This is a genomic window from Streptomyces sp. NPDC088261 (genome assembly GCF_044740805.1).
Classification (GTDB): domain Bacteria; phylum Actinomycetota; class Actinomycetes; order Streptomycetales; family Streptomycetaceae; genus Streptomyces.
In genome coordinates this window covers 1-57,671 of sequence record NZ_JBIURL010000025.1, presented here as the reverse complement: position 1 = coordinate 57,671, position 57,671 = coordinate 1, and the positions used below count along the sequence as shown (strand labels likewise).

30 protein-coding genes and 2 pseudogenes (1 of these 32 running past the window's edge) are annotated in these 57,671 nt (G+C 74.1%); 26 read left to right on the top strand and 6 right to left on the bottom strand.

The annotated features are described in order from the left end of the window. Window positions 1–170, bottom strand: partial view of a DNA alkylation repair protein gene (locus ACIODU_RS31555; protein WP_401772153.1) — the beginning only. It extends 943 nt beyond the left edge of the window; the window shows 170 of its 1,113 coding nt (coding positions 1–170); the start codon lies at window positions 168–170; its stop codon lies beyond the left edge, outside the window. A gap of 75 nt (window positions 171–245) precedes the next feature. Beyond that, window positions 246–812 carry a putative glycolipid-binding domain-containing protein gene (locus ACIODU_RS31550; RefSeq protein WP_401772150.1) on the bottom strand — a complete coding sequence of 189 codons (567 nt, stop codon included), beginning with the start codon at window positions 810–812 and terminating at the stop codon, window positions 246–248. A 275-nt stretch (window positions 813–1,087) separates the two neighbouring features. Here ACIODU_RS31550 and ACIODU_RS31545 point away from each other — a divergent pair, with 275 nt between their 5' ends. From ACIODU_RS31545 to ACIODU_RS31530, 4 genes are all read left to right on the top strand, one after another. Then, window positions 1,088–2,566 (top strand): acyl-CoA synthetase, encoded by a 1,479-nt coding sequence (locus ACIODU_RS31545; RefSeq protein ID WP_401772147.1) that lies wholly within the window; start codon window positions 1,088–1,090, stop codon window positions 2,564–2,566. Then, on the top strand, window positions 2,559–3,893 hold the full coding sequence (locus ACIODU_RS31540) for a carboxyl transferase domain-containing protein (RefSeq protein WP_401772144.1): 1,335 nt from the start codon (window positions 2,559–2,561) through the stop codon (window positions 3,891–3,893). The genes ACIODU_RS31545 and ACIODU_RS31540 overlap by 8 nt, the downstream gene beginning before the upstream one ends. A gap of 106 nt (window positions 3,894–3,999) precedes the next feature. Continuing rightward, a complete protein-coding gene (locus ACIODU_RS31535; protein ID WP_401772141.1) occupies window positions 4,000–5,403 on the top strand; it encodes a DUF2510 domain-containing protein in 1,404 nt (467 codons plus the stop codon). Window positions 5,404–6,075: 672 nt separating this feature from the next. After that, on the top strand, window positions 6,076–7,554 hold the full coding sequence (locus ACIODU_RS31530) for a UDP-N-acetylmuramoyl-L-alanyl-D-glutamate--2,6-diaminopimelate ligase (protein ID WP_401772138.1): 1,479 nt from the start codon (window positions 6,076–6,078) through the stop codon (window positions 7,552–7,554). 35 nt (window positions 7,555–7,589) lie between these two features. Here the strand turns inward: ACIODU_RS31530 and ACIODU_RS31525 are convergent, their stop codons facing one another. Further along, window positions 7,590–8,981: an FG-GAP and VCBS repeat-containing protein gene (locus tag ACIODU_RS31525; protein ID WP_401772136.1), complete on the bottom strand. Its 1,392-nt coding sequence runs from the start codon at window positions 8,979–8,981 to the stop codon at window positions 7,590–7,592. A gap of 247 nt (window positions 8,982–9,228) precedes the next feature. Between ACIODU_RS31525 and ACIODU_RS31520 the strand changes: the two genes are divergently transcribed. Beyond that, window positions 9,229–9,645 carry a hypothetical protein gene (locus ACIODU_RS31520; RefSeq protein ID WP_401772133.1) on the top strand — a complete coding sequence of 139 codons (417 nt, stop codon included), beginning with the start codon at window positions 9,229–9,231 and terminating at the stop codon, window positions 9,643–9,645. Between the two features lie 62 nt (window positions 9,646–9,707). Here ACIODU_RS31520 and ACIODU_RS31515 read toward each other — a convergent pair whose 3' ends face one another. Beyond that, entirely contained in the window at window positions 9,708–10,208 is a 501-nt protein-coding gene (locus ACIODU_RS31515) for a cupin domain-containing protein (protein WP_401772131.1), read from the bottom strand. Window positions 10,209–10,379: 171 nt separating this feature from the next. Between ACIODU_RS31515 and ACIODU_RS31510 the strand changes: the two are divergent. The 19 genes and pseudogenes from ACIODU_RS31510 to ACIODU_RS31420 form a co-directional block, all read left to right on the top strand. Continuing rightward, window positions 10,380–10,784 (top strand): annotated as a pseudogene (locus tag ACIODU_RS31510) (RrF2 family transcriptional regulator); the annotation flags it as partial. A gap of 164 nt (window positions 10,785–10,948) precedes the next feature. Further along, window positions 10,949–11,935 carry a DsbA family protein gene (locus tag ACIODU_RS31505; protein WP_401772128.1) on the top strand — a complete coding sequence of 329 codons (987 nt, stop codon included), beginning with the start codon at window positions 10,949–10,951 and terminating at the stop codon, window positions 11,933–11,935. A 696-nt stretch (window positions 11,936–12,631) separates the two neighbouring features. Beyond that, window positions 12,632–14,218: an ABC transporter substrate-binding protein gene (locus ACIODU_RS31500; protein WP_401772125.1), complete on the top strand. Its 1,587-nt coding sequence runs from the start codon at window positions 12,632–12,634 to the stop codon at window positions 14,216–14,218. Next, window positions 14,215–15,288: an ABC transporter permease gene (locus ACIODU_RS31495; RefSeq protein WP_401772123.1), complete on the top strand. Its 1,074-nt coding sequence runs from the start codon at window positions 14,215–14,217 to the stop codon at window positions 15,286–15,288. Before ACIODU_RS31500 ends, ACIODU_RS31495 begins: the two co-directional genes overlap by 4 nt. Next, window positions 15,285–16,139, top strand: a pseudogene (locus tag ACIODU_RS31490) (ABC transporter permease); the annotation flags it as partial. The gene ACIODU_RS31495 and the pseudogene ACIODU_RS31490, both read left to right, overlap by 4 nt. Window positions 16,140–16,761: 622 nt before the next feature. Continuing rightward, complete coding sequence (locus ACIODU_RS31485) at window positions 16,762–17,781, top strand: ABC transporter ATP-binding protein (RefSeq protein ID WP_401772120.1); 1,020 nt, start codon at window positions 16,762–16,764, stop codon at window positions 17,779–17,781. Continuing rightward, window positions 17,778–19,028 carry an ABC transporter ATP-binding protein gene (locus ACIODU_RS31480; protein WP_401772117.1) on the top strand — a complete coding sequence of 417 codons (1,251 nt, stop codon included), beginning with the start codon at window positions 17,778–17,780 and terminating at the stop codon, window positions 19,026–19,028. The genes ACIODU_RS31485 and ACIODU_RS31480 overlap by 4 nt, the downstream gene beginning before the upstream one ends. Before the next feature lie 22 nt (window positions 19,029–19,050). Further along, window positions 19,051–20,190 (top strand): LLM class flavin-dependent oxidoreductase, encoded by a 1,140-nt coding sequence (locus ACIODU_RS31475; RefSeq protein WP_401772114.1) that lies wholly within the window; start codon window positions 19,051–19,053, stop codon window positions 20,188–20,190. Next, entirely contained in the window at window positions 20,187–20,717 is a 531-nt protein-coding gene (locus ACIODU_RS31470) for a hypothetical protein (protein ID WP_401772111.1), read from the top strand. The genes ACIODU_RS31475 and ACIODU_RS31470 overlap by 4 nt, the downstream gene beginning before the upstream one ends. Continuing rightward, complete coding sequence (locus tag ACIODU_RS31465; RefSeq protein ID WP_401772108.1) at window positions 20,714–22,039, top strand: acyl-CoA dehydrogenase family protein; 1,326 nt, start codon at window positions 20,714–20,716, stop codon at window positions 22,037–22,039. The genes ACIODU_RS31470 and ACIODU_RS31465 overlap by 4 nt, the downstream gene beginning before the upstream one ends. Window positions 22,040–22,042: 3 nt before the next feature. After that, window positions 22,043–23,239, top strand: a complete 1,197-nt coding sequence (locus ACIODU_RS31460) for an LLM class flavin-dependent oxidoreductase (protein WP_401772105.1) — start codon at window positions 22,043–22,045, stop codon at window positions 23,237–23,239. Next, window positions 23,236–24,093 carry an alpha/beta hydrolase gene (locus ACIODU_RS31455; RefSeq protein WP_401772101.1) on the top strand — a complete coding sequence of 286 codons (858 nt, stop codon included), beginning with the start codon at window positions 23,236–23,238 and terminating at the stop codon, window positions 24,091–24,093. Before ACIODU_RS31460 ends, ACIODU_RS31455 begins: the two co-directional genes overlap by 4 nt. A 28-nt stretch (window positions 24,094–24,121) precedes the next feature. Then, complete coding sequence (locus ACIODU_RS31450) at window positions 24,122–24,658, top strand: flavin reductase family protein (protein WP_401772098.1); 537 nt, start codon at window positions 24,122–24,124, stop codon at window positions 24,656–24,658. Between the two features lie 551 nt (window positions 24,659–25,209). Beyond that, entirely contained in the window at window positions 25,210–25,428 is a 219-nt protein-coding gene (locus ACIODU_RS31445) for an MbtH family protein (protein WP_356421274.1), read from the top strand. 471 nt (window positions 25,429–25,899) lie between these two features. Further along, window positions 25,900–40,509, top strand: coding sequence for an amino acid adenylation domain-containing protein (locus tag ACIODU_RS31440; RefSeq protein WP_401772095.1), 14,610 nt, complete (start codon window positions 25,900–25,902; stop codon window positions 40,507–40,509). Continuing rightward, window positions 40,506–48,074, top strand: a complete 7,569-nt coding sequence (locus ACIODU_RS31435) for an amino acid adenylation domain-containing protein (RefSeq protein WP_401772092.1) — start codon at window positions 40,506–40,508, stop codon at window positions 48,072–48,074. The genes ACIODU_RS31440 and ACIODU_RS31435 overlap by 4 nt, the downstream gene beginning before the upstream one ends. Window positions 48,075–48,391: 317 nt before the next feature. Next, entirely contained in the window at window positions 48,392–50,164 is a 1,773-nt protein-coding gene (locus ACIODU_RS31430) for a SpoIIE family protein phosphatase (RefSeq protein ID WP_401772089.1), read from the top strand. A gap of 669 nt (window positions 50,165–50,833) precedes the next feature. Further along, the gene (locus ACIODU_RS31425; RefSeq protein WP_401772086.1) at window positions 50,834–51,754 is read left to right on the top strand and encodes a DUF1996 domain-containing protein; all 921 of its coding nucleotides are present in this window, start codon (window positions 50,834–50,836) and stop codon (window positions 51,752–51,754) included. After that, window positions 51,754–52,476 carry a DUF305 domain-containing protein gene (locus tag ACIODU_RS31420; RefSeq protein ID WP_401772194.1) on the top strand — a complete coding sequence of 241 codons (723 nt, stop codon included), beginning with the start codon at window positions 51,754–51,756 and terminating at the stop codon, window positions 52,474–52,476. Before ACIODU_RS31425 ends, ACIODU_RS31420 begins: the two co-directional genes overlap by 1 nt. Before the next feature lie 118 nt (window positions 52,477–52,594). On the opposite strand, the gene ACIODU_RS31415 is transcribed toward ACIODU_RS31420, so the two are convergent. Beyond that, window positions 52,595–53,593 (bottom strand): alpha/beta hydrolase, encoded by a 999-nt coding sequence (locus ACIODU_RS31415; RefSeq protein ID WP_356421288.1) that lies wholly within the window; start codon window positions 53,591–53,593, stop codon window positions 52,595–52,597. Between the two features lie 251 nt (window positions 53,594–53,844). Between ACIODU_RS31415 and ACIODU_RS31410 the strand changes: the two genes are divergently transcribed. Continuing rightward, window positions 53,845–54,828, top strand: coding sequence for an SDR family NAD(P)-dependent oxidoreductase (locus tag ACIODU_RS31410; RefSeq protein ID WP_401772083.1), 984 nt, complete (start codon window positions 53,845–53,847; stop codon window positions 54,826–54,828). A 53-nt stretch (window positions 54,829–54,881) separates the two neighbouring features. Here the strand turns inward: ACIODU_RS31410 and ACIODU_RS31405 are convergent, their stop codons facing one another. Next, on the bottom strand, window positions 54,882–55,910 hold the full coding sequence (locus ACIODU_RS31405) for a LacI family DNA-binding transcriptional regulator (protein WP_161312878.1): 1,029 nt from the start codon (window positions 55,908–55,910) through the stop codon (window positions 54,882–54,884). 269 nt (window positions 55,911–56,179) lie between these two features. Between ACIODU_RS31405 and ACIODU_RS31400 the strand changes: the two genes are divergently transcribed. After that, complete coding sequence (locus tag ACIODU_RS31400) at window positions 56,180–57,484, top strand: ABC transporter substrate-binding protein (RefSeq protein ID WP_401772080.1); 1,305 nt, start codon at window positions 56,180–56,182, stop codon at window positions 57,482–57,484. The last annotated feature ends 187 nt before the right edge of the window (window positions 57,485–57,671 follow it).

The window sequence follows — 57,671 nt, the reverse complement described above, 5'->3', positions numbered from 1 at the left end:
GTCAGCAGGGCCTCCCGCAGCAGGTCGTTGCGGGCCCGCAGCCCCACCCCGGCAAGCGACGCGGCGGCCCGGCGCAGGCCCGGCAACTCCCGCTCGGGCGCGACCGCCTCCAGGCAGCGGACCAGGCCGGCGGCCGCGGCGGGGCTGATGAGTTCGTCTGCTGTGGGCACTGACTTCTCCCTGAGGGGCGGGTGGCTCGGCTACGTGGCGGCTGGTCGGTTGTGGTTCCGCGGGGGCCCGAGGGGTCAGACCTCCATGCGCCGGGCGAGGTCCGGGTAGCCGAGGACGAGCCCCGCCGTGTCGAACTCCAGGTCCCTGCGGAAGTCGCCCGACGTGAAGCGGACCAGTCCGCCGCGCCCGGTGCGCCGCAGGTGGGTGTACGTCTGCCGGGACGTGTGCACGGCCAGGTCCGGTACGGACACCCACGCCATCAGGAACGCCGCCTCGCCGGGACCGGCGTGCAGTCCGTGCCGCAGCACCGGCATGGAGTTCGTGAGGGGACACAGGCCGAGGTCGCAGTCGAGCGCCCCCGCCAGCTCGGGCCGCGGCCGCCCGTCCACGGTCCACGCGCCGTCCTCGCTGCGGCGCAGGTCGAGCGCGCGCGTACCGGCCGCGCTTTCCACGCCGACGCGCAGGGTGCGGGTGACGAAGCCGGGACCGGTGTCCAGTTCGTACGAGAGCCAGTACGGCTCCGGTGTCGTGCCGACGGCTCTGCCACGGGCGTCCAGCCGGTCCCCGCCGAGCGTCACCCAGCCGGTTTCGTACCCCTTGCTCTCCCTGACGTCCCAGGTGAGGACGTGTGATGCAGCCATGTCCGCACTCTAGGGGGTGTCTTGCCGATCAGGCCGGATCAGGGAGCGGGATGGGGTGCCGTGCATCGCAAGGCGGAGGAGGGAGTCGATGCGGAGCATCGGCGAGTGACGACAACGCGGCGAGGTGCGGCACCCCACCCCGCGAGCCCGGCCTGATCGGCAAGACACCCCCTAGGGCAGGGGTCTGACACTCCCCGGTGCCCGGCGTGCGGGCACACTGGTGGCCGTGGCTTTCCCGGCCTTCCCGGCAGCGCCGACGTCAAGGAGAACGACGCGTGACCCCACTCTTCCCGGCCCTTGCCGCGCGTGCGGACCGGCCCGCGCTCCAGTTCGGCGAGGACACCCTGACGTACGCCGAACTCGCCGACGACGCGGGCGCGCTGGTCCCGCGGATCGCCGGGGCGCGGCGCATCGCGGTCTGGGCCACGCCCACGCTCGGCACGGCGGTGGGTGTGGTGGCCGGCCTGCTCGCCGGGGTGCCCGTCGTCCCCGTCAACCCGAAGAGCGGGGAACGCGAACTCGCGCACATCGTCGCCGACAGCGCCCCGGACCTCGTCCTGGCGGAGCCGGGCGTCGGACTGCCCCCGGGACTCGCCGCAACGGAGCGGGTGGACGTCGTGACGCGCGCGACCCGTTCGGGTCCACTTCCGGACGGCGGGTCCGCGGACGGCGGTCCCGCGCCGCTGCCTCCCGAGCCGTCCCCCGAAGCGCCCGCGCTGATCGTCTACACCTCAGGCACCACCGGGCCGCCCAAGGGGGCCGTCCTGCCGCGCCGGGCCCTGACCGCCACCCTGGACGCGCTGGAGGACGCGTGGCAGTGGACCGCCGACGACGTCCTCGTCCACGCGCTGCCGCTCTTCCACGTCCACGGACTGATCCTCGGCGTCCTCGGCCCGCTGCGCAGGGGCGGGTCCGTGCGCCACCTCGGCAGGTTCGACACCGCCGGGGTCACGCGGGAGCTGTCCTCCGGCGCCACCATGCTCTTCGGCGTACCGACCATGTACCACCGCGTCGCCGAGGCCCTGGCCGACGACCCGGCGCTGGTCAAGGCCCTGGCCGGGGCGCGGCTCCTGGTGTCCGGCTCCGCCGCGCTCCCCGTGCACGACCACCGGCGGATCACCGCGGCCACCGGGCGCGGGGTGGTGGAGCGGTACGGCATGACGGAGACCTTGATGAACACGAGCGTGCGCGCGGACGGCGCGCCGCGCGCCGGGACCGTCGGCCTCCCGCTGCGGGGAGTCGAACTCCGCCTGGTCGAGGAGTCGGGCGAGCCCATCGAGGCGTACGACGGGGAGACGGTCGGCGAGATCCAGGTACGCGGCCCGAACCTCTTCACCGCCTACCTGAACCGGCCGGACGCGACGGAGGCCGCCTTCACCGACGGCTGGTTCCGCACGGGCGACATGGCGGTCCGCGACCCCGACGGCTACGTCCGTATCGTCGGCCGCAAGGCCACCGACCTGATCAAGAGCGGCGGTTACAAGATCGGCGCGGGAGAGATCGAGAACGTCCTGCTGGAGCATCCCGGGGTACGGGAGGCCGCCGTCACCGGCGAACCCGACGCGGACCTCGGCGAGCGGATCGTGGCGTGGATCGTGCCCCGGGACCCCGACGCGCCGCCGTCCGCCGGGGAGTTGGCGGATCACGTCGCGGGCCAGCTCGCCGCGCACAAACGGCCGCGCGCGGTGCGCTATCTGGACGCCCTGCCCCGTAACGACATGGGCAAGATTATGAAGAGGTCGCTCCGTGGCTGACCGGCCGAGCGCTCGCGAGGCCATCGCCCGGGTGACGCGCGGCGGCGACTTCGCCGAACTGCCCGCGCCCCAGGACATCTCCGCGCCGGACGGCCCGCTGGCCTGGGAGGGGTACGGCGAACAGCGGCGGCGCGCGCGGCAGTTGACCGGCGAGGCCGAGTCCGTCGTCTGCGGCACCGCGTGGGTCGGCGTCACCCGGGCCGTGCTGATCTCCTTCGAATTCGGTTTCCTCGGCGGCTCGTTGGGCGAGGCGACGGGCGACCGGATCGAGGCCGCCCACACCCGGGCGCGGGAGGAGGGGCTGCCCGTCGTCTCGCTCATCGCCACCGGCGGCAGCCGGATGCAGGAAGGCATGCGCGCCCTGCGCCAACTCCAGCGGGTGGCACGGCAGTCGGCGCTGACCCGGGAGGCCGGGCTGCCCCAGGTGGCCGTCGTGCGCGACCCGACCACCGGCGGCGGCTGGGCCACCCTGGGCGCGGGCGCCGATGTCGTGCTGGCCCTGCCGGACGCCCAGATCGGCTTCGCCGGCTCACGGGTACGGCCCGTGGACGCCGACCCCCACGCGTACACCGCCCAAGCGCAGTTGACGGCGGGTCAGGTCGACGCCGTGGTGGAGCCGGCGGCGCTGGCCGCCACGGTCGGCAGCTGGCTCGCGCTGCTCACCGGAGGGGTCCGCGCGGACGCGGCGCCGCCGCCCGGCGGTCTCGTGGACACCCCCCTGCCCGCCACCGGGCGGGAAGCCGTCCTGCGTGCCCGGGCCGCCGGGCGGCCGCGTGCCGGGGCGTACCTGGACGCGTACTTCACCCGGCGGGAGGAGATCACCGGCGACCGCTGCGGGGGTACGGACCCCGGGATGCTCTGCGGGTTCGGCCACCGGGCGGGCCGTACCTACGCGTACGCCGCGCAGTGCGGCACGGCCACGCTCCCGGCCGGGTACCGCACGGCGGCGCGGCTGATCCGGCTCGCCGACCGGCTGGGCATCCCCGTCCTGACCCTGGTGGACACGCCGGGCGCGGCCAATGACGCCGAGGCGGAACGCGCGGGAGTGGGAGCGGCCGTCGCCGACGTCTTCGCGGCGGTGGCGACGGCGCGGGTGCCGGTCACCACCCTGCTGATCGGCGAGGGCGGCTCGGGTGGCGCGCTGGCGCTGTCGGCGCCGGACAACACGTGGGCGACGAAGGACAGTTACTTCTCCGTCATCGCGCCCGAACTCGCCACGGCGATCCTCAAGCGGGCTCCCGGCGAGGCGGGCGCGACGGCCGACCAGCTCGGACTGCGGCCGCAGGACCTGCTGGAACTGGGGGTGATCCGGGGGATCGTGCCGTGAACGGCGTCCGGCCCGGCCCAGGCCCCCTCCGGCTCCGGGCCCCCGGCCCCGCCAATTCTCATGGGCCTCTCACCGGCTTTTCAGTTGAAATGCTTAGGCTGAGCCTGTGACGTACTCGACTCCCCCCGGCTGGCATCCCGATCCAGGACACACAGGCGACGGCCCCCGCCTCGAACGATGGTGGGACGGATCGGCCTGGACCGAAGAGCTCCGTTCCGCCACGCCGGACCGGGAGCAGAATCGGGACCAGGACCAGGACCAGGACCGGAATCCGGCCCCCGTCCCGACCCACGAACCCGTCCCGGCCCACGAACCGGATCAGGCCCACGAACCCGATCAGGCCCAGGCCCACGTCCGGGACGCGGCCCTGGCCCAGGACGCCGGTCTGGCTCAGGACCCGGCGCAGGCGCAGGACCCGGACCGGCCCGATCCGACGCTCGTCCAGGGCGCGGCCGACCGGCCCCAGGGCCCGGACCTGTTCAAGAGCGCGCCCCCCGCACCCGTACCGGATCCGGCCGACGGCCACCCCGCCACGGTCACGGCGCCGATCCCGGTCACCGGTCCCGCCTCCGGTCCCGGTCCCGTGCCTCCCGCGCCTCCCGCCGGGGCGGGTTGGGGCCAGCCGCCGTACCCGCCGTACCCCCTGGGCGTGGCACCCGGGACGGTCCCCGGCGCGCCGAACCGCAAACGGCGGATCGCGTTCGGGGCGATCGCCGCCGTCGTGGTGCTCGCCGTCGCGGGCGGCTCCTTCCTGCTCGGGCGCGGCACCGACGACAACAGCGACAACACCTCCGCTGCGGGCGACGGAGGTTCCTCCGCGGCGCCGTCGCTGCCCGGCGTGCCCGGTCCCGGGCAGCGCGACCGGAGCCCCGCGCCCGACGCACCGCCCGGCGAGGGCGAGGGCGGCAGCGGGGGAGGGGGAGAGGGAGGCGGCCGGGACGGCGGTCCCCAACTGCCCCAGCCGCAGACCGAGGACGGCTTCGCCACGGACGGGGCCAGCGGCATCAGCATTCCGGTCCCGGCGGGCTGGAAGGGCGAGTCGGGCCCGATCGGCGCCGGTGTGACGACGGGGGACTACCCGTGCCCCGGGGAGACGTCCCAGACCTGCGTCCTCGGCGGGGTGTTCTCCGCCCCGGCGGCCGCGCTGGAGATCAACGCGAAGACGGCCAAGGACGCGGCCGAGAAGGACATCGAGGCCAACGCCAAGGACTCCTACGGCGGCGCCACGTACGGCGAGATCTCCTCGCACCAGCAGCTCAAGGCCGAAGCGGTGACCGTCGCCGGCCAGAAGGGCTATCTGGTGCGGTGGAAGGTCGTCACGAGCAAGGGCGACGACGGTTACGTCCAGTCGCTGGCCTTCCCGTCGCCCGCCAACCAGGAGCTGATCGTCGTCGTACGGTCCGGGTTCGACGTCAACGTCAAGGCGCCGAAGCTCACCGTCATGGACGACATCACGAAGGGGATCAAGAAGGCGGCGGGCGGCGGCACCGGCGCCGGACAGGGCGTCTGACCCCCGCCCCGCCGCGCGATCGCCGGGCGGACCGGAACAGGTCCGCCCGGCGTCGCCGTGTCCGGGGGCGGCGGCCGCCCCGCGGGCGCGTCCGCGCACGACGGAGCCGGGAGCGCCCCTCTGGCCGTACACTCGCCCCATGGGTTGCACACGTGTGATGAGGGAGTGCCTGCGACAGGCCGCCTGCGCGCTGTGCCCGGCCGCCGCCGACGCGGTGTCCCCAGACCCCGGCCCGGTGTCCGCGCCGGAAGCCGGTTGTCGCGCCCTGCACGGCCACGGCTAACACCCCGCCCGCGCCGCCGTCCCGCCTGAGCCGCCGTCCCGCCCGCACCCCCGTCCGGCCGTAGCGGGCCGTCCGCGCACTCTTCTCGCCCCCGCCGCACGGGACTTCACCGCACCCGCACCCGCTTCACCGACACACCCGCACCCGCGCCCGGCTCCACCGCCCCGCCGCCGTACCCGCACCCACCGTCGCCGTACCAGCACGCCCCCCACCGCAGCACCACCTCCCACCGCAGTGTGCCGCCCGCCGGGCCGGCCCTGGGGTGTCCGGTCCGATCCGGACACCGTCACCGCCCGCACCACCCCCGTCACGCGACGCCACCGCGACCCGTCGGCGCCTTCCCGGCGCCCGCGGCGACCCGGCCGCACCGCGCCTCCGAGAGGACCCCTGTGAAGTTGAGCGCACTGCTCGCCGGGCACGACCACGAGATTCTTCAGGGCGATCCGGAGACGGTGATCACCGCGGGAACCGCCTTCGACGCCCACCGGGTGTCACCCGGATCGCTGTTCATCGCGGTGCCCGGACACCGCGAGGGCGGCCCCGAGTCCGTCGGTCCCGCGCTCGCCAGGGGCGCGGTCGCCGTCCTTGTCGACTCCGGGGCCCCGGACCTGCCCGCCTCCGTCTGGGCGGACACCGACGTCTGCGTGGTGCGCGTCCAGGACACCCGCACGACGGCCGCGGTGGTGGCCTCCCGCTACTACGGCGAGCCCGGGCGCGCCATGGACATGGTCGCCATCACCGGCACCAACGGCAAGACCTCGGTGTCGTACATGGTCGAGTCGGTGCTCCGGCTCGCCGAGGGCGCCACCGTCGGGGTCATCGGGACGGCGGGCAGCCGGATCGGTGACGAGCTGATCCCCATGCCGCGGTCGGTGCTGACCACCCCCGAGTCGCCGGACTTCCAGTACCTGCTGGGGCGCATGCGGGACCGCGAGGTCGGTACGGTCGTCCTGGAGGCCACGTCCATGGGGCTGTTGACGCATCGCGTCGACCACTCCTTCATCGACGTCGGCATCTTCACCAATCTGACGCAGGATCATTTGGACGACCACGGCACCATGGAGAACTACCGGGACGCCAAACTCCGGCTGTTCCAGGGGCTCTGCCGCCGCGCCGTCGTGAACGCCGACGACGCCGTGGGCGCCGGGATCGTCGCGCTGATGCCCGGGGCCGTGACGACGTACGCCCTCGACACCGACGCGGACTACCGCGCCACCGACCTCACCGTGGACGCCTTCGGCACCCGTTTCACACTGCACCACGAAGGGCGCAAGTACCCGGCGGCCATCCCCGTACCCGGCCGCTACTCCGTCGCCAACGCCCTCGCCACCGTGGCCGCGTGCCACCTCCTCGGCCACGACCTGCGCGGGCTGGTCGCCGCCCTCGACCGGATGCCGCCGATCCCGGGCCGCTTCGAGCGCTTCGAGACCCCGGGCGGCACCTCGGTCGTCGTCGACTACGCGCACTCGCCCGACTCGCTGGAGAAGGTGCTCACCACCATCCGGGGGTACGCCAAGGGCCGGATCGTCACCGTCTTCGGCTGCGGTGGCGACCGCGACGTCACCAAGCGGGCCGAGATGGGCGAGATCGCCGGCACCTACTCCGACCTGTGCGTCCTCACGTCGGACAATCCCCGTGACGAGGACCCCGAGGCGATCCTGGACCAGATCGCGCCGGGCCTCACCGCCACGGGGACGCCCTTCGAGCGGCTCGCCGACCGCCGCGCCGCCATCGCCCACGCGCTGGCGGCCGCGGGCCCGGGCGACGTCGTGCTGATCGCCGGCAAGGGCAGCGAGCCGTACCAGATCGTCGGCGAACACCTCGTACCGTTCAGCGACATGGCGACGGTCCGCGAGCTCGCCCGATAGGCGCTGTCACGGGGGAGTGGCCGCGCCCTCCCGCGTCACTGGGGGAAGCTCGGCCACACTCCCAGCACCGTCACGGCGGTGGTGGTGATGCCGGAGGCGCCGCCCCGGAGGAGCAGGCTCGTCTGCGCGTAGTCGTCGCCGATCAGCAGGTCGGCGTCGCCGTCCCGGTCGGTGTCGCGCAGGCGGAGGTCCAGTCCGAACCGCTCGTGGGCCGCGGGGTTCCCGGGGACGCCGGCGGTGGCGCGGGTGAACCACTGCGAACCGGTGCCGGTCAGGCCCTTCTTGCCGCCGCGCAGGAGGTGGACGCCGCCCGCCGCCGCGGCCGAACCGACCTTCTCCTCCGGCGAGTTCACCGCGAGGTCCGGGTAGCCGTCCCGGTTGGTGTCGCCGGCGGAGAGGGTGAGGCCGAAGCCGTCGTTCTTGGTGGCGCCCGTGACGACGCCCGCCGTGGACTGGGTGAGGCGGTACGTGGTGGTGGGGCCGGACGCGCCACCGCGTACGACGACGACGGAGCCGGCGCCCTTGTTGTAGGCGGTGTCGCTGACGGCCAGGTCGCCGTAGCCGTTCTTGTCGAAGTCCGCGATGACGCCGTTGGGGCTGTAGTCGGGGACGCTGTTGTCGATCGGCGTGACCTTGGCGGCGGGCTTGACGGTGGTGCCGCCCCGCAGGAACCACGCGTCCTGCGTCATCCTGTCCTTGCGGTAGCCCTGGCCGAGGACGTACAGGTCGGTGGCCTTGTCCTTGGTGACCTGCCCGGCGACGAGCCCGGTGGGTTCGAGGACGTCGGGTGAGCTCGCGGGCAGCTTGTGCTTGGTGACCTTGCCGGTCGTCCCGGTCTTTGAGAAGCCTCCCCGGAAGACGTAGGCGGTGTCGAGGGAGTCCACGACCGCCAGGTCCGGCTTGCCGTCGCCGTCGAAGTCACCGGTCTCGACGGCCTTTCCGAAGCCCCGGTGGGTGACGGCCGAGACGGGGAGGCGGGTGGCCTTCGTGCCCAGGCCGGACTTCGCGCCCCACATGACGACCACGGCTCCCGAGCCGGCCTTGCCGCTGACCTTCTCGGTGAAGTCGGTGACCGCGAGGTCGGCGTAACCGTCCCGGTCGAGGTCGGCGGCGGCCAGGTCCTCACCGAAGGTGTCCGCGTAGCCTCCCGCGTCCCCTGCGGTCCCGGGGATGTTCGGGCTGTTCTGGGTGAATGTCTTCCTCACGGTGCCGGGGCCGGTCGCGGTCCCGTAGGTCACGGTGAAGGAGCCGCCGAGGGAGGCCTCGGCGTAGTCCCGGTAGCCGTCGCCGTTGAAGTCGTCGGCGTACTTCGCCGGGGCGGCCGCGGCCGTGCCCGCGAGGGCGATCAGCCCGCCGCCCGTGAGGGACAGGGCGGTGGCGGTCGCGAGAGCGAGCCGGAACGGGCGGGACGTCCTGTGCGTCAACATGCGTCTCCTGCGTGCGCGCGGGACCGGTCTGAGCAGGCCGGTCCCCGGTGATCTTGTGATGCGAGTACAGGAGAAGACACCCGACCACGGGGGAGGGTTGTACCCGAAGGGGCCCGGACTCCACGGAGGCCGGCCCGGTCGTCCTCGTCGCGCGGCCCCGTCGAAGGCATCGCCGTCGCGGAGTCTCGCGGAAGAACGCCGGCCGGCGGAACGGAACGCGCACCGGCGACGTCCGAGGCACATGAGAATGCCGCGTCACGCCACCGTCCTGTTCCTGAGCACCGGGCTGTTGCTCTCCGGCTGCTCGTTCTCGTCCGGCGCCCCGGGCGACGACGTGCACGCCGGCCCCACCCTGCCCGCCCGCACCTTCGACGCGGACCACTGGCGGGAAGGTCCGGCCGAGCCCCGGCAGCACCAGCCGTACCCGTACGACCTCAACACGCACTGCGGGATCAAGTGGATCCATTTCGGCGGGCGTTGGTGGGTCCTCGACTCCGTGTTCCCCGGTGCCGAGCAGGTCAGAGGAACGCCGTCGTCGCGGGAGATCGAGAGGGTCGCCGGCTACGTGACCCTGATCGGCCCGGACACCGCCGCCTTCGACGCCGCCGGGATGCCCACGATGCAGTTCGTACCGGCCGAGGAGGAACCGCCGGGGTGCGCCTGAGACGTCGTTTCTCGGGGCGGTGACCCCGGCGGGCACTCCCTCTGCTCCGTGAGGGACGACCTCTAAGGCGCGTCGGTGCGCAGGACGTACAGCTCGGGGAGGTTGACCACGATCGCCTCCTGTGTGCTGCGGGCGATCACCACGACGGCCTCGTCGTCGGGGTCGGGATTCTCCTCCCGGTGCGGGACGTACGGCGGTACGAAGATGTAGTCGCCCGGCGAGGTGCGGATCCGGACCTCCTCGGGCGTGCCGCCCGAGTTGTCGAGGAACACGAACTCCGGGTGTCCCTTCACCACATGGATCGCCGTCTCCGACTCCCCGTGGTGGTGGTTCGAGGACGCCGTTCCGGGAGCGACATGGGTCTGCCCCATCCAGATCCGCTCCGAGCCGACACTGCCGCCGCTGATCGCGGCGAACCTGCGCATCCCCCCGGTCTGCGCGGTGTCGCCGTCAAGGGCGTCGGCGCGGATGTGGTGGAGGCGCGCCCGGAGCGGCGTGGTGCTCTCCCCGGCGGAGCCGGAACCGTGGTCGTGACCCGGGAGGTCGGGGTGGAACGCGTCCATGGGGTTCCTGCTCCTCAGGGCTGCTGCTGCGGGTGGCCGGGACCGAACGTAGAGAGGGCGGCGAATGGATGTCAAGATGTGTCCATTGCCGCCGAGGGGGCCCTCACGGGGTGCCGGACGCCTCTCGGACGGCGCTCGGTGGACTCGGAACGCTACGGGGAGACGGTACGGATGCAGATATCGGCGAAGGCGGACTACGCGGTGCGGTCGCTCGTGGAGCTGGCCGCCGACAGCGGGCGGCCCCTCACCTGTGAGTCCATCGCGTCCTCCCAGGACATTCCGTTCCGCTTCCTCAAGTCCGTCTTCCGCGACCTGCGGCAGGCGGGCCTGGTGCGCAGCCAGCGGGGCTGCGAGGGCGGGTACTGGATCGGCAGGGACGCGGCCGAGATCAGTGTGGCCGAGGTGATGACGGCGGTCGACGGGGAGTTCCTCACCGTACGGGGCGAGCGCCCCGGCGACCTCGGATACCCGGGCGCCGCCGGGACGTTGCCCGACCTGTGGCGGGCGGTGGAGGCCGCCGCGCGGGCGGTGCTGGGCGGCACGAGCATCGCCCAGCTCGCGGCCGAGGCGGCGCGTGACGTGGCGTCGGGCCGGTCCGCCGCCGAGGAGGTACGCGACGTGCCCTCGGCCCTTTCCGGCGAGGACGTACGAGGCGTGCCGTCGCGCCGGTCCGCCGCCGAGGACGTGCACGACCTGCCACCGGCCAGGTCCGAGGCGGCCCGGCCCGCGGCCGTTCCCGCGTGACCCCGGCCGAGTCCGGGCCGGGGGCGGGGCTCGCCGCCGAGGCCCCCGGCGGGGCGTGGGGCGCGTCCCGGCCGGCCCTGGACATCACCGAGTTCACCGATCCGTTCTGCCCCTGGGCCTGGGGCTCCGAGCCCGTCTTCCGCATGCTCAGGCTGAGGCTCGGGCACCAGTGGGGCGACGCCGTGCGGTGGCGCCGCGTCTTCGGCATCCTCTTCGACGACGATGACGATCCCGCCCCCGATCCGGACGCCGAGGCGCGGTGGTACGAACGGTTCACCCACGAGGTCGGCGCCCACACCGGGGCGCCGTACGCACCACGGCTGCGCCGGGTGGCCCGCAGCAGCTGGCCGGCGTCGCTCGCCGCCAAGGCGGCGCAGGCGCAGGGGCCCGAGGTCGCGGAGCGGGTCCTGCGGCGGCTGCGCGAGACCATGTTCGTCCTCGGCGCACCCGCCGACACGCCGGACGGTGTCCTCGCGGCCGTACAGGGCGTTCCCGGACTCGACACGGCCCGGCTGCGGGACGACGCGGCGGCCCCGGGCACCCGGGAGGCGGTCCGCGCCGACTGGGCGGAGACCCGGCGTCCGCTGCCCGAGGTGGTGGATCTGGACGCGCCGGGCCCGCACCCGGGCCGGGCCAAGGAGGTGGGGGACCACCGCCGTTACGCCCTGCCGACCCTGGTCTTCGACGGCCCCGGGGGCCGGGTGTGCGTCCCGGGATGGCGTCCTGCGGAGACCTATCTCGAAGCCGCCCGCACCGCTGCGGGCACGACCGCGCCGGCCCCTCCCGTACCCCTCCCCGCCCGGGAGGCACTGGAGCGCTGGCGCACCCTGACCGGCCCCGAACTCGCCCTGCTCACGCGCGAGTCGGAGCCTCCGGAGGACGCCGTACGCGTCGACACGGGCAACGGGCCCCTGTGGCTGCATCCCACGGAAATACACCCCGCCACTGACGAAACCGCAGGTCGTCAGGGTCTCGTCCCATGAGACACCTAGAGGTGTCCATTGACAGCCGGGCGCCGGGCCGTGAGGATACGGGCATGCATTCGAAGCACCCCGGTGTGGTCTGCCGCTACGTGGATTACCGGCGCACTTCCAGCGCCCTCTGTCGCTGACCCGACCGCCGAACCGGCCCCCCGCGTGAGGCCTTCGGCACTCCGGCCCTGCCCGGACCCGTCCGGCGGACCGGCCGTGAGCTGATCCGCGGGGAACGCGCCGGGCGGACCGTGGCCCGTTCCGGCCTCGTTCCCTCCCCGCACCGCGACGGCGGGTGCGCCCGGGGGCCGTTGCGGCCGGGAGCGATCTCCTTCCCCCCACCGCGTCTCTCCGCGACCGGAGTTCCCGGCGCCGCCCCGTCCCAGTGACGCGACGGCCGGCGCCGTATCCCCGTGAAATCTCCCGCGTCCAGGGCATGACCGGCCGCCCCCGTTCCCGGCTCCGGAGCCCCGCCGCCCCGCGCAGAGACGTCATCGCCAACGCGTCATCGCCAACACCCCGCGCCCACACCGTTGTTGACGCGTGTCTCCGTCATGCCCCTCCCGGCCTCCTTGCCGCTTGCTCCTGACGTCTCCGTTCCGCGTTCCTCCCTGTCCTTGTCCCGCTCCGTCCGGGCCGCCCGACCGGGCGTCCAGGCCCGCCCGCGTACCCGAACGCTCCGGTACGGCCGAGAAAGGTGGCGCTCCCATGCCGATCCTCCGCCCCTCCACCAGCACCAACGCCCCTTCGCTGCCCGGAAGTCCGTCCCGCCCCGGTCTCGGGCGGCGGTCCTTCCTCGGGCTCTCGCTCGGCGCCGGCGCGGCGCTGGCCCTCACCGCCTGCGGCGGAGGGTCCGCCTCGACCGCGGGCGGCCGTACCGCCACCCTCAAGTGGGGCTGGGCGCTGCCCACGTCGTGGGACCCGGTCACCTCGTCCGCCGGCTGGGACGTGCACTCCCTCTCGCTCGTCTATGCGGGCCTGACCAAGCTCGACCTCACCGGCAGGGCCGTCCCCGCGCTCGCCACCTCCTGGACGTACAACACCGACGGCACGGTCGTCACCTTCACCCTGCGCGAGGGGCAGAAGTTCAGCGACGGGACCCCCATCGACGCCACCGCCGTGAAGAAGAGCCTCGAACGCGGCCGCGACTACGCGAAGTCGCTCGTCGCCTCCCAACTGGTCGGCGTCAAGGACATCACCGCCGTCAGCCCCGGCACCGTACGGCTGACCCTCGCCGCACCGGACTTCCAGGTCCCGGCGCTCCTCGCGGGCAAGACCGGCATGATCGTCAACCCCAAGGTCTTCGAGAGCGACGCCGCCGGCATCGCCACCAGGCCCGCCGGATCCGGTCCCTACACGCTGGTCTCGTACGTCCAGAACGCCAAGGCCGTGCTGCGCCGCAACCCCGCGTACTGGGACGCGGACCACATCAAGGTCGAGAACTTCGAGATCTATCCGCTGCCCGAAGCGTCCACGGTCGTCGCCGCGCTCACCTCCGGGCAGTACAACGTCGCCCAGATCCCCGGCAGTCAGGTCGAGGCCGCGAAGGCCGCGAGCCTGGCGGTCCAGGTCATCCCCTCCATGGTGGTCGCCGTCCTCGACCTCAACCTCGGCAAGGCGCCGTTCGACGGCGACCCCGACGTCGCACTGGCCATCAAATACGCCATCGACCGGCAGGAGTTGCTCAAGACCGCGGCCTTCGGGCACGGCGAGGTCACCGTCCAGCCCTTCCCGCAGGGGTACGCCGGTCACGACGACGCGCTCGACCAGCTCTTCCCGTACGACCCCGAGAAGGCCAAGCGGTTGCTCGCGAAAGCCGGTCACGCCGACGGGCTCGACCTGACGCTCTCCACGTCCACCCCCGAGGGCGTGCCGGAACTGATCCAGGCGCAGCTCAAGAAGGTCGGCGTGAACGTCACGATCGACACTGTCCCGCAGACGCAGGCGACCCAACTCGTCTACATCCAGCGGAGCAAGGCGCTCTTCGTCGACCAGTTCGCCGGGCGGGACTCCGCGACACAGGCCTTCCAGGTGCTCTTCGGCAAGGAGGGGCTGATGAACCCGGGGCGTACCGTCTCGCCCGAACTGGAGAAGGCGCTCGACGTCGTGCGCCGTACACCGCTCGACTCCGCCGACTACCCGGCCGTGCTCCAGAAGGCCACCGGCGTCGCGGTGCGGACCATGCCGAACGTCTTCCTCTACACCGTGCCGCGGATCCTCGCCCGCAACACCAAGGTGTCGGAGATCCCCGCGTACACCGTCGTTCAGCGGTTCGAGGGGGTGACCGTCGCATGACCGCCCCCGCACTCACCGGGGCGGCCCGGCCGTCACCGCCCGAGGGAGCCCGGCCGTCCTGGCTCCCCCTGCTGCGACGCCGGCTGTCCGGAGCGCCGCGCTCGCTGGGCCGGGTGCTCGCCGTCACCGCCACCGTGTTCGTGCTGGCGTCGCTCCTGACCTTCGCGCTCGGCGCGCTGTCGGACGCGAACCCGGCCGCCGCAGTGCTCGGCGACCAGGCCACTCCGGCCGACATCGCCCGGATGCAGGCGGAGTTCGGCCTCGACCGGCCGCTGTACGCGCAATACCTGAGCTGGCTCGGGCACGCGCTCACCGGCGACCTCGGGGTGTCCTGGTTCACCAGCGCGCCGGTGGCCGACAGCATCTCCCAGGCGCTGCCGGTGGACCTGTCCATCGCCGGTCTCGCGCTCCTGCTGGCCGTCCTGCTCGGCGGCGGGGCGGGGATCGGGGCGGCGCTGGACAACGGCGGGCGGTTCGACCGGGCGGTCACGCTGGTCTGCTCGGTGCTGGCCACGCTGCCGCCGTTCCTCATCGGCATCGTGCTGATCGTGGTCTTCGCGGTGCAGCTCGGGGCGCTGCCGACGGGCGGGTACGTACCGCTCGGCGAGAGCCCGGGGGAGTGGCTGCGGTACGCGATCCTGCCCGCGTTCGCGCTCAGCCTGGACGCGGCGGCCTCCCTCGCACGGCAGTTGAGGACGTCGCTGGTCGGCGCCTTGCGCGAGAACTATGTGACGGGGGCGGAGATGCGGGGATTCTCGTCGCGGCGGGTGCTGTTCGGGCACGTCCTGCGCAACGCGGCGGGGCCCGCGCTGAGCGTCCTCGGGCTGAGCGTGCCGGTGATCCTGGGCGGGGCGGTGGTCACCGAGAAGATCTTCAACCTGCCGGGGATCGCGCAGCTGTCCCTTCAGTCGGCGGAGCAGCACGACATCCCGGTCATCCAGGGGACGTTGCTGGTCACGGTGGTGGTGGTGCTGATCGCGAACATCGCGGTCAACGCGGCGCTCGCGGCGCTGAATCCGGCGGCGCGCCGGGCGGGCCGGCGGGCCGCGGCGGACGGGGGCGCGTCATGAGGACCCTTCGCCGTACGTGGCGGCTGCGGTCCGCCCGGATCGCCCTGGCCGTGCTCGCCGTGGTCGCCCTGCTGGCGGTCGCCGGGGGCGCCGTGGCCCCGCACGATCCGCTGGCGCAGAGTCCCGCGGACATGCTCCAGGGTCCGGGCGCCGGTCATCCGCTCGGTACGGACTATCTGGGACGGGACGTCCTCAGCCGGGTCCTGGCCGGTACCGGGCGGTCGGTGGTGGGCGCGCTGGAGGCCGTCGGGGCCGCGATGCTGCTCGGCATCGTGCCGGGCATCGCCTCGGTGTGGCTGGGCCGTACCGTCGAATGGACGGCGCAGCGGGCCGCCGACACGCTGATGATCATGCCCTTCACGGTCTTCGCGATCGCCGTGGTCGGCGCGCTGGGCAACGGCGTGCACCAGGCGATGCTCGCGCTGGGCGTGCTCTTCGCACCGCTGTACTTCCGGGTGACGCGGGCCGCCGCGCTGGGCCTCAAGCAGGCGCAGTACGTGGAGGCCGCCGAGCTGATGGGCGCGTCGCGGTGGTGGATCCTGCGGGTCCACGTCTGGGGCAAGATCCTGCCGACGGTCGCGGTGACGACGGCCCAGGCGGTGGGCCAGGCGCTGCTGGTCGTCGCCTCCCTGACCTTCCTTGGCCTCGGCGTCCAGCCCCCGGCCCCGACGTGGGGCGGCATGCTCGCCTCGGACCTGGGCTACCTGTCGCAGCAGCCGTGGGCCCCGCTGATCCCGGGCGCGGCCATCATGCTCACGGTCGGCGCCCTGAACATCCTGGCGGACGCGGTACGCGACAGCGGCGGGACGGCGGCCGCGGCACGTCCGAAGCGGGCGAGACGGTTGCGCGGGCTGTACGGGGCGGGGTCCGGGCCGACGTCCCGGCCGACGCCCGTGAACCGACCGGAGTCGCCGGCTCCGGCGCGGGCCGAGGACGTGGCCCGGGCCCTGGTACCGGCATCGGCAGGGGCATGGGGCTCGGCTCCGGAGGAGGCGCCGGCCCTGGCCCGGGGTTCGGGCTCGGAGCGGGGTCAGGGCCGGGGCCCGGATCGGGCCGACGCACCGGTGGAGCCTGGGAGCGCACCTCGGTCCTGGTCTGCGGTACGGGCCGGGGCTCCGGCCGAGGAGCAGGTCCCTGACCGGGCCGAAGTCCGGGGGCGGCCTCCGGCCGGTGACCGGGCGGGGGCCGCGGGGCCGGACGGGAACCGGGCGCCGGACCGGGTTCCGGATCGAGTTCCGTGGCGGGGGCCGGAGTTGGGCCCGGAGTTGGGCCCGGAGTCGGGCCTGGAATCGGGCCTGGAGTCGGGCGAGGGCGTGGTCCTCGGTCCGCCGGTCCCGTCGGCCGACGGGGGCGGGCCCGGTGCGGGCGTGGCTGGGGGAGGCGGGGGCGTCGGTCGAGCCCCTGACGGTGAGTCGTACGACGAGTCCCGTGCCGTCGTGGCCGGGGGCGGGCAGCGTGAGGAGGGGGAGCGCCATGTCAGTACTGGCTGAGATTCCGGGGGCCGCCGGGCCCGTTCTGAGCGTCGACGGGCTCGACGTCACCGTATCGGGCGGTGCGCGCGCCGTGCGGGGGGTGTCGTTCACGCTCGGGCGCGGTGAGGCCGTCGGGCTGGTCGGGGAGTCCGGCAGCGGCAAGAGCCTGACCTGCCGCTCCGCGCTCGGCGTCCTGCCCGCCGGCTGCGAGGTCACCGGCGGCCGCATCACCCTGGCCGCCACCGGCTCCGGCGCGCCCACCGAACTGGGCGCGCTCACCCGTAAACAGTGGGACGCCGTCCGGGGCAGCCGCGTCGGCGCCGTGTTCCAGGACCCCGCCTCGTACCTCAACCCCTCTCTGACCGTGGGCCGCCAGCTCGCGGAACAGCTCCGCGTCGGACGCGGACTGCCCAGGGCCGCCGCCCACACCCGCGCCGTCGAGCTGTTCGGCGCCGTCGGACTGCACCGGCCCGACGAGGTCTTCCACCAGTTCCCGCACGAACTGTCCGGCGGCATGCTCCAGCGGGTCCTCATCGCGATCGCCGTCTCCTGCGAGCCGGAACTGCTCATCGCCGACGAGGCCACCACCGCCCTCGACGTCGTCATCCAGGCCGAGATCCTCGAACTGCTCGCCCGGCTCAGGGCCGAGCAGGGCCTCGCGCTGCTCCTCGTCACCCACGACCTCGCCGTCGTCGCCGAGAGCTGCGACCGCATCCTCGTCATGTACGCGGGCCAGATCGTCGAGGACGGCCCCACCGCCGAGGTGCTCGCCGCGCCCTCCCACCCCTACACCGAGGCGCTGCTGCGCGTCGCGTCCCTCGGGGTGTGGGGGCGCCGCGAACTGGACGTCATCCCCGGCCGCCCGCCCGAGGCCGGCGCGGACCTGCCCGGCTGCCGCTTCGCCGACCGCTGCGCCCACACCGTCCCGCAGTGCACGGCGGGAGCCGTCGCCCTGTACGAGCTCGGTGACGGGCGCCGCGCCCGCTGCCTGCGTCCCGCCGCCTCCGGAGCCGCCGTATGAACGCCGTCCTCACCCAGGAGAACGACGCCGTCCTCACCCGGGAGAACCCGGCCCCGCTCCTGGAGATCCGCGGACTGACCGTCTCGTACGGCCGCCGCGCCACCGCCCTGCGCCGCGCGGGCAGCACCCGGGTGCTCTCCGGCGTCGACCTCACGGTACGGGCCGGGGAGATCCTCGGGATCATCGGCGAGACCGGCTCGGGCAAGACGACCCTGGCCCGTGCCACCGTCGGCCTGGTCCGCCCCGACGCCGGGGAGATCGGGTTTGAGGGCCGCGACGTCACCCGGCTGAACCGCCGGGACCTCCGGGACTTCCGCCGCACCGGCCGCGTCCAGTACATGTTCCAGGACCCGCTCCGGTCCCAGGACCCGGAGTTGACGGTACGTCAGATCGTGGCGGAACCCCTCGCGTCGGTCGGCGCCGCCACCCGCCAGGAACGCGCGCGCCGCGCCGACGAGGCCCTGACCCTCGTCGGGCTCGACGCCGGGGCGCTCGGCCCGCGTACCCCCGCCCAGCTCTCCGGCGGGCAGCGCCAGCGCGTCTCGCTGGCCCGCGCCCTCGTCACCCGCCCCCGGCTGCTGCTCAGCGACGAGCCGGTCAGCGCCCTGGACGCCTCCAACCGCAACCTCGTCCTGAGCCTGCTCGACCGGCTCCGCCGCGAACTGGGCCTCGCCGTCGTCGTCATCTCCCACGACCTCAGCTCGCTCGCGGGCGTCGCCGACCGGGTCGCCGTCCTCTACCGGGGCCGGCTCGTGGAGCAGGGCCCCATCGGCGAGGTCCTGGAACACCCCAGGCACCCGTACACCGCCCTGCTCACCGCCTCCGCGCCGAGCGTGCGCCGCGAACACCGGCTCCTGCCCGCGCAGTTGCGCCCGGACCCGGCCGTCGCCGCCGGCCGTGCGCCCTGGCCCGACGACGAGGGCTGCGTCTTCGCGCCCCGCTGCCGCTTCGCGGGGCCCGAGTGCCGGGAGGAGCCGCGCTCCGCGCCCGTACCCGAAGGAGAAGCGGCCCGGGACGCTCCCACCGCCCGCACCGCCCGCACCGCCCCAGCGGCCCACGCCCCCCGGGGCACGGGGGAAACCGCCCCGCAAGCTGCCGCGGAAACCGCCGTAGAAACCGCCCCTCAAGCCACCGCTCGACCCACCACGACGCAACTACCTTCCCCCGCAGGGGAATCCGACCCGTCCAGGCCGTCCCACACCGTCGCCTGCCACCACGCCGCCACCTGGCGCGGCGGTATCGGCTGAACAGGAACAGGAACCCACCGCCATGGCCCTCGAATTCATCGGCATCGCCGCCACCCAGGAGACCAGCGAGAGCGGCTCCCGCACCCCCGTCACCGGCCGCGACGGCGTCTCCACCCAGACGGAGACCGAACAGGCGGCGGGACCCGTCGTCCAGCCCGGCTACCTCCGCGAACTGGCCCGCGCCCACGAGGAGTCGGGCTTCGACCGGGTCCTCGTCGCCCACTCCTCCGCGAGCCCCGACGGCTTCACCGTCGCCGACCAGATCCTCTCCCACACCGAACGGCTCGGCGTCCTGCTCGCCCACCGCCCCGGCTTCGTCTCGCCCACCCTCGCCGCCCGCAAGTACGCCACCCTCGACGCCTTCCACCCCGGCCGGATCGCCCTGCACGTCATCACCGGCGGCGACGACGCCGACCAGGCGCGCGACGGCGACTTCAGCGACAAGCCCACCCGCTACCGCCGCACCGACGACTTCCTCGACGTGGTCCGCAAGGAGTGGGACTCCGCCGAACCCTTTGACCACGAAGGGGAGTTCTACCGCGTGAAGGGCGGCTTCTCCGCCGTACGCCCCGCCGCCCCGATCCCCGTCTACTTCGGCGGCGCCTCCGCGGACGCCGTCCGTGTCGGCGGCAAGCACGCCGACGTCTACGCCTTCTGGGGCGAACCGCTCGCCGGGATCGCCGAGCGGATCCGTGAGGTACGGGCCGCCGCCGCGCCGTACGGCCGCGAACCGCGCTTCAGCGTGAGCCTGCGCCCCATCCCCGCCGCCACCGAGGAACAGGCCTGGGACCGAGCGCGGGAGATCCTGCGGCTCACCGAGGAGCGGGTCGGCGGGAGCGCCGGGGCCTTCCCCCTCGACCACTCCGCGCAGCGCGGCTCCCAACGACTGCTGGAGTACGCGGCCCAGGGCGACGTCCACGACAAGCGGCTGTGGACCGCCATCGCGCGGACCACCGGAGCGGCGGGCAACTCCACGGCTCTGGTGGGCAGTTACGAGCAGGTCGCCGAATCCCTCCTCGACTACGTCTCCCTCGGCGTGTCCACCCTCCTCATCCGCGGCTTCTCCCCCCTCGCCGACGCCCGCGACTACGGCACGCTCATCGACCTCGTCCGCGCGGGCGCCGAGCGCACCGGAGCGGCCCACCTCAAGGTCCCCGCATGACCACCCCTCCCGCCCCGGGCCCCGCCGCGCCCCCGACAGGCTCCCGCCCGGCGACCGCACACCGGGGCGCGTACGGCGCGCGCCGCCGTGCAGGCGCCAGGGGCGGCCCCGGCAGTGCGCCCCACGCCGATCTCGGCATCCGGCCCCACCCGGCGGACCTCTCGCCGTCCCCGCCGCCGCGCACTATCGAGGAGTGGACCGGCGGCCCCGCGGCCGACCGCCACCCCCTCCCGCTGATCGCGGTCCGGGACAGCGACCCCGTACCGCGACAGGAGCCGGACCGGCCGCCGTGGGGCGCGCACTGCCACCCCGACACCCTGACGGCCGGCGCGCCCACCTCCCCCCTCACCCGGGGCCGCACCGGCCGGCACGCACGGGTCGTGGCGGCGAAGTACACCGTCGACGCCCCGCCGGTGACGGTCCGGCGCCCGTCGCCGCTGATCGACGGCGGAACCGTGCCCCGCCACCGGCGCGCCGCGCGCCGCCCCGCCGACCACCCTCACCCCGACCGGCCGGAGGCCCCGTGATCCGCGACCCCGTGACCCGTACGAACAGGACCGCGGCCCAGGGCGGCGCGCCGGCGCTGCCGCCCCTGCGGCTCGATCTGCTGCCCGCCGTCACCGACAGCCTCGCCGCCCGCGCGGCCGTCCACGACCGCGAGGCGTCCTTCCCCGCCGAGGCCTTTCCCCTCCTGCACGGGGCGGGGCTGCTCACCGCCACGGTCGCCGCCCGGCACGGCGGCCCCGGCGCGGGGCTCGCCGACACCGCTCGCATCCTGCGGGCGCTGGGCGCGGGGGACCCCGCCGTCGCGCTCGTCACGGCGATGACCCTGTTCACCCACGCGGCCGAGGCCCGTACACCCGGCGGCTGGCCACCCGCCCTGTACGCGGACCTCCTCGACGAGTCGGCCACGGGCCCCACCCTGGTCAACTCCCTGCGCGTGGAGCCCGAGTTGGGCAGTCCGGTACGGGGCGGCCTGCCCGCCACCACCGCCCGCCGCGACGGCGACCGGTGGCTGCTCACCGGACGGAAGATCTACTCCACCGGAGCCGTCGGCCTCAGCCGGCTGCTGGTCTTCGCGCGGACCGACGAACACCCCGTGCGCGTCGGCTCGTTCGTCGTCCGCGCGGGCAGCCCCGGGCTGGAGATCGAGCCGACCTGGGACCATGTCGGGCTGCGCGCCAGCCGCAGCGACGACGTCGTCCTCGACTCCGTGCCCGTACCGCTCGGCGACGTCCTCGGCCTCGCCGAGGCGGGCGAGACCCCCGGGGCCCGTCCTGATCCGGAGACGGGTGCCTGGAACGCCCTCGGGCTGAGCGCGCTGTACCTCGGTGTGGCGGGCGAGGCCCGCGACTGGCTCACCCGCTTCCTCCACGAACGCGTCCCGACGTCCCTCGGGGCGCCGCTCGCCACCCTGCCGCGCTTCCAGAGCGCCGTGGGCGAGATCGAGACCGCGCTGTTCGGCGCGGACACCCTGGTCGACACGCTCGCCGCGCGGGTCGACAGCGGGGACCGTACGGCGGCCGAACAGGCGGGCGCCGTCAAGGTCCTCGCCGTCCGGGCCGCCATCACGGCCGTCGAACAGGCCGTCGCCTTGACCGGCAACCACGGGCTGACCCGCGTGAATCCGCTCCAGCGGCACTACCGGGACGTCCTGTGCGGCCGCGTGCACACCCCGCAGGACGACTCCGTACTCCTCACCGCCGGCCGTGAGGCCCTGGCCCGCGCGCGCGAACCCCTCGCCCGCGAACCTTTCGCCCACGAAGCCGGCGCCCATGGAGCCGGCGCCCGCGAAGCCGCCTCCTACGAACCCGGCCCGTCCGGCCACCCCGTACCGAAAGGCAACTGACCCATGACCGACCCGAGCACCTCCCTCCCGTCCCCCGCCCCCGCCGCCCGCGCCCCGCACTCCGTCGAGTTCATCGGCATGATCGGTACGCAGGACACCTCGGAGACGAGGCCGCCCAGCGGCCCCCAGATCGACCGGGCGTACACCGCCCGCTTCGCCCGGGCCCACGAGGACGCCGGATTCGACCGGATCCTCATCGGCTACAGCTCGGGGAGGCCCGACGGCGCCCAGGTCGCCGCGTACGTCGCCGCGCACACGGAACGGCTCGGCCTGCTCGTCGCGCACCGCCCCGGCTTCATCGCGCCGACGCTCGCCGCCCGCAGCTTCGCCACCCTCGACCAGTTCACCGGCGGACGGGTCGCCGTGCACACCATCACCGGCGGCCACGACGTCGAGCAGCGCAGGGACGGCGACTATCTGGACAAGGAGGAGCGGTACGACCGCACCGACGAATACCTCACCGTCCTGCGCCGCGCCTGGTCCTCCGGCGAGCCGTTCAGCCACCAGGGCCGCCACTACCGCTTCGAGGACTACGGCTCCGAGGTGCTGCCCGTCCACGCGTCCGGCATCCCGCTCTACTTCGGCGGTTCCTCCGAGGCCGCGTACCGCGTGGGCGGCAAGCACGCCGACACCTTCGCGCTGTGGGGCGAGCCGCTCGCCGAGACGGCCGAGCAGATCGCGTCCGTCCGCGCGGCGGCCGTCGCGGCCGGCCGCACCGAACTCCCCGGCATCAGCGTCTCGTTCCGCCCGATCCTCGGGCCCACCGAGGAACTCGCCTGGGAACGCGCCCATCACATCCTGGACACCATCAAGTCCGGGGCGGGCAAGCCCTTCTTCGCCCAGGCCCGCCGTCACCAGGGCCCCGAAGGACCGCAGAACACCGGCTCGCAACGGCTCCTCGCCGCCGCCGCGAAGGGCGATCTGCACGACCGCGCGCTGTGGACGCCGACCGCCTCCGCGACCGGCGCGGGGGGCAACACCACGGCTCTCGTGGGCACTCCGGAGACCGTCGCCCAGGCCCTACTCGACTACGTGGACCTCGGGGTGACGACCCTGCTCATCCGGGGGTACGACCCGCTGGACGACGCGATCGACTACGGCCGCCACCTGCTCCCGCTCGTCCGCCAGGAACTCGCCCACCGGGCAGCCGCGTCCGCCCCCGCCGGGGCCGCTCCCGCTCCCGCCGGAAGCGCCCGATGACCGGCCTGTTCACCGCCCCGGCCCTCAGCACCCGTACACCCGCTCGCGGTTGGCACCCGCCCGAAGGGATCGCCCCGCGCGGCACACTGCTCGTCCTGCCGGGCCGGGGCGAACACCCGCTGGTGTACGAGCGGTTCGGGCGCCGTCTCGCCGCCGACGGGTACCAGGTCCACGCGTTCCCCACCGGTCCCGACGACCTGGTCGAGGACGTCCTGGCCCGGGCGGCGGAGGCCGCGGGGCCCGCGCCCGTCGCCCCGGTGGTCCTCGTCGGCAGTGACACCGGCGCCCTCCAGGCCCTCCACACGGCCGCCGGAGCCGGCCCCCGGCTGCCCGTGGCGGGAATCGTCGTCGCCGGGGCCGCACCGACCGCGCCCGCCCCCGCGGCCGGCGCGGCGCGGAACGCGGCGGGCGTGGCACGAGACGAGGCGGGCCCCTGGGAGGCCGAGCTGGCGGCCCGTACCGCCTGCCCGGCGCACCGCCAACGGCTCACCGACGACGAGGAGTTCGTACGGGGAAGCCTCGGCGCCCCTGTACCGGACCAGCTCCGGTCCGGGGCGCGGCCCGCCGTACCCGCCCTCGTCCTGCACGGCGGGGCCGACCCGGTCACACCCCTGGGCCAGGCGCGGGACCTGGCGGCCCGGCTGCCGCGCGCCACCCTCGGGGTGGTGCACGACGGGCTGCACGACATCCTCAACGACGCCGCGCACCGGACCACGGCGGCGGTGGTCGTCCTGTGGCTGGAGCGGCTGCGCGCGGATCCCGCCGGGCGCCCGATCCTCACGCTCGAAGAGGCGGACGACGCGGCACCGGCGGTCGAACAGGGCGGCGAAGGCGCGGAAGGCGCGCGTTCGTGAGCCACCACCTCGCAGAAAGGGAAGCGGCATGACCGTGTCCATCGAACGCGCTGCCGGAGTCGGCCGGGCCCCGGGGCCCGCCACCGGCGACGAGATACTCCGGCGCACCCTGCGGCGGCACGCGGCCGGGGTCACCGTGATCACGGTCCCGGGCCCCGCCGGTTTCACGGCGACCTCCTTCACCTCCGTCTCCCTGGAGCCCGCCCTCGTCTCCTTCTGCCTCGGCCTCACGGCGTCGGCGTTCCCGGCCGTGCGGCGCGCGGACCGCTTCGCCGTCCACGTGCTGGGCGCCGGGAACACCGCACTGGCCCGGCAGTTCGCCCGCAGCGGCGTCGACCGCTTCGCCGGGATCCCGTGGGCGGAGGAGGCCGACGGGCTGCCGCTGCTGGACGGCGTACCGGCCTGGCTCACCGCCCGGGTGACGCTCCGCCGGCGGATCGGCGACCACCTCCTGGTCGTCGGCGAGATCGACGCGGGCGGCGGGCACGGCGAGGGGGACGCCCTGGTCCATCACGACGGCGCGTTCGCGGTGCCCGTGCGCCTGCCCCCGCCGACGGGGGAGTGACGCGGCCGCGACGCCGTCCGAGCCCGGCCGACCACCGGAGAAGCACGCCTGAGGGCGTGCTTCTCTCGGTTACTGGCCGCGTTCAACGGAGGCACGGAGGAGAAGGGGCGCACGCCCGGCGCATTCGCGCCCGCCGCTCACGCGTGAATGCGCTGGGTGGCCGAAATGATTGGTCTGCATTCGACAATATTCAGCCAAAAGGTGCATCGATTGGCCGGAACCCGCCGCTTGGCTCCGATTGGCATATGACCTCGGCTAGCTCGTTTATTGACCCTGGTCAAGTACTTGTCAGTAACGGCGCAAATGTTCGTCTTTGAGTGTCGCGATCCTCTAAGGTGACTGGCGTGAACGCATGACGGCGGGGTACTTGTACCCGGTCTGCCGTGCACGCCGGTATGGGGGGTGTTATCGCCGCTCCGCGTGGCCGAGTTCGTGCCGCGAGGGGGCCGAGTGCCGAACGGTGTCGCTGCGAAGTGACGCCCGAAGCGGCACGCGGGGGACAAGGCTGATGAACACGCCGTGGAAAGACGAACAACAGGTGGGGGAAAACCGTGACCAATCCTTTCGATGACGAATCCGAGCGGTTCGTGGTGTTGATGAACGGCGAGGGGCAGTACTCGCTGTGGCCCGCGCGTCTCGACATTCCGGGCGGCTGGCGCGCCGAGGGCCCGGAAAGCTCGCGACAGGAATGCCTGGACGCGATCGAGGCCGCCTGGAGCGACATGCGGCCCGCCAGTCTGGTGCGGGCCATGGAGGACAGCGCCGGGTAGGTCGGACGGCCGGGCGGCCGGACCGCCCGAGGTGGCGGGGCCGTCGAGGGTGATCGGCCCGGCCGGCGCGGCACCGAGGCTCCGTCTTCTTCGAGCGTGCTCTCGTCCGAGCAAAATCGATCAGAGATGATCGGAGATCGGTCGCGTCCGGTCCGTGTACCCGGTCGCCTTCCTGCACAGTCCATAAAACATCGGCGGCCCGCTCTGCCGCCGTCCGTCATGTGCTAAGGAAGCCCGGCCCCGTACCGGGCCGCCATTTCCATCACCGTTTCCCGGTACGAGGCCGCCGCGGCGCCGGACGCGAAGGCGCGGCGACTTCCCTTTGGCTTTCACCGGCCCGTCCTGAAAAACGGGCGCAACGGCGAGGGTGGTTTCGCCATGCCTTTCTCGCTGTCCCTGAAAATCTTCCCGAAGGTGTAGATCGGCATGCAGGAAAACAGTCCCCTCTCCACAGGAATATCTCCCCAGGAGATGCAAGAGACTTTCGAACTGACCACGGCCCAGCAGGGCATGTGGTACGGGCAGCTCGTCGACCCGGACAGCCCGAAATGCAATATCGGAGAATGCTTCGAGATCCGTGGTGACCTCGACGAGAGGTTATTGGCGGCCGCCCTCGACCGGGCCGTCGCCCTGTGTGACAGCCTCAACCTGGAGATCGTCACCCGGGACGGAACGGTTCGCCAGCGGGTCGCCCGCCCCTCCGTGCCCCGGACCGGTCTCCTCCGCCGGGTCGACCTGTCGGGCGCGGACGATCCCGTCGCCGCCGCCGAGCGCTACATGGCCGCCGACATGGGCACCGTCGACCGGCTCGACGCACCGCACCACCACTACGCGCTGCTGCGTCTCGCCCCCCGGCTGCACTACTGGTACCTCCGCTTCCACCACCTCGCGATCGACGGTCTCGGCGGCGCCCTCTTCACCCGTACCGTCGCCGATCTGTACACCCGCGCCGTGCGGGGCGAGGACCTGGACGCGGTCGAGCTGCCCGCCGCGCCGCTGCGCGACCTCGTGGCCGGTGAGGTGGCCTACCGGGCATCGGACCAGTACGACGCGGACCGCGCGTACTGGACCGGCAAGTTCGCCGACGTCGGAGGCGAACCGGCCGGTCGGGACGGGCACGGCGGGCGCGACGGACGGGACGGGCGCGACGGTACGGCGCTGATCCGCCGCCGCACCGACACTCCGGCGCCCGACGAGCTCTCCGGCACTCCCGGCGGTCTGCACACCGGCGAGACGCTGCCCTTCGCCGTCTTCGACGACCTGCGCCAGCTGGCCGCCGCCCACCGCACCACCTGGTCCGCGGTGTTCGTGAGCGCGATCGCCGCCTACGTCGCCCGGGTCACCGGGAACCAGGACGTCACCGTCGGCCTCGCCTCCAACGGCCGCCACGGCGGGTTGCGGCACATCGTCGGCATGACATCCAACGTCCTGCCGCTGCGCCTGACCGTCACCGGTGACATGACCGTCGGCGCCCTCGTGCGCAGCGTCGCCGCCGAGATGCGCGGCGCCCTGCGCCACCGCCGCTTCTCCCGCGAACAGCTCGCCCGTGAACTGAGGATGACGGACGCCGCCGCGCGGCTGAGCGACATCGTCGTCAACATCATGGGCTACAACTACGACCTCGACCTCGCCGGCACCCCCGCCCCCTCCCGGCTGCTGTCCCTCGGCCCGGTGGACGACCTGTCCCTCTTCGTCTCCGAACGGGCCGAGGGCGAGGACCCGTTGCTCGGCTTCGACACCAACCCCGAGCTGTACCGGCCGGAGGACGTGCGGCTGCACCAGAAGGCCGTGGTCTCCTTCCTGTCGGCGCTGGCCGGCGCGGACGCCGACCTCCTCCTCCGCGACCTGCCGTTCCTCGACGCGACCGGCGCCGGGGCGCTGCTCGCCCGGGGCCGGGGTGCCGAACTGCCCGCGGAGACCGCCGGACCGACCCTGCCGGAGGCGTTCCGCGCGCAGGTACGGCGGACGCCGGACGCCCCCGCGGTGGTGGACGGCGCCGTCACACGCACCTACCGGGAGCTGGCCGCATCCGCCGACGAACTGTCAGAAGTCCTGCACGGCTGGGGTGTCGGGGCCGAGGACGGCATCGGTGTCCTGGTGGGACGTTCGGCGGCCCGGGTGTCCGCCACGCTGGGCGTGGTCGGCGCGGGCGCCGCGTACGTACCGATGGACGCGGACTGGCCCGTCGAGCGGCTCGACCGGGTCGCCGGAGTCGCCCGTGTCCGTGCCCTGGTGGTGGACGCGGCCCACGCCGACCGGCCGTGGGTACGGGAGACGGCGGCCACCCTGCCGGTGATCGTCCTCGACGCGCACGGCGGCGTCCTGCGCGGGGCTCCCCCGCGGCGGGGAGCGGCGCCGGCCGTGACGCGCGGCGGCCGGCTCGCCTACGTCATGTTCACCTCCGGGTCCACCGGCCAGCCCAAGGGCGTCGCCGTCACCCACGCCGACGTCCTCGCGCTGACCGCCGACACCACCTGGCAGGACGGGGTGTCCGACGCGGTGCTGATGCACTCCGCCTACGTCTTCGACGCCTCCACGTTCGAGATCTGGGTACCGCTCCTGAACGGCGGCCGCGTGGTGGTCGCACCGCCGGGCGTCCTGGAGGCCCGGGTCCTCGCCGAGCTGGTGGACCGGCACGGGGTGACCGCGCTGTTCCTGACGACCGCCCTGTTCAACGTCGTTGCCGAGACCGACCCGGCCGCGTTCGCCGGGCTGCGCCTGGTCGCCGCCGGGGGCGAGGCGGCAGCCCCCGACGTGATGCGGCGCGTGGCCGCCGCCGCGCCCGGCACCCGCGTGCTGCACGTGTACGGCCCCACCGAGACCACGACCTTCGCCACCCGCCACCCGGTCGACGCCGGTACGGCGGGCGTGCCGCCCATCGGCGGGCCCCTCGACGGGATGCGCCTGTACGTACTCGACGGCTCGCTCGGCCTGGTGCCGCCCGGTGTCGTCGGGGAGCTGTACGTGAGCGGCCGGGGCGTCGCCCGTGGGTACCAGGGCTGCCCCGGGCTGACCGCCACCCGGTTCGTCGCCGACCCGTACGACGGGTCCGGCGGGCGCATGTACCGTACCGGCGACCTCGTGCGCTGGACCGGGAGCGGCACCGTCGAGTACGTCGGACGCGCGGACGGGCAGGTCAAACTCCGCGGATTCCGGATCGAGCCGGGCGAGGTCGAGAACGCCTTGGCCGCCGACCCGGAGGTGCGCGCCGCGTGCGTCCTGGTCCGCGAGGACCTGCCCGGCGACCGCAGGCTCGTCGCGTACGTCGTGCCCGCCCCCGGCGCCCTGCTGGACGAGGCCGCCCTGGCCGGAAGACTGGGGCGCACCCTGCCCGCGTACATGGTGCCCTCCGCGTTCGTCCCGCTCGACGCGCTGCCCCTCAACGCCAACGGCAAGGTCGACCGCCGCGCGCTGCCCGTGCCCCGCGCCGCCGTCACCACGGGCGGTGTGCCGCGCACGGCCTACGAAGAGGTCCTGGCCGGGCTGTTCGCCGACGTCCTGGGCATGGCCGCCGTCGGCGTGGACGACAACTTCTTCTCCCTGGGCGGCCATTCGCTGCTCGCCACCCGTCTCATCGGCAGGACCCGGGCCGCCCTGGGCGCCGAACTCGACCTCCGTACCCTCTTCGACCACCCCACGGTCGCCTCTCTCGCCGCCGTCCTCGACACCTCCGGGGTGGGCCGGCCGGCCCTCGTCCCGCAGGACCGGCCCGACACCGTGCCGCTGTCCTTCGCGCAGCAGCGATTGTGGTTCCTCAACCGGCTCGAAGGCCCCAGCGCCACCTACAACGTGCCGCTCGTCCTGGAACTCGAAGGGCCGCTGGACCCCGACTCCCTGCGCGGCGCACTGGCCGACGTGGTCGTACGGCACGAGAGCCTGCGCACCGTCTTCGCCGAGGACGACGGGGTCGCCCGTCAGGAGATCCTGGACGCGGACGCCGCCGCGTCGCTCGTCCCCCTCGTCGTGGAGACGCCCCCGCCGGGGGAGCCCGCGGACGCCTGGGCCGTGGAAACGGTGGACCGGCTGACCGCCGTGCCCTTCGACCTGGCCGGGGACCTCGCCGTCCGCGCCCATCTGCTCCGCCTGGACCCCGCCCGTCACATCCTGGTCCTCGTCCTCCACCACGTCGTCGCCGACGGCTGGTCCCTCGCCCCGCTGAGCCGTGACCTGGGCGCCGCCTATCGCGCCAGGACCGAGGGGGCGGGCGACACCGCGTCCGCTCGGCCGGCGCCGCGTGTGCAGTACGCCGACTACGCCCTCTGGCAGCGCCGGCTGCTCGGCGACGACAGCGACCCGGACAGCCTGGCCGCCCGTCAGCTCGCCTACTGGCAGGACGCGCTGCGCGGCGCCCCCGACCTGCTCGACCTGCCGCTGGACCGGCCGCGCCCCGCCGTACCCAGCCACCGGGGCGACACCGTCCCCTTCGCGCTGCCCGCCTCCGCGCACGCCGCGCTCACCCGGCTCGCCCGCGCCGCCGCCTGCACCCCCTTCATGGTGCTCCAGGCGGCCCTCGCCGTGACCCTGCGCGCCCACGGCGCCGGTGACGACATCCCGCTGGGCACCGCCGTCGCCGGACGCACGGACGAGGCCCTGGACGATCTGGTCGGGTTCTTCGTCAACACCCTCGTCCTGCGCACGGATCTGTCCGGCGACCCGACCTTCCGTGAACTGCTGGACCGGGTCAAGGAGTTCGACATCGCGGCCTTCAGCCACGGTGACGTGCCCTTCGAACGGCTGGTGGAGGCCGTCAACCCCGAGCGGTCCGGGGACCACCACCCGCTGTTCCAGACCATGCTGGTCCTCCAGAGCCAGGAACGGGCGGGGCTCGACCTGCCCGGCGTCACCGTCCACGACCGGTCGCGGCACACCGGGATCAGCAAGTTCGACCTCACGTTCTCGCTCACCGAGGTCACCGAGGTCACCGAGATCACGGAACAGGCGGACTCTGCCGCACCCACCACGCCCACGACAGCGGGCCCGACCGGCCTCGCCGGTTACCTCGAGTACGCCACCGACCTCTTCGACGCCCCCACCGCCCGCGCCCTCAGCGCCCGCTTCGCCCACGTCCTCACCCAGGCCGTGACCGCCCCCGACCGCCCCGTCGCCGACCTCGACCCGCTGGTACCGGGCGAGCGGGACGTCCTCCTCGGCCGGGGACGCGGTACGGAGCGGCCGCCGCCCACCCGTACCGCCCCCGAAGCGGTCCGCGCCTGGGCCGTCCGTACCCCCCACGCGGTCGCCGTGCGCGACGCGCGCGGGAGCCTCACCTACGCCGAACTCGACGCCCGCGCCGACGCCGTCGCCCACGTCCTGCGCCAGCGCGGCGCGGGCCGTGAGGACCTGGTGGCCCTCGCGATGCCCTCCTCCGCCGACACGCTCGTCGCCATGCTGGCCGTCCTGCGGGCGGGCGCCGCCTATCTGCCCGTGGACCCGCGGTATCCGGCCGCGCGCATCCGGCACATGCTGGACGACGCCCGGCCCGTTCTGCTGCTCACCACCACCGACGTGCAAGCGGGCCTGCCCGCCCACGACGTGCCGTGGCTCGCCCTCGACGACCCCGCCGCCCTGCCCACGGATCCCCCCGTGCCCGCTTCGGACACCCCCCACCCGGCGGACCCCGCGTACGTCATCCACACCTCCGGCTCCACCGGCCGCCCCAAGGGCGTGGTCGTGACGCACGGCGCCCTGGCCAATCACATGGGGTGGATTGCGCGGTATCTCGCCCTCACCCCGGACGACCGGGTCCTCGCCCGTACGTCCACCAGTTTCGACGCCTCCGTGTGGGAGCTGTGGCTCCCGCTGATGAACGGCGCCGAGGTCTGCGTCCTGCCGGACGACGCCAACCGGGACCCGCACGCCCTGGTCTCCTGGATGAGCCGGTTCGACGTCACCGTCGCCCAGTTCGTGCCCGCGCACCTGGCCCTCGTCCTCGCCGAAGCGGCGCACGCCGCGCCCCTGCCCCACCTGCGCGCCGTCCTGTGCGGCGGCGAACCGCTGCCGCGCGCCCTCGCCGCCGACATCACCGGACTGTGGCGGGCCGAGGCGCACAACCTGTACGGGCCGACCGAGGCGACCATCGACGCGACCGCCCACCGGGCCGGCGGTCCGGACTCCGGGGGACCGGACTCCAGCGGTCCGGACTCCAGCGGCCCGGGCAGCGGGACCCCGGACTCCGGCGGACTCGCGGATCCCGGCGCGCCGTCCGAGACCGTGTCCCTCGGCCGCCCCGTCGACACCATGCGCGCCTATGTCCTCGACGGCCGGCTGCGGCCCGTACCGCCGGGCGTCACCGGGGAGTTGTACCTGTCGGGCCCCAACCTCGCCCGAGGGTACCTGCGCCGCCCGGGGCTGACCGCAGAACGGTTCGTCGCCGACCCGTTCGCCGCCGCCGGCGCCCGCATGTACCGGACGGGCGATCTCGTACGGTGGAACGGGCGGGGCCTGCTCGACTACGTGTCCCGCGCCGACGACCAGGTCAAACTGCGGGGTTTCCGCATCGAGTTGGGCGAGGTCGAGGCCGCGCTCCTGGCGCGCCCCGGCGTCACCGCCGCCTGCGCCGTGATCCGCGAGGACGAACCCGGCCGCCGCCTCCTCGTCGCGTACGCCGTCACCGGCGACCCGGCCCCGCGCCCCGCCGCCCTCCGTGACGACCTCGCCGAGACGCTGCCGCACTACATGGTGCCCGGCGCCGTCGTCGTCCTGGACGACCTCCCGCTCCTGCCCAACGGCAAGGTGGACCGGCGCGCCCTGCCCGCGCCCGGCCCCGGCCCCGACACCTCCGACGGCGCGGGGCGGCGCACGCTCCAGGAGGACCTGCTCGCCGGGATCTTCGCCGATGTCCTGCACGTGCCCTCGGTGGGCCCGCACGACAGCTTCTTCGACCTCGGGGGCCACTCGCTGCTCGCCATGCGGGTCGTCAGCCGCGTCCGTGCCGTCCTGGGCGCCGAGGTCGCCGTACGCACCCTCTTCGAGCACCCGACCGTCGCGGGCCTGGCCCGCGTCCTCGGCACACCGGGCCCGGCCCGCCCGCCGGTGGTGCCCGCCGCGTCGCGGCCCGATCCGCTGCCCCTGTCCTTCGCGCAACAGCGGTTGTGGTTCCTCAACCGGCTCGAAGGCCCCAGCTCCGCGTACAACATCCCGCTCGTCCTGGAGCTCGGCGGCCGGCTCGACCCGGACGCCCTGCGCGCGGCTCTCGCCGATGTCGTGGAGCGGCACGAGGCGCTGCGCACGCTGTTCCCCGAACGGGACGGCGTACCGCACCAGTTGATCCTCCCCGCCGGCACCGCCACGCCCGCCCTGCCGGTCGTGAGCACGGCGCCCACCGACCTGGAGGCGGCCGTCCTGGCCGCCGTGCGCGAGCCGTTCGACGTGGTCACGGACCTGCCGCTGCGCGCCCTGCTCCTGCGCTCGTCACCCGCCCACCACGTCCTCGTGCTCGTCCTGCACCACATCGCGGGCGACGGCTGGTCGCTCGCGCCGCTCGCCCGTCATCTCGGCGACGCGTACCGGGCCCGTCTCGCGGGCCGGGCACCGGAGCCGGCGGCCGGAACCCCGCTCCAGTACGCCGACTACACGCTCTGGCAACGCGCCGCGCTGGGCGACGGCGACGGCGACGACAAAGATCGCGATGGCCAGGACACCCCCCCGAGCGTGCTGCGGCACCAACTCGACCACTGGCACACGGCCCTCGCCGGTCTGCCCGGCCTGATCGACCTGCCGCTGGACCGGCCGCGCCCGGTCACCGCCGACCCGAGAGGGGCCGTCCACACCTTCGACGTACCGCCGTCCCTGCACGCCCAACTCCTGCTCCTGGCAAGGGAATCCGGCAGCAGCCTCTTCATGGTGCTCCAGGCGGCGGTCGCGACCCTGCTGCACCGCCACGGCGCGGGGAACGACATCCCGCTCGGCTCGCCCGTCGCCGGGCGTACGGACGAGGCGCTGGAGGACCTGGTCGGGTTCTTCGTCAACACGCTCGTCCTGCGCACGGACCTGTCCGGCACCCCGACCTTCCGCGAACTCCTCGTGCGGGTGCGGGAGTTCGACCTCGCGGCCTACGGGCACCAGGACGTCCCGTTCGAGCGTCTCGTGGAGAGTCTCAACCCGGTCCGGGCGCGCGACCACCACCCGCTGTTCCAGACCATGCTGGTGCTCCAGAACCAGGAGGCCGTCCGCCCCGACCTGCCGGGGCTCACCGTCGAGGACCGGCTCGTCCACAACGGCCTCAGCAAGTTCGACCTCACCTTCGCCTTCACCGAGGAGCCGGGCGGGGGCGGCCTCACCGCCGGGATCGAGTACGCGACCGCTCTCTTCGACCGGACCACCGTGGAGGCCCTCGCGGCCCGCCTGGTCGGCCTCCTGGAGCAGGTGGCGGCCGACCCCGGGCGGCCCGTGGCGGGCTACGACCTGATGACACCGGACGAACACACCCGGGTGGCGCGCTGGGGCACCGGCCGCGGCCTGCCCGCCGCCGCGCCGGACACCCCGGAGAGCCCGGACGCGGCCACCCTGCCCGCCCTCTTCGCGGCCCAGGCGGCCCGCACCCCGGACGCCGTGGCCGTCACCGGCGAGGACACCACCCTCACGTACGCCGCACTCGACCGGATCTCCGCCGACCTCGCCCGCACCCTGGCGGGCCTCGGTGTCGGACCCGAGGACGGGGTCGGGGTGGTGCTCGGCCGCTCGGCCGCCGTGGTGTCGGCGTCGCTCGGCGCGGTCCGGGCGGCCGGCGCGTACGTCCCGCTCGACGCCCGCTGGCCCGAGGAGCGGCTCGACCAGGTCGCCGAGGTGGCGGACGTACGGGTCCTGGTCGTCGGCGAGGACACCGCCGCCGCCCCCTGGGTGACCGCAAAGGCCCGCCACGTACCGGTGGTTGTGGTGGACCGGCTCGGCCGCGTCCTGCGGGGCGCGCCCGAACGGCCGGGCCGCCCGGCCGGCGTGCCCGGCCCCGGCGCCCTCGCGTACGTGATGTTCACCTCCGGCTCCACCGGCCTGCCCAAGGGCGTCGGCGTCACCCACGCCGACGTGGTCGCGCTCACGGCCGACTCCGCCTGGCGGGACGGCGCCACCGACGCGGTCCTGATGCACTCGGCGTACGTCTTCGACGCCTCCACGTTCGAGATCTGGGCCCCCCTCCTGCACGGCGGCCGGGTGGTCGTCGCACCGGACGGCGTCCTGGAGGCGCGCACCCTCGACGTCGCCGTCCACGAGCACGGCGTGACCGCCGTGTTCCTGACGACGGCCCTGTTCAACGTGATCGCCGAGACCGACCCCGGCGCCTTCGCCGGGCTGCGACTCGTCTGCGCCGGTGGGGAGTTGGCCTCCCCGGACGCGATGCAGCGCGTCGCCGCCACCGCGCCCGGCGCACGGATCCTCCATGTGTACGGGCCCACCGAGACCACCACCTTCGCCACGCGCTACGAGGTGGCGGCCGCCCTGCCGTCGGGCCCGCCGCCCATCGGGCGCCCCCTGGACGGCATGCGCCTGTACGTCCTGGACACGTCCCTGGGACCCGTACCGCCCGGCGTGGTGGGGGAGTTGTACCTCGCAGGCCGGGGCGTCGCCCGCGGGTACACCGGGCTGCCCGCCCTGACCGCCGCGCGTTTTGTCGCCGACCCGTTCGACCCGGCGGGCGGGCGCATGTACCGCACCGGCGACCTGGTCCGCTGGACCCGCGACGGGCAGATCGCGTACGTCACCCGCGCCGACGGTCAGGTGAAGCTGCGCGGCTACCGCATCGAACTCGGCGAGATCGAGGGCGTACTGGCCTCCTGCGAAGGGGTCGCCGACTCGTTCGCCGTCGTCCGCGAGGACACCCCGGGAGACCGGCGCCTCGTCGCGTACGTCGTGCCCACCGCCGGGGCGAGCCCCGAACCCGGCGAACTGGCCCTGGCCGTCGGCCGGTCCCTGCCCGCCTACATGGTGCCCGCCGCGTTCGTCCTGCTCGACGCGCTGCCGCTGACCGTCAACGGCAAGGTCGACCGGCGCGCCCTCCCGGCGCCCGCCCACCGCGCCCCGGTCCGCGGGCGCGCGGCCCGTACCGCCCGCGAGGAGATCGTGTGCGGGCTCTTCGCCGACGTGCTCGGCCTCGACGGGGCGGGGGTGGACGACAACTTCTTCGCCCTGGGCGGCCATTCGCTGCTCGCCACCCGTCTCACCGCCCGCATCCGCACCGTGCTGGGGGTGGAGGTCCAGGTCAAGACCCTCTTCGAGCACCCCACCCCGGCCGCGCTCGCCGCCGCGCTGGACGGCGCCGAGAAGGCCAGGAGCCGCCTGGAGCGGGTTCCCGACCGCCCCGATCCGCTGCCGCTGTCCTTCGCCCAGCAACGCCTCTGGTTCCTCAACCGGTTCGAGGGGCCGAGCGCCACGTACAACGTGCCGCTCGTGCTGCGCCTGGACGGTCCTCTCGACGCGGACGCCCTGGAGAGCGCCCTCGTGGACGTCGTGGAGCGGCACGAGAGCCTTCGTACCGTCTTCCCCGACACCGACGGCGTGGCGCGCCAGCTCGTCCTGGACGCCGATGACGCCGACATCGACCTGACGCCTCGTCACCTCGACCCCGAGCCTGACCGCGACCTTGACCCTGACCGTGACCCTGACTCCGGCACCCACACCGATCCCGTCCGCCTGGACGAGGTGCTGTCCGCCGAGGTCGCGCACGCCTTCGACGTGAGCGCCGAACTCCCCGTACGGGCCCGGCTGGTACGGCTCGGCGCCGAGGCGCACGTCCTCGTGCTGCTCGTCCACCACATCGCGGGCGACGGCTGGTCCCTCGCCCCGCTCGCCCGCGACCTGGGCACGGCCTACCGGGCGCGCACCGAGGGCGAGGAGCCCGGCTGGACCGCACTGGGCGTCCAGTACGCCGACTACGCCCTGTGGCAGCGCGCGCTGCTCGGCGACGAGGACGACCCGGCCAGCCCGGCCGCCCGCCAGCTGGACTTCTGGCGCACGGCCCTCGCCGGCGCCCCGGACCTGCTCGAACTGCCCTGCGACCACCCGAGACCCGCCGTGACGGCGTACGGCGGCGACGCCTTCGCCTTCCCGGTCGGCGCGGACACCCACCGGGCGCTCGCCGACCTCGCCCGGGCCCGGGGATGCAGCCTCTTCATGGTGCTCCAGGCGGCCCTGTCGGTGCTCCTGTCCCGGCACGGCGCCGGTGACGACATCCCGCTCGGCACCGCCGTCGCGGGACGCACCGACGAAGCCCTGGACGATCTGGTGGGCTTCTTCGTCAACACCCTGGTCCTGCGCACCGACCTCACCGGGGACCCCACCTTCGCCGACGTGCTGGACCGGGTACGGGAGTTCGACCTGGCCGCCTACGCCCACCAGGACGTGCCCTTCGAACGGCTGGTGGACTCCCTCAGCCCGGTCAGGGCCCAGAACCACCACCCGCTCTTCCAGACCATGCTCGTCCTCCAGAACCAGGCGGACGCCACCGTCGACCTGCCGGGTCTCACGGTGACGGAGCAGCCCGTGCGGACCGGCATCAGCAAGTTCGACCTGACCTTCACCTTCGCCGAGAGACACGACGGCACGGGCCGGCCCGCCGGCCTCGACGGCGGCCTGGAGTTCTCCACCGAACTCTTCACCCCCGCCACCGCCCACACCCTGGCGGCCCGGCTCACCCGCCTGCTCGCCGTGCTCGCCGCCGATCCTGGCCTGCGCGTCCACACCGTCGACGCCCTGGACGCCACCGAGCGGCGGAGCGTCGAACAGGCCGCCCACGGACCCATCCGGCCCGGGGAGGCGACCACCGCGCCCGAGGCGTTCCGCGCCCAGTGCGCCAGAACGCCCGACGCGATCGCCGTACGGGACGGCGCGTACCGTCTCACCTTCCGCGAACTCGACCAGCTCTCCGACGACTTGGCGCACCACCTGCACGACCGGGGCATCGGCCGTGACGACCTCGTCGCGCTCGCCCTGGAAGGCACCGCCGACCACGTCGTGGCGATGCTGGCGGTCACCAAGGCCGGGGCCGCCTACCTGCCGGTCGACCTGGAGTACCCGGCGGCCCGGATCGCCCACATGCTCGCCGACGCCCGCCCCGCGCTGCTCCTGACCCACGGCGCCGACCGCGCCGCCCGCCACGGCCTGTCCCTGCCCAGCCTGGCCCTCGACGACCGCGCCGCCTGGTCCACCGGGCGCGCCGCGCCGCCCGCCGCCGCGCCGGACCCGCGCGACGCGGCGTACGTCATCTACACCTCGGGCTCCACCGGCCGCCCCAAGGGCGTCGTCGTCACCCACGCCTCCCTGACCAACCACATGGCCTGGATGGCGGGACACCTCGGCCTCACCGACGACGACCGGGTCCTCGCCCGCACCTCGCCGAGCTTCGACGCCTCGGTGTGGGAGACCTGGCTGCCGCTCCTGCACGGCGGCTCCACCTGCCCCGTGCCGCCGGCCGCCAACCGCGACCCCGCCGGACTGCTGGCCCGGATGCGGGACACGGGTGTGACCGTCGCGCAGTTCGTCCCCTCGCACCTCTCGCTCGTCCTCACCGAGACCGGTCCCGACGACGCGCCCGCGACCCTGCGGGCCGTCCTGTGCGGCGGCGAACCGCTGTCCCGCTCCCTGGCGGAGCGGGTCGGACGGGCCTGGCGGGCCGAGGTGCACAACCTGTACGGGCCCACCGAGACGACCATCGACGCCACCGCCCACCACCACCGGGGCGGGGAGAAGGACACGTCCGCGCGGGACGGGGGCGTACCGCTCGGCCGGCCCGTCGACAACACCCGCGCCCATGTCCTGGACGCCGGTCTGCGGCCGGTGCCGCCGGGCGTCACCGGCGAGCTGTACGTGGCGGGCGACGGTCTCGCGCGCGGCTACCTGGGGCGCCCCGGCCTGACGGCCGCCCGGTTCGTCGCCGATCCGTACGGTCCCGCCGGAAGCCGCATGTACCGTACGGGCGACCTCGTCCGGCGGGACGCCGACGGACTGCTCACGTACGTGTCCCGCGCCGACGACCAGGTCAAGCTGCACGGCTTCCGCATCGAACTCGGCGAGATCGAGGCCGCTCTCACCGGGATCGACGGCATCGGCGCCGCCTGCGCCCTCGTCCGCGAGGACCGGCCGGGCGAGCGGCGTCTGGTCGCCTACACCGTTCCCGGCACCGGGACCGGCAACGTACCCCTGACCGACGGGGAGTTGCGCGCACGGCTGGCCTCGGTCCTGCCGCCGTACATGGTGCCCACCGCGTTCGTCCCGCTCGACGCGCTGCCGCTGCTCCCCAACGGCAAGACCGACCGCCGGTCCCTGCCCGCCCCGGAGCGCCCGGCCGCCACCCGGCCCGGCGGAGAACCCCGTACCGCGCGGGAGCGGGTCCTCTGCGACGTGTTCGCCTCCGTCCTGCACGCCCCGGTGGTGCGCACCGACGACGACTTCTTCGCGCTCGGCGGCGACAGCATCCTCTCGATCCAGCTGGTCAGCCGTCTCCGCGAGGCCGGCCTCGGAGTCACCCCGCGCGACGTCTTCGCCCACCGCACCCCCGAAGCGATCGCGGCCTCGGCCACCGCACTCGACCAGCAGGTCGCGGCCCCCGCCGATCCCGGCACCGGCGAGCTGCCGCCGACGCCCATCATCGCCTGGCTCCTGGAGCGGCCCGGCGCCGTCGACGGCTACAACCAGTCCGGGGTGCTGCGCACCCCTGCGGGCGCCGACGAGGACTCCCTCGCCGCCACCCTCCAACTCCTCATCGACCACCACGCGATGCTGCGGCTGCGGGTCACCCGCGAGGACGGGGGCGCACCCGTCCTCGAAGCCCTGCCGCCGGACGCCGTCTCCGCCCGCGACCGCCTCACGCGCGTCGACGTCGCGGGCCTGGGCGCCGACGCCGTCCGCGCCGCCGTCACGGAGGCCGGCGAACAGGCCCGCAGACGGCTGCGGCCCGCGGACGGGAACGTGGTCCAGGCCGTCTGGGCCGACGCGGGGCCGCGGGCCCGCGGCCGCCTGCTCCTCGTCGTGCACCACCTGGCCGTCGACGCGGTCTCCTGGCGGATCCTCGCCGCCGATCTGGCCACCGCCTGGCGCGCCGTCGGCAGTGGGGTCCCCGCGGCCCTGCCCCCCGTCACCACGTCCTACCGGCGCTGGGCCCAACTCCTCACGTCCCAGGCGCGCGGCGCCGCCCGCGAGGCCGAAGTGCCCCTGTGGGAAGAGGTGGTGAGCGCCCCCGACCCCCAGCTGGGATACCGGCCGCTCGACCCCCACCTGGACACCGCCGACCGCACGCGCACCCTGACCACCCACCTGCCCGCCACCTGGACCACCCCCCTGCTCACCACCGTCCCCGCCGCCTTCCACGCCGGGGTGGACGACGTCCTGCTCACCGGCTTCGCCCTCGCCGTACGCTCCTGGCGCGCCGAACGGGCCGCCGCACGCGGCGAACACCGTCCCGCCGACACCGGCGTCCTGCTCGACCTGGAGAGCCACGGCCGCGAGCAGCTCGCCGACCACCTCGACCTGTCCCGTACGGTCGGCTGGTTCACCAGCCTCTACCCGGTCCGGCTCGACCCGGGGCCCGGCGACGCCCGCGACCCCCGGCACTTCGACACCGCCCTGGTCGAACGCGCCCTCAAACGCGTCAAGGAACAGCTGCGGACCGTCCCCGACCACGGCGTCGGCCACGGCATGCTGCGCCACCTCAACCCCGCCACCGCCCCCCGGCTGGCATGCGCGCCCGCGCCCCAGATCGGCTTCAACTACCTGGGCCGGTACGCCGGTCGGTCCGAGGAGCACGAGGACGGGGGCCCGGGAGCGGGCGCCGACTGGGACGTGGTGCTCGACGGCGGCGGACCGCGCAGCCAGGACCCGGACATGCCCGTCCACCACGTCCTCGACATCAACGCGCACACCGAGGACCTGCCGGAAGGGCCGCGCCTGGTGATCCGCTGGACCTGGCCCAGCGACCTCCTCAAGGAGGAGGACGTGGAGGCCCTGTCCGACACCTTCGGCCGCGCCCTGCGCGCCCTCGCCGAACACACCGAACGAACCGACGCGGGCGGCTACACGCCGTCCGACCTTCCCCTGGTCTCGCTCAACCAGGCCCAGATCGACCGACTTCAGAACAAGTGGGGTGGACGCAAGTGACCGGGTTCCAACTGGAAGACGTACTGCCGCTGACGCCGTTGCAGGCGGGCATGCACTTCCACGCGCTGTACGACTCCCACGCCGTGGACGTCTACACCGCGCAGTTCGTCTTCGACCTCGAAGGCACCGTCAGCGTCCCCACGCTGCGCGCCGCGATCGCCGGCCTCCTGCGGCGGCACGCCAACCTGCGGGTGGGTTTCCTCCACGAGGACCTGGACGAGCCCGTGCAGGCGGTCGCCGCCGAAGTGGCGGTGCAGCTGGCGGAGTTGGACCTGACCGGGGCGGGAGCCGCCACGGACGGGCCGGATACGGACGGCCCTGACACGGCGGAGGAACGCCTCGCCGCGTTCCTCGCCGCCGACCGCACGCGCCGCTTCGACCTCGCCACCCCGCCGCTGATGCGGTTCACCCTGGTGCACACCGGGCCGCGCCGCCACCGCCTGGTCATGACGAGCCATCACATCCTCCTCGACGGCTGGTCGGTGCCCCTGCTGGTGCGGGAGCTGTTCGAGCTGTACGCGAGCCGGGGCGACGACAGCGCCCTGCCGCGCGTCGCCCCGTACCGGACCTACCTCGCCTGGCTGGCCGCGCAGGACCGTACCGCCGCTCTCGACGCCTGGCGCACCGCCCTGGCCGGGGTCGAGGCGCCCACCCTGCTCGCCGGGCGCGGGGCGGCCGACGTGCCGAACGCCGGCGAACTGCCGGAGACCCTCGTCCTCGACCTGGACGAGGCCACCACGCTCCGGCTGCGCGAGACGGCCCGCGCCCACCGGCTCACGCTCAACACCCTGGTGCAGGGCGCCTGGGGGCTGCTGCTCACGCACCTCACGGGACGCCAGGACGTCCTGTTCGGCACCACCGTGTCCGGCCGTCCGCCGGAGATCCCGGGCATCGAGTCGATGGTCGGCCTGTTCATCAACACCGTGCCGGTACGGCTCCGCCCCGCGCCCGGCGAGACCCTGGGCGCGCTCCTGACCCGGCTCCAGGAGGAGCAGGGGCGCCTCCTCGGCAGCCAGTACGTGGGCCTCACCGAGTTACGCGGCGTCACCGGGCTCGGCGAACTCTTCGACACCCTTGCCGTGTTCGAGAACTACCCCCTGGACGCGGAGTCCCTGCGCACCGCCCAGCAAGGGCTGCCCGATCTCGCGGTCACCGGGTTCAGCGGCACCGACGCCGCGCACTACCCGCTCACCCTCACCATCGCGCCGGGCGACGCCCTGCGGATCACCTTCGGCTACCGGGCCGCCGTCCTCGACCGCGACGAGGTGGCCCGTACCGTCGCCCGCATGCGGCGCCTGCTGGCCGTGATGGCCGAAGGGCTCGACGGCCGCGCCGACACCGTCCCCGTCCTCCTGGACGGGGAGCACGACACCCTGCTCTCCCAGGGGCGCGGCGCCGAACTCACCGGCACCGACCTGGACATGAGTGTTCCCGACGCCGTCGCCCGCCACGCGGCCCGCCACCCGGACGCGGTGGCCGTGACGGGAGCCGCAGAAGAGTTGACGTACCGTCAGCTGACCGATGGTGCCGACGACATGGCCCGGACCCTCACCGGGCTCGGGATCGGAGCCGAGGACGGTGTCGGCATTCTCCTCGGCCGCTCCGCCGCCCTGGTGACCGGTTCCCTCGGGGTCCTGCGCGCGGGCGCCGCCTACGTGCCCCTCGACCCGCGCTGGCCCGTCGAACGGCTCGTCCGCGTCGCCGGAGTCGCCGCCGTACGCGCCCTGATCGTCGACGAGTCCACCCGCTCCCACCCCTGGGTGGAGCGCCTGGGCCCCGAGGTCGCGCTCGTGACCGTGGACGCCGCGGGCCGGGTCCGGCAGGGCGGCCCCGCCACCCCTGGAGCCCTCCCCGCCGTCCCGGGCGGCGCCCGCCTCGCGTACGTCATGTTCACCTCCGGCTCCACCGGCCTGCCCAAGGGCGTCGGCGTCACCCACGCCGACATCACCGCCCTCGCGGCCGAGCGGACCTGGCGGGACGGCGCGGCCGACGCCGTCCTGCTGCACTCGGCATACGTCTTCGACGCCTCCACCTTCGAGATCTGGGCCCCGCTCCTCAACGGCGGCCGGGTGGTCGTGGCCCCCGACGGCAGCCTCCAGCCCGCCGTGCTCCGCGATCTCGTCGCCCTGTACGGCGTCACCGCGGCCTTCCTGACCACGGCCCTGTTCAACGTCATCGCCGAGACCGACCCCGGCGCCCTCGGCCTGCTGCGGCTGGCCGCCGCCGGCGGCGAGGCCGCCGCGCCCGGCGTGCTCCAGCGCCTCGCCGCCGCCCACCCCGGCACCGCCGTCCTCAACGCCTACGGGCCCACCGAGACGACCACCTTCGCCACCCTGCACCGCGTCCGCCCCGACGACACCCCCGGCCGCGTGCCCCCGATCGGCCGGCCGCTCGACGGCATGCGCGGGTACGTCCTGGACGCCGCGATGCGGCTCGTACCGCCGGGCGCCGAGGGCGAGTTGTACGTCGCGGGCCCCGGAGTGGCACGCGGCTACCTGGGCCGCCCCGGCCTCACCGCCACCCGCTTCGTCGCCGACCCGTTCGCCGGCGACGGGAGCCGGATGTACCGCACCGGCGACCTCGCGCGCCGGGACGCCGACGGCACCCTGCACCACGTGGCCCGGGCCGACCAGCAGATCAAACTGCGCGGCCACCGCATCGAACCCGGCGAGATCGAGGCGGTCCTCCGCACCGACCCGTCCGTGCGCGCCGCCTGCGTCCTGGTCCGCGAGGACCTGCCCGGCGACCGCACCCTCACCGCGTACGTCGTCCCCGCCCCCGGCCACACCCCCGACCCGGACCTGCTCGCCGCGCACGTCGGCCGCCACCTGCCCGCCTACATGGTGCCCACCGCGATCCAGCCGCTCGACGCGCTGCCCCTGACCCCCAACGGCAAACTCGACCGCGCCGCCCTGCCCGCGCCCGCCCCCGCGCCCGGCGCGTCGGGCCGGCCGCCACGCGGCGCCCACGAGGAGATCCTCGCGGGACTGTTCGCCGACGTCCTCGGCGTGGACCGGGTCGGCGTGGACGACAACTTCTTCGCCCTGGGCGGCCACTCCCTGCTCGCCACCCGGCTCATCGGCCGCGTCCGCACCGCCCTGGGCACCGAGAGCGAGATCCGTACCCTCTTCCAGAATCCCACCGTCGCCACGTTCGCCACCGCCCTGGCGGACGCGGCCCGCCCGGCCCGCCCCGCCCTCGTCCCGCGCGAACGCCCCGCCGTGCTCCCGCTGTCGTACGCGCAGCAGCGCCTGTGGTTCCTCCACCGGCTCGACGGCCCGTCCGCCACGTACAACATCCCCTTCGCGATCCGCATGGACGGCCCGCTCGACACCGGCGCCCTGCGCCGGGCCCTCCACGACCTCGTCACCCGGCACGCCGCCCTGCGCACCGTCTTCCCCGGGGACGACGGCGGACCGCGCCAGCACCTCACCGCGCCCGACGACGCCCGACTGCCCCTCGCGGTCGAGACCGTGGACGCGACCCGGCTCACCGACCGGATCAGAGCCGCCGCGACCGAACCGATCGACATCGAGCGCCACCTCCCGCTCCGGGCGACCCTGCTGCGCCTGGCCGACGACGCGCACGTCCTGGTCCTCGTGATCCACCACATCGCCGCCGACGGCTCGTCCCTCGCCCCCCTCACCCGGGACCTCGGCGCCGCCTACCGCGCCAGGACCCGCGACGGGGAACCGGACTGGACCGCGCTTCCCGTCGACTACGCCGACTACACCCTCTGGCAGCGCCGGCTGCTCGGCGACGAGAACGACCCGGACAGCCTCGTCGCCCGTCAACTCGCCCATTGGAAAGACGCGTTGCACGGGCTGCCGGAGGTGATCGACCTGCCGAGGGACCGGCCGCGCCCCGCCGTGCCCCGGCACACCGGCGCCACCCACGACTTCACCCTCGACGGTGACACCGCCCGGCGGATCGCGGACCTCGCCCGCGCCGCCGGATGCAGCGTCTTCATGGTGCTCCAGGCCGCCCTGTCCACGGTCCTCTCCCGGCACGGCGCGGGCGACGACATCCCGCTGGGCACGGTGGTCGCCGGACGCACCGACGAGGCCACCACCGATCTCGTCGGCTTCTTCGTCAACACCCTCGTGCTGCGCACGGACCTCTCGGGCGACCCGACGTTCCTCGAACTCCTCGACCGGGTCAAGGAGTTCGACCTCTCCGCGTACGCCCACCAGGACGTCCCCTTCGAGCGCCTCGTCGAACTCCTCAACCCCGCGCGCTCGCAGAACCACCATCCGCTCTTCCAGACCGTGCTCATCCTCCAGAACCACACCGCGGGCGCCCCCGTCGACCTGCCCGGCCTCACCGTCACCGGCGTACCGGTCGACCTCGGCGTCAGCAAGTTCGACCTGTCGTTCACCTTCACCGAGACGTACGACACCGGCGGTACGCCCAGCGGCATGCGGGCCACCGTCGACTACGCGACGGAACTCTTCGACCCGGCCACCGTCCGCGGCCTCGCCGAACGGCTCGTCCTGCTCCTCGGCGCCGTCACCACCGACCCCGACCGCCCGCTGCGCACGTACGACGTGCTCACCGGCGCCGAGCGCACCCGCCTCGCCGCCTGGGGGACCGGGCCCGCCGAGGACCGGCCCGCGTCGACGGTCCCCGCGCTCTTCGACCAGTGGGCCCGGCGCACTCCGGACGCCCCGGCGGTCCGCGACGCCGCCACCACCCTCACGTACGGTGAACTGAACAGCCGTGCGGACGCGTTGGCCCGCCACCTCACCGCGCGGGGCATCGGCCCCGAGGACCGGGTGGCCGTCGCCCTGCCCCGTACCCACGACCTCGTGGTGGCCCTCCTCGGCGTCCTCAAGGCCGGGGCGGCGTACGTGCCGCTCGACCCCGAATACCCCGCGCCGCGCCTCACCTACATGCTCGACGACGCCCGGCCCCGGCTGCTCCTCACCACCCCCGCCGTCCGCCGCGGTCTCCCGGACTCCTCGGTGCCCTGCCTGTACGCGGAAGACCTCGGGGACGGAACCCCGGAGGCCGTCCACCCCGACGCCCGTACGGGCCCCGCCCCCTCGCCTCTCCCGGCGCATCCCGCGTACGTCATCTACACGTCAGGCTCCACCGGCCGCCCCAAGGGCGTCGTCGTCACCCACCGGGGTGTCGGCGCCCTGGCCAGGACCCAGAGCGAACGCCTGCGCGTCGGCCCCGGCAGCCGCGTGCTGCACATGGCGTCGGTCAGCTTCGACGCCGCGTTCTGGGAGCTGTGCATGGGGCTGCTCTCCGGGGCCTGCCTGGAGATCGACGAACGCGACGCCCTGCTGCCCGGTCCCACCCTCGCCGCCCTGGTCCGTGAACGGGGCGTCACCCACCTCACCCTGCCGCCCGCCGCCCTCGCCGTGATGCCGCCCGGCTCGCTGCCCGCCGGGACCACGATGGTCCTCGCCGGTGAGGCGTGCGCGCCGGCCCTGGTGCACGCCTGGGCGGGGGACCGGTTCCTGACCAACGCGTACGGCCCCACCGAGACCACGGTCTGCGCCACCATGAGCACCTTCCAGCAGGCCGACGGGCCGGGTGCGCCCGTCCGTACCGTGCCCATCGGCATACCCGTCGACGGCACCCGCGTCCATGTCCTGGACGACCGGCTGGCGCCCGTGCCGCCCGGCGTCGTCGGCGAACTCTACGTGTCCGGCGCCGGGTTGGCCCGCGGCTACCACGGCAGGGCAGCCCTGACCGCGTCCCGCTTCGTGGCCGACCCGTACGACCCGGCGGGGGGCCGGATGTACCGCACCGGCGACCTGGTGCGCTGGACCGCCGACGGGGAACTCGTCTACGTCTCCCGCGCCGACGACCAGGTCAAGCTGCGCGGCTTCCGCATCGAACTCGGCGAGATCGAGGCCGCGCTCACCGACCTGCCCGGTGTCACCGCGGCCTGTGCGGTCGTCCGCGAGGACCGGCCGGGGGACCGGCGCCTGGTCGCGTACACGGTGGGCGGGACGGAGGCCGACCCGCGCGCCCACCTCGCCGCCACCCTGCCCGCCCACCTGGTCCCCGCCGCCTTCGTCCGGCTCGACGCCCTGCCCGTCACCCCCAACGGCAAGACCGACCGGCGCGCCCTGCCCGCGCCCGGCCCGGCGGTGACGGCCGGAGGCCGTGCCCCCCGCACCGCCCGCGAGCGCGCCCTGTGCGAGGCGTTCGCGGAGACGCTGGGCGTGCCCGCGGTCGGCGTCACGGACGACTTCTTCGCGCTCGGCGGTCACTCCCTGCTGGCCGTGACCCTGGTCCAGCGGATCGAGGAGCGGTGCGGTCACCGGGTCTCCCTGCGCGCCCTGTTCGCGGCGCCCACGCCCGAGGGCGTCGACCGCCTTGTGGGGCGTACGGCGGACGACGAGCGGGACGACCCCTCTGCCGGTCCCGACCTCACCGCCGAGGTGCGCCTGGCCCCGGACATCACGGGCGCGGGCCGGGACGGTCTCCTCGCGGCCCGCGTACGGCTCTCCGGCCCCACCGCCCGGCCCCTGCTCACCGGCGCCTCGGGCTTCCTCGGCGCGTTCCTCCTGCGCGACCTCGTCGAGACCACCGACGGCCCGGTCGACTGCCTCGTACGGGCCAAGGACGAGCGGGAGGCGGGGGACCGGCTGCGGGCCAACCTGGAGCGGTACGGCCTCTGGCGGCCCCGGTACGAGGCCCTGATCCGCCCCCTCCCCGGCGACCTCGCCGCCCCCGGCCTCGGCCTGCCGCCGGGGGACCGGGCCGCCCTCGTCCGCCGCCTCGGCCCCGTCCTGCACAACGGCGCACGCGTCAACTTCGCCGCGCCGTACGGTGATCTGCGCGCCCCCAACGTCGGCGGCACCGAGGAACTGCTGCGCCTGCTCGCCGACTCCGCCTCACCCGGGATGCACTACATCTCGACCACCAGCGTCTACGCGCCGGCGCCCGGTCCCGATCCCGTCACCATCACGGAGTCGACCCCGACGGGCCCCGCGTCCTCGCTGCCCGACGGGTACGCGCGCAGCAAGTGGGTCGCGGAGGGGCTGGTCGGCCTGGCCCGTGAACGCGGCCTGCCGGTGACCGTCTACCGCCCCGGCCGGATCAGCGGCGACACCACCACCGGCGCCTGCCAGGACCGTGACCTGCTGTGGCAGCTCATCAAGGGCTGCCTCCAGGCCGGAGCCGTACCGGACCTGCCGTACGGGTCGACCGACTGGGTCCCCGTCGACCACGTCAGCGCGGCGGTGGTGGCGCTCTCCACGGCGGGCCAGACGGGAGCGGAGACGTACCACCTCACCAACCCGGACGCACCGGGCCTGGACCGCGTCTTCGAGGCCGCCGCCCGCCTCGGCCACGACCTGCGAACGGTCCCCGCCCCGGAGTGGGAGTCCCTGGTGGCGGCCCAACCGGACAACGCGGCCCAGCTCTTCCTCGGCGAAGAGACCGGCCCCCGCCCCGAGCCGGGCGACCACCGCCGCTTCGACTCGGGCCAGACGACGAAGGCGGCGGCGGCCCTGGGCGCCCACCAACCCCCCCTGACGGACGAGGTCGTCACCCGCTACCTGACCTACTTCCACAAGACGGGCTTCCTGCCCGCTCCGTAGGCCCGGGGGCCGAGCCGCCGCCCCGGGCGGCGGCTCGGCCACCCGGCCCGTGCGGAAGGCGGCGGGACGGGGCGGCTCCGGCCGGACCATTTCTTTTCGGTCACCCGAATCCTCCGCAGCCATCCGTACGGGCCCCTTCCCTTCCCCCCCGACTCCGCGCGTGTCCCGCGCGGAGTCGCGTACGGTGAGGTCGGCCGCTCCCGCTCCGGCGATCCGGCCCCGGTCCCCGGCCGGTGAGATCCGGCTCGGCGATCGCCGCACCGCGCACCACATCGAGACCTCCGCCGGTGTCCGGCGCGCACCGTCTGGGAGAGAGCATGTCCGAAGGGGCCCCGGCACCGACCGGGACGACCGGTGGGACGACGGACGGCGAGCTGCTGTCCGCGCTGTTCGCCCACGCCACCGCGGGGATGTACGCCCTGGACGCCTCCGGCCGGGTCGTCGCCTGCAACCCCTGGGCGGAACGGATTCTCGGCCACCGCCCCGGCGGCCTGAGCGGCCTGGACGCCAAGAGTCTCCTGCACGCGTCGCACGACGACTCCACGCCCGGCGAGCGCGCCGTCCTGCTCCGCGCCGACGGCACCCCGCTGCCCGTCTGGTGGACGTCCGCGCCCCTCCCCGGGCGGCGGGGCACCGTGGTGGTCTTCCACGACACCGGAACCGACGGGGAGCGGAACGACCGGCGGTCCGATCGCTACGCCCACAGCGAGATCGCCCGGGAACAGGCCGAATTCGACCTTGCGGAAGCCACCTGGCTCAGTGAACTGACCCTGGCGCTGGTGAGCACGCTGGAGGCGGAGGAGGGGCTGGCGCGTCTGGCCCGGCTGCTGGTGCCCCGCCTCGCCGACGGGGCCGTGATCGACCTGATCGCCGACCGCGGCCGGGTCCGCAGGACCGCGTGGACCCACCGGGAACCGGACCAGGTGCCCGCCGCGGCGCTGGAGGCCGACCCGCCGCTGTTCGGCGACGCCTCGACCGCCCCGCTGGCCCAGGTGCTGCGGGGCGGCCCCACCCAGCAGCTGACCGCGCCTTTCGGTACGCCCCTGTCCGGTACGTCCTCCGCCCCCGCACCGGTGGCCGCCCCCGCGCCGCCCGGAGCCGTCCCCGTACCGGCGGCCGCCGCACCGACCGGAGCCGCCCCCGTCCGTGCCGACGCCCTGGGCCGCGCCACCACCGCGATGCTCGCCGACCTCGGCGCCGCCGAGGCGCTCATCGTGCCCCTCCGCCTCCGCGACAGCACCTTCGGCACGCTCATCCTCACCCGGTCCGCCAGCACCCCGCCCTTCAACGACGCCGACCGGGTGCTGGCCGAGGAGGTCGCCCGCCGTACCGCCCTCGGGCTGGAGAACGCCCGGCTGCACGCGCAGCAGGCCGACATCGCCGCCACCCTCCAGCGCGCCCTCCTCACCGACCTGCCCCAGGTCGAGACGCTGGAACTGGCCGCGCACTACCAGCCGGCGGAGCACACCGCCGAGGTCGGCGGTGACTGGTACGACGCGTTCCTGCTGCCGGACGGCGATCTCGCCCTGGTCGTCGGCGACGTCACGGGCCACGACATCCAGGCCGCCGCCCGGATGAGCGAACTGCGCAACATGCTGCGGGCGTTGGCCGTCGACCGGCCCGAGGAGGATCCCGGCGGCATCCTCCAGCGCCTCGACCGCGCCCAGGCGCACCTGCGGCTCGCCGACGCCGCCACGGTCGTGCTCGCCCGCCTGCGGGCGGGCAAGGACGGTTCCTGGCGCCTCAGTTGGTCCACCGCGGGCCATCCGCCGCCGCTGGTCGTCGCCGCGGACGGCACGACCCGCTACCTGGACGAGGCGCACGCCATGCTCATCGGCCTGCTGCCGGCCACCTCCCGGCCCACGGTCACGACCGAACTGCCCCCGGGCTCCACGCTCCTGCTGTACACCGACGGGCTGATCGAGTCGCGGACCCAGGACATCGACAGCGGACTGCGGCGGCTGCGCGGGTACACCGCCGCCCATCACACCCAGCCGCTCGACCGGTTGTGCATCGACATGGCCAGGCACCTGGGCGACACGCGTGACGACATCACGCTCATCGGGGCGCGGATACCGCCCCGCGGATGAGGCCGGTCCCGGACGTGGTTCAGGACGTGATCCAGGACGTGGTTCAGGACCCGATCCCGGAGGCGATCCCGCGACCGGTCCCGGTACCGGTGCCGGAATCGGTCCCGGAACCGGTACCGGACCCAGAAGCGGAATCTCATCGGCCGCCTGGGGCGGCCCCCGGCGAAGGCGCCGCCGGAACGCCGTAATTCGCTTGTCGAAGTGAGCCCATGACGCCGTGTCGGGTCGTGTTCATCAAGTGAAGGGCCGGAAAGTTTTTTCCTGACCGGCCGTGAGGCCGCCGAACGCCTCGGCCGACGCCTCCGCGCCCCGATTCCCCCCGTACGGAAGAGGGCCCCGCCCGCCCCGTCGCCGACCCCTCCCACCTGCGCGGACACCCCACCACCCGTACCCCCGCCAGAAGGCCCCCGACAGGGAGAGCGCTCTCCCTGCCGACGCGCGAACGGGACGTCCCAATGTCTCCTTTGTGTTAAATACCTGACGACTCGTCAGTTCCGGAACTTGACGCAGCACCTTGACGACCCCTTTACGCAGCCCTAACGTCCGGCACTCAGGGGCACCGATACGGAACCCCTGGCCCCCCACCACCGGATTTCCCGTCCTGCCGATGCTCCGGCCCGCCGCCGGAGCGTGCCGGGCGCGGGATCCACGACTCCCTTTGGAGCGCCCATGAGATCAACGCGGTCCGAGAACGGCCGCCCCGTCCGCGGGGGACGCCGCAAGGCCCTTCTCGCGGGATTAATCGCGGCGTTGGCGGTCGCCGCCCAGCTCGTGCTCGGGCCCACCGGCGTCCCCCAGAAGGCAGCCGCCCAGCCGGCCGGCGCCCAGGTCGTGCGCGTGGCGGAGTTCCTCGCCGAATGCAACTTCAGCCACCGCCTGCCCGACGACCCCATCGTCGTCCCCGGCATCCCCGGCGGCTCGCACATGCACAGCTTCTTCGGGAGCCACGCGACGAACGCGTACACGAACCTCGGAGACCTCAAGACGTCGGCGACCACCTGCGACCCGCAGGTCGACCTCTCGTCGTACTGGGTGCCGACCCTGTTCGTGAACAACCAGCCCGTCGAGCCCACCGGCACGACGTTCTACTACCTGGGTGAGGGCGTGCGCGACGACGTCATCGCCCGTACCCAGCCCATCCCCGAAGGCCTCAAGATCGTGGCGGGCAACGCCAAGGCCACCGGTCCGAACGACAACACCCGCGCGCGCTGGTCCTGCCTGCACGCCGGACAGGTGAACCCGTCGACGGACTTCGTCAACTGCCCGGCCGGCACGATGCTGGAGTCGTACCTCGACTTCCCGCAGTGCTGGAACGGCAGGGACCTCGACTCGGCGGACCACAAGAGCCACATGTCCTACCCGGTCGACGGAACATGCCCGGCGAGCCACCCGGTGCCGGTTCCGAAGCTGCGTCAGGTCCTGCGGTACCCGGTGAACGGCAACCCGGCCGGCTTCAGACTGGCCTCCGGGCCCGGATATACCATGCACGGCGACTTCTTCAACGCGTGGCCGGTCGCCGAGATGGACCGCCGGGTGCGGGACTGCATCCGGCCGATCATCAAGTGCGGCGCCAACGGAATTCCCTCGTGATGCCGCGGGGCGGCGGTCGGCCGCACCCCGGCGGACCGCCGTCCCGTCCCGGCTCCCGGCCGGACGGGCCCGGCCGGGGGCGTACGAGCGGAACGGCGCGGGGGACCGGCAGGACCGTACTGCCGGGGATCCTTCTGGTCCTCGCGGTCCTCGGACCGCTGGGCTGCGGTGCCTCGCCGGCACCGTCCGACACCGGACCCGCGCGGACGGCCGCGGTGAAGGAGCGGGGCGCACAGGCCGCTCCGGCGCCCTCCGCCTCCGCCGTCGCGGCGGGCGGGTTCAACGACACCGACCGGGGCTGGGCGCAGTTGATGGCGGCCATGGACGAGCGGACGCTGCTCCTGCTCGACCTCGTCGCCGACCGCGCGAGCGACGCGGAACTGGCGGACCTGGCCCGGAGCGCGAAGGTGACCCACCGGGCGGAACTCACCCGGCTCCGCACCATCCTCGAGAAGACGGGGGCGGACGGGGCCAATCCGCACGAGGGCCACGACATGAAGGGGATGGTGACCGACGACGAACTGCGGAAGATCGGCGCGAAGCGCGGTACCGCGTTCGACGACCTCTCCATGACCTACCTCCGCGAGCACCTGGAGCAGAGCGTGCTCGTCTCCCGGGGCGAACAGAGCGCGGGCGCCGCGGCGGAGGCGAGGAAACTCGCCGGAGAAGTGACGAAGCGGCGCACGGAACAACTGGCGGCGCTGCGGCCGCTCGGCGGCTGACCTCCACGGAGGACCGCCGCTCCCGGGCCGGGAACCCCACGCCCCCAGGGCCTGCCACAGAGATCAGGCCCCCGCCCGGGAGCGGCCCGGCGGGAGCGCGCGCCGCACCCGGCCCGGTTCACGGTACGTCCACGGCCGCGACGCCCAGACCCAGCGTCTCGGGCGCGCTCGCGTACGGCAGCCCCTCCAGCGGCCGGTCCGTGCAGAAGCGCGCCATGAGGTCCGCGAAGTCCGCGATCCGCTCGACGGGCGCCAGATGGTCGGTCTCGTCGATGGTCAGGAACCGCGCCTCCGGGAGCCGCGCCGCCACCTCCCGCCCCATGGCGGGGGTGCAGAGGGTGTCGTGCTCGCCCGTCACCACCAGGCTCGGCACGGCGGGCACCGGCTCCGGGCGGTACCACTCGTGCCGCATCAGCCGGGTGTTGTGCTCCGCCGACTTGCTCAGCTGTTCGGGATCCTGCCCGGCGATCTGCTGGTAGACGAGTCGGGACACCGCCGCGTGCTTGCGGACCCGGCCCGTCCCGGGCGGGGACATGAAGCGGTCGGCCAGCTCCCGCGCGATCGTCTCGGTCTCGCCCCGCTCGATCATCACGGCCCAGCGCTCCATCGCCGCCGCGTAGTCCGCCGGGATCCGGGTGGTCATGCCGACCAGCAGCAGCCGCGCCACCAGATCCGGGTAGTGCTGGGCGAAGCGCAGCCCCACGGCGCCCCCGTAACAGGCGGCCACCAGGTTGACGCGCGGCACGTCCAGTTCCGTGAGGAGGTGCCGGACGGTCGCGGCGAGGAAGTCGACCCCGTACTTCGCGGGAAGGAAGTCGGCGGTGCCGTACCCCGGCAGGTCCACCGTGATCACCTGCCCCACCGGTCCGAGCCATTTCTCGTGCCGCACCCAGGAGTTGCGGTCCTGGGAGGAGCCGCCCAGCACGAGCACGGGCTCCGTCACCGGGTCGTCGTGGTGGACGACGCGGCACGTGTACCGGAACCCGTCGAAGGTGAGATCCCGTTCCTCGACCCGGCCGGTCGTGCCGTCCGTGCGACCGTCGACCGCCTGCCCCGGGATCAGAGGGCGAGCACGGGGCGATTCCTGGTCCTGGGCGAGGACGGCGTCGATGGTCATGGGTGACTCCAGAGCTCCGGTACGGACAACAACGTCCCTGCCTAGCAGTTGGCCCGCCCCGACCGGACATCACTGACCCGATCGTGGGCGGTTCGCGCCTCCCGGTCCGCTGGTCCATTCGACTCTCGCTCAGCCGGACCGATCCGGGGGGCACCGGGCGGGACCCGCACCCCCGGCGCGCACTCCGGTCCGAGCCGGGGCGGTGGACGCCCCCTTGACTTCGAGTGCGCTCCAATTCGTAGCCTCGGCCCATGACTACGCCTCGCCCCACGACCACGCCTCAGCACAAGATCGGCTCCGGTTTCGGAGAACGGAGCACCGCGCGGGAGGTCCTGCGGGGGATCGACCTCACCGGGAAGCTCGCGATCGTGACCGGCGGCTACTCCGGCCTCGGCCTGGAGACCACCCGCGCCCTGGCCGGCGCCGGCGCCCATGTCGTCGTACCCGCCAGGCGGCCGGCGGCCGCGCGGGAGGCGCTGCACGGCATCGAGGGCACCGAGGTCGACGAACTGGACCTCGCCGACCTCGGCAGCGTGCGCGGCTTCGCGGAACGGTTCCTGGCCTCGCACCGCGCCGTCGACCTGATCATCAACAGCGCCGCCGTCATGGCGAGTCCGGAGACCCGGGTCGGCCCCGGCTGGGAAATGCAGTTCGCGACGAACCACCTCGGTCACTTCGCCCTCGTCAACCGCCTCTGGCCCGCGCTGGTGCGCGGCCGGGCCCGGGTGATCTCCGTCTCCTCGGCCGGCCACCGCAACTCGCCCGTCCGCTGGGACGACCTCCACTTCCAGCAGGGGTACGACAAGTGGCAGGCGTACGGCCAGGCGAAGACGGCCAACGCGCTGTTCGCCGTCCACCTCGACCGGCTGGGCAAGGAGTCCGGGGTACGGGCGTTCTCCCTGCACCCGGGCGGGATCCTCACGCCGCTGCAACGCCACCTCGCCCAGGAGGAGATGGTCGCGGCGGGCTGGATCGACAGCGACGGCAATCCGATCAACCCGGCGTTCAAGACACCCGAGCAGGGCGCGTCGACCCAGGTGTGGGCGGCCACCTCGCCGCTGCTCGCGGACCGGGGCGGGGTGTACTGCGAGGACTGCGACATCGCCGAGCCGGCCGGTGACGGCGAGTTCAAGGGAGGGGTACGGGAGTACGCGACCGACCCCGAGCAGGCGGCCCGGCTGTGGGCGCTCTCGGCCGAACTGACCGGCGTCGACGCGTTCGTCACCACCGCCTGAGCGGCGATCCCGACCCGGAGGGGCCGTACCCGGCCGGGTACGGCCCCTCCGGGTCAGGTGGTCCTGCGATGGGTGAGCGTCGTGGGAAGCGTGAGGTACTGCCGGGGTGCCGACGGATCGTTGATCTCCTCCAGCAGCAGCCGCGTGATGGCCCGCCCGATGTCCTCACTGGCCTGATTGACACTGGTCAGCGGCGGGACGGTGTGCCGCGCCACGATCGAGTCGTCGAAGCCGATGATGGCCACGTCCTCCGGGACCCGCCGCCCCCGCTCGCGCAGCTCGGTCAGCGCGCCCGCCGCCATGACGTCGGACGCGACGAAGACCGCGTCGAGCCCGGGGTGCCGGTCCAGCAGCTCGCCCATCGCGGCCCGGCCGCCCTCCTCGGTGAAGTCGGCGGACACCGCCAGCGACTCGTCCGGGGGAGTGCCGTGCTCGGTGTGGGCGTCCCGCCACCCCTGGAGACGGCTCCGGCCGACGTCCATGTCCAGCGGGCCCGCGACGGTGGCGACGGTGGTACGGCCCTGGCCGAGCAAATGCCGTACGGCCTGCGCCGCCCCGCCCACGTTGTCGGAGTGCACATGGCTGAGCGACTCGTCCGGCGAGCGCCGGCCGGCCAGCACGGTCGGCATCTGCGTCTTCTCCAGGAACGCGACCAGCGGGTCGTCCTGGTGGACCGCGACCAGCAGGACACCGTCCACCCGCCGCGCCTCCACGAACCGCGTCAGCCGGTACAGCTCGCGCGGGTTCCGTACGAGAATCAGCAGCAACTGCATCTCCGTGTCGGCCAGTTCCGTACTGACCCCCCGGATGACCGCGTTGAAGTACGGCTCCGCCGCCAGCCGGCTCTCCGACTCGGGTATCACCAGCGCGATGCTGTCGGTCCTGCTCGTGACCAGGCTGCGAGCGGCCGGATTCGGTACGTAGTTGAGCTCCGCGATCGCCGCCTCGACGGCCGTACGGGCCTTGGCGCTGACGCCGGGCGCGCCGTTCACGACCCGGGAGACCGTCCCCCTGCCGACGCCCGCCAGGGCGGCGACGGCTTCAAGAGTCGGCCTCTGACCTCTCGGGTTGCGGCTGCTCATCACGTCTCCTGACTCTCGCTCCGGTGGTGCGCCGAAGCGCTCACGTGGTGACTGTGCTCGATGGTGCGGACGACGGAAGCGGAGAGCCGTCGTCCGGACACATTCACGCAACGGAACCGACTTCGACTCTTGACACGGCCTGGCGTCTCCCGAGAGTCTTCCACAACCGTTTGGGAGCGCTCCCAGTTTATCCGGGAACAGCTCTCTGATCCAGTCGACCGTGAGCCGCAGCAGGCGCGCGCCTGAGCGCCGCTGCTAGGAGGAAGCACATGGGCACTGCCCGCAAGCGCTTCGGATCCACCCTCGTTTCCGCCACCGCCCTCGCGGTGTCGCTCGTCCTCGTCGCCGGCTGCGGAGGCGGCGACGAGGACAAGGCGCGGACCAAGGACGGCAAGACCGTCATCAGCCTCGGGCTCTTCGGAGTCATGGGCTACAAGGAGACCGATCTCCTGGACCGCTACATGAAGGAGAACCCCGACGTCACGATCGAGACCGACGTGGCCGGGGACGAGCAGACGTACTACACCGCGCTCCAGACGCACCTCGCCGCCGGCAGCGGTCTCAAGGACATCCAGGGCATAGAGATCGGCCGGGCGAAGGAACTGGTCGACACCCAGGCCGACAAGTTCGCCGACCTGTCGAAGACGCCGGGCCTGGACCACTTCCTGCCCTGGAAGCAGGCCCAGGTCACCACCGGCGACGGCAAGATGATCGGCCTGGGCACGGACATCGGCCCGATGGCGGTCTGTTACCGCAAGGACCTGTTCGAGCAGGCCGGACTCCCAACCGACCGGGCGGAGGTGGCGAAGCTCTGGGAGGGCGACTGGTCGAAGTATGTCGATGTCGGCCGGACGTTCAAGCAGGGGACCAAGAACCCCAAGGTCGCGTACATGGACACCGCCACCGGGCTGTTCAACGCGATGATCTACGGCGAGGAGAAGCAGTTCTACGGCGAGGACGGCAAGCTGATCTACCAGGACAACCCGGTGGTGAAGGACGCCTGGAACCTCGCCGCGGACGCGGCCACGTCGGGGCTGACCGCCAAGCTCCGCCAGTTCCAGCCCGGCTGGGACCCCGGTCTGGCGAACGGCACCTTCGCCACCGCCGTCTGCCCGGCCTGGATGCTCGCCCACATCAGCGAGAAGGCCGGCCCCGCCAACCAGGGCAAGTGGGACGTCGCCAAGGCGCCCAAGGGCGCCAACTGGGGCGGCTCGTTCCTCGGCGTGATGGAGGACAGCCCCGTCAAGAAGGAGGCGGAGAAGCTCGTCGCCTGGCTGACCGCGCCCGAGCAGCAGGCGTACATCTTCGAGAAGCTCGGCAACTTCCCCTCCTCGAAGACGGCGCTCGACATCCCCGCCGTCGCGAACGGCACCTCCCCGTACTTCAGTGACGCCCCGATCGGCCAGATCTTCGGTGACGCGGCGAAGGAGATCCCGGCGAAGCAGGTGCTGGGACGCAAGGACGGCACGATCAAGGACACGTTCTCGCTCGGCCTGCAACTGATCGAGCAGGGCAAGAGCCCGGACTCCGCGTGGAAGACGACGGACGAACGGATCCAGAAGCTCACCCGCTGACCCGGCGTGCCGGCCGCCGGACGGGCCGAACAGTCCCGTCCGGCGGCCGCCGGCCCCCCGCCCCCCCCACCACCCCCCCGAAGGAATCCCCCGTGGCCACCACCAAACAATACCCGCCCTGGCGGCGCCACAAACAACACCCCCAGGCCCACGGAGCGGTGCCCTACGCCATAATAGCCCCGTTATT

Bases quoted from the DNA above. Each gene is read 5' to 3' on its own strand.
- ACIODU_RS31550 (WP_401772150.1), bottom strand. From the start codon at position 812: ATGGCTGCATCACACGTCCTCACCTGGGACGTCAGGGAGAGCAAGGGG.
- ACIODU_RS31525 (WP_401772136.1), bottom strand. From the start codon at position 8,981: ATGTTGACGCACAGGACGTCCCGCCCGTTCCGGCTCGCTCTCGCGACC.
- ACIODU_RS31520 (WP_401772133.1), top strand. From the start codon at position 9,229: ATGCCGCGTCACGCCACCGTCCTGTTCCTGAGCACCGGGCTGTTGCTC.
- ACIODU_RS31515 (WP_401772131.1), bottom strand. From the start codon at position 10,208: ATGGACGCGTTCCACCCCGACCTCCCGGGTCACGACCACGGTTCCGGC.
- ACIODU_RS31500 (WP_401772125.1), top strand. From the start codon at position 12,632: ATGCCGATCCTCCGCCCCTCCACCAGCACCAACGCCCCTTCGCTGCCC.
- ACIODU_RS31495 (WP_401772123.1), top strand. From the start codon at position 14,215: ATGACCGCCCCCGCACTCACCGGGGCGGCCCGGCCGTCACCGCCCGAG.
- ACIODU_RS31485 (WP_401772120.1), top strand. From the start codon at position 16,762: ATGTCAGTACTGGCTGAGATTCCGGGGGCCGCCGGGCCCGTTCTGAGC.
- ACIODU_RS31480 (WP_401772117.1), top strand. From the start codon at position 17,778: ATGAACGCCGTCCTCACCCAGGAGAACGACGCCGTCCTCACCCGGGAG.
- ACIODU_RS31475 (WP_401772114.1), top strand. From the start codon at position 19,051: ATGGCCCTCGAATTCATCGGCATCGCCGCCACCCAGGAGACCAGCGAG.
- ACIODU_RS31470 (WP_401772111.1), top strand. From the start codon at position 20,187: ATGACCACCCCTCCCGCCCCGGGCCCCGCCGCGCCCCCGACAGGCTCC.
- ACIODU_RS31460 (WP_401772105.1), top strand. From the start codon at position 22,043: ATGACCGACCCGAGCACCTCCCTCCCGTCCCCCGCCCCCGCCGCCCGC.
- ACIODU_RS31455 (WP_401772101.1), top strand. From the start codon at position 23,236: ATGACCGGCCTGTTCACCGCCCCGGCCCTCAGCACCCGTACACCCGCT.
- ACIODU_RS31450 (WP_401772098.1), top strand. From the start codon at position 24,122: ATGACCGTGTCCATCGAACGCGCTGCCGGAGTCGGCCGGGCCCCGGGG.
- ACIODU_RS31440 (WP_401772095.1), top strand. From the start codon at position 25,900: ATGCAAGAGACTTTCGAACTGACCACGGCCCAGCAGGGCATGTGGTAC.
- ACIODU_RS31430 (WP_401772089.1), top strand. From the start codon at position 48,392: ATGTCCGAAGGGGCCCCGGCACCGACCGGGACGACCGGTGGGACGACG.
- ACIODU_RS31425 (WP_401772086.1), top strand. From the start codon at position 50,834: ATGAGATCAACGCGGTCCGAGAACGGCCGCCCCGTCCGCGGGGGACGC.
- ACIODU_RS31420 (WP_401772194.1), top strand. From the start codon at position 51,754: ATGCCGCGGGGCGGCGGTCGGCCGCACCCCGGCGGACCGCCGTCCCGT.
- ACIODU_RS31415 (WP_356421288.1), bottom strand. From the start codon at position 53,593: ATGACCATCGACGCCGTCCTCGCCCAGGACCAGGAATCGCCCCGTGCT.
- ACIODU_RS31410 (WP_401772083.1), top strand. From the start codon at position 53,845: ATGACTACGCCTCGCCCCACGACCACGCCTCAGCACAAGATCGGCTCC.
- ACIODU_RS31405 (WP_161312878.1), bottom strand. From the start codon at position 55,910: ATGAGCAGCCGCAACCCGAGAGGTCAGAGGCCGACTCTTGAAGCCGTC.
- ACIODU_RS31400 (WP_401772080.1), top strand. From the start codon at position 56,180: ATGGGCACTGCCCGCAAGCGCTTCGGATCCACCCTCGTTTCCGCCACC.